Genomic DNA, 57,671 nt, shown 5'->3' on the forward strand with positions numbered 1-57,671 from the left:
ATGATATCGAAGTTTGTTTAGTTGCACTGAATAAAAATGGATGTAGCGATACTTTATGTAAAGTGATCAATATTTATGAGCCAATTAAATTGGACAATGTAAATATCTTCACACCAAATGGAGATGGCTTAAATGATTTGTTTACGTTTATCAATCATCAAGCTTCTATTAGTGAGTTTAGTTGTGTAATCGTAAATAGATGGGGAATAAAAATTCATGAAATGAACGATATCACGGATTCGTGGGATGGAACAGACATGAGTGGTTCTAAATGTCAAGATGGTGTATACTTTTACACTTATTTAGCTACCTCAGATAACGGAACAAAGATTGAAGGTCAAAGTACAGTGACCATCCAATCAGGAAAATAAAAAGTTAAATTAATTAACGATTTAAAGCCCCACTCAATTTTTGAGTGGGGCTTTTTTTATTGAGGAATTTGATAGCCTGGCACATTTAATTATTCTAATCATGTAATGATTTTAATAATTATTGTCTTTAAAATCGTAAGATTTAAGAGTATTATCCATAAATTTCGACTTTAAATGAGATCAAATGAAAAAACTATTTCCATTAATTTTAATCCTTTTTGTATTCACAGCATGTTCAAAAAAGAAAGCTAAAAACGACGAGGAAATCATTCAAGATTATATTGAGGCGAACAATTTGAATGCTGAGGCAACCGGAACAGGTTTATACTACGTTCGGTCTGTAACTGGAACAGGTGATGGCTGTGATGAGAATTCGACCGTTAGAGTCGCTTATAAGGGATACTTGACTGATGGAAAAGTATTTGATGAAAGTTCGGAAGAAGGTATTTCTTTTGGCTTATGGCAGGTTATTCAAGGGTGGACCGAAGGCATTCCTTATTTTAAAGAAGGTGGTGAAGGGATATTATTAATTCCTTCTGAATTGGGATACGGTAACCAAGCCGTAGGTTCCATTCCCGCGAATTCGGTATTGATATTCGATATAAAATTAATTGAAGTACTCTAAACTTTTTAACTTAGTAGAGTAAGTGCAACCGAATTTGGTGACAATGCTCGATCTATTTAATCAATCATACAATCCTCAAGATAATCTTTTACCTGAAGGTGGAATTGTCAATTATTTTGGTCCCATTTTAAGCTTAGCTGAAAGTGATTATTATTACAATAAATTCCTGAACGATGTGCAATGGCAAAATGATCGCGCCATTATTTTTGGCAAAGAAATAATTACCAAACGCAAAGTCGCTTGGTATGGCAATGAACCCTTCGAATATACCTATTCTAACACAACCAAAAAAGCATTGATTTGGACGGATGATTTATTGGTTTTAAAAGGAATTATTGAAGAAAAGTCTGGAGAAACATTTAATTCTTTTTTATTGAACCTTTATCATAACGGTTCGGAAGGAATGGCTTGGCATAGTGATGCAGAAAAGGATCTAAAGAAAAATGGTGCAATTGCATCTGTGAGTTTTGGTGCCGAACGCAAATTTGCTTTCAAACATAAATCGACCAAAGAAACCGTATCCTTACAATTAGATCATGGCAGTTTATTGATCATGGCTGGAACAACGCAAACCAATTGGTTACACCGTTTACCACCAACTAAAAAGATTCATAAACCTCGAATTAATTTAACCTTTCGAACAATTTTAAAATAAAATTCAAAGACTTGTCCTAAATGAAAAGACATAATCGTCACAAGGATATAAACATTAAAAAAATAGAATAATGAAAGAATTTATGATGCTTTTTAGAAGTGAGCCAAATCCAAATCAGAACCCTTCTCCAGAAGAGATGCAAAAGATGGTGCAAACATGGCAAGATTGGATCGGTGGAATTGCGGCTCAAGATAAATTTGTTGCAACCAATGCCTTAGGTTATCAAGGAAAAACGGTGCAAGGGAATGGTGTAATAACAGACGGACCTTATGCTGAATTAAAGGAAATTGTTGGCGGTTATATTGTTGTAAAGGCTGAAAATATTGATGAGGCAGTGAAATTATCTGAAGGTTGTCCAACGCTTGCAATGGGTGGTAAAGTTGAAGTAAGGGATGTCATGGTGTTTGATATGTAATTCAAACGATTTTTAAACAAACCCGAATGACAAAATAAAGTTATTCGGGTTTTTACTTTTTTCCAAAATGAACCAAAATTTGATCATTCCGCATCTTTTTCGAACAGAATACACGAAAATTGTAGCTGTTTTATGTAAAACTTATGGTTTGTCAAATATACAAATAGCTGAAGATTTTGTAAGTGATACTTTTCTGAAAGCAACCGAAACATGGTCCTTGAAAGGTGTACCTGAAAATCCAACAGCCTGGTTGTATACCGTTGCTAAAAACAAAGCAAAAGATACTTTTAAGCGGAACGATTTATTTCATGATAAAATTCTTCCGGAATTAAAAACGACTGCTAATCATGAATCGCTAGAACTAGATTTTTCTGATGAGAATATAGAAGATAGTCAGTTACAAATGATGTTTGCAATTTGTAATCCGATCAATCCTAATGATGCACAAATTGTCCTTGCTTTGCGAATTCTTTGTGGATTTAGTCCCCAAGAAATAGCAAACGCATTGCTTTCAAATACTAGCAGTATCAATAAGAAATTATACCGTGCGAAAGAAAAATTAAGATCCAATCAAATTAACCTGGCTTTTCCGGGGGAAGATGATCTTCTACCACGGTTGAATAATGTAATGACCATCATTTATTTATTGTTTAATGAAGGGTATTATTCAACAACGACTCCGCAAACAATTCGAAAAGATTTATGTTATGAGAGTATGCGGCTTTTATTATTGTTATTGGCCAATAAGCAAACCAATTTACCAAGTGGCAACGCTTTAATGGCCTTGTTCTGTTTTCATGCTTCTCGATTTGAAAGTCGAACAAGTGATAATGGTGAAATTTTATTGATGCATGAACAGGATCCGTCAAACTGGGATAACGCACTCATCCTAAAAGGAGAAGAATACTTAAATTTATCAGCCGCTGGAACAACATTAACGAAGTACCATGTCGAAGCGATGATTGCGCGATGGCATGCAGATGTAAATGCTGATCCTATCGAAAAATGGCCATCTATTTTACAATTATACAATCGGTTATTGCAAATTGAATATTCTCCTATTACTGCCTTACAAAGAACCTACGCCTTGGCTAAAGTGAAAGGTTCGAAAGTCGCTTTAAATGAAGCAAAAAAGATTCCATTGGATGATTATCATCTTTATCATGCCTTATTAGGAGAACTTCAAAAAAACACAAATAAAAGTGCAGCACTGGAACATTTTACTGAAGCGATTGACTTATCCACGAATGAAGCTGATCGAAAATTACTTCAAAAGAAATTTGATGATTTGAACACCAAATAAGGTGAAATATTTATTTTTTCAGAATAGTTTTTTCGATCAAAACTAGTTGTACATTCGATTAAAATTTAGATCAGCATTACAATGGAAAATCTCTGGCCTTGGGTCGTATTGATTGGTTATATCCTGCTATTATTATCGCTTGATTTGTTTGTCTTTCATAGAACGCAAGAAATGAAAACAACCAAGTCAGCTTTGATTGAGACCTTGTTTTTTATCGGGAATGCACTGCTGTTCTCACTTTTTATATATTGGGTATTCCAGCAAAACTATTTACCGAATTCGAGTGAGCTGAGTGGTGGTAGTGCCGTTCTTAAATATATTTCAGGATATTTAATCGAATTGTCATTGAGTGTTGACAACCTCTTTGTGATTGCTGTTATTTTCACATCCTTTAAAGTGCCTTTAAAATTCCAACACAAGCTACTTTTTTTAGGGATTCTAGGGGCAATTGTTTTTAGAGCTTTACTTATCGGAGTCGGGCTTGTTCTTTTGAACAAGATAAGTGGGATGACATTAGTTTTTGGATTATTTATACTCTTCACAGCATTTAAAATGCTTAAAAGTCATCCCGAAAATGAGGAGCATAAACCCAATAAAATACTGAAATTATTCCGCATTTCAAACCAATTTGATGAAGGAAGGTATACCACAAAAATTAACGGTAAATTTTATTTTACAGCATTGTTTGGTGCCTTGCTTACAATTGAATTCACAGATGTATTATTTGCGCTCGATAGTATCCCTGCGATTTTTGCGATTACTACTGATCCTTTTATTGTTTACAGTTCGAACATATTCGCGATCATGGGATTGCGATCCATGTATTTCTTCTTGGCTAATATGCTCGAGCGCTTCGCTTATTTAAAGTATAGTGTTTTTGCGATACTACTATTCGTAGGTCTTAAACTAATATTTATTGAATATTTACATTTACCAGAGTGGATTTCATTGGCATATATTGCTCTTTCATTAATTGTTGGAGTAGTGGTGTCGATTTTTAAATCGGTTAAACCGGAACAATAAATATTTAATCTAAAAGCAGTATTTAGTTGGCTACTTTCGAACGGTTTTTCAAAACATTTTCAATCGTTGCAAGATCAATTCCTTTTGCTTTCAAGAGGATAAGGAGGTGGTACATTAAGTCGGCCGCTTCGTTTTTGAATAAGTCGAGATTGTTATCCATTGCTTCAATTACTAATTCCACGGCCTCTTCACCTACTTTTTGAGCAACTTTATTCATACCGCGTTGATATAGTTGATTTGTGTACGAATTTGGATCATTTTCATCAATACGTTTTTGAATTGTAGCTTCTAATTGATAAAGAAAACCTTTGTCAACTTTTTCTTCAAAACAACTGAATTGTCCTGTATGGCAAGTTGGACCTTTGGGTAAAGCTTGGATAAGTAATGTATCAGCATCACAATCCAATTGAATGGATTTAATTTTAAGAAAATTACCAGACGATTCTCCCTTTGTCCAGAGGCGCTTTTTACTGCGACTATAAAACGTAACAATAGTTTCTGCTTTTGATTTATTGTAAGCGGCTTCATTCATATAGCCGAGCATTAATACTTGTTGTGTAGTTGCGTGTTGAATGATGACAGGAACAAGTCCGTTATCTTTTATAAAATCTATTTTCATTTTCTAATTGGTAAGTTATTGTCTAATAAATATGTTTTTAGCTGAGGGATTGAGATTTCGCCGAAGTGAAAAATACTTGCAGCCAACCCTGCTGACACTTTTGTTTTTGTAAATAAATCTTTAAAATGTTGGCGATTTCCCGCTCCGCCTGATGCGATAAGGGGAATATTTACACTTTTATTTACTTTTTCCAGCAATTCGAGGTTAAATCCATTCTTTGTTCCGTCGCTATCCATTGTGGTGAGTAAAATTTCTCCAGCGCCTAATAATTCGACTTCCTTTGCCCATTCTACGACTTTAAGTCCTGTATTTTTCCTTCCACCATGACTGAAAACAAACCATTCATCTCCGATTCGTTTTGCATCAATTGCGATTACTAAACTTTGTGCACCGAAAACTTGCTTGATATCTGTAATTACCGAAGGATTGCTTATTGCAGCGGAATTTAAACTCACTTTGTCGGCGCCGTTTTGAATAAGTCTTGCTGCGTCTTCCAATGTTCTAATTCCGCCACCTACAGTAAATGGGATATTGATTCGTTCGGCTATTTTGGATACCAGATCTATCAATGTATCTCGATTTTCTATTGTAGCTGTTATGTCTAAAAACACCAATTCATCAGCGCCATCTTTCGCATATTTCTCAGCCATTTCAACCGGATCTCCAGCGTCTCTCAAGCCAACAAAATTTACGCCCTTTACGGTTCTGCCATTCTGAATATCAAGGCAAGGTATGATACGTTTCTTTAACATAATGTTGACAGTTGTTTAAGTGAAATTCTTCCTTCGTAAAATGCCTTTCCAACAATAGCGCCTTCACATCCCATTGATTTTAATTCGAGGAGATTTTCAAGATTATTGACTCCTCCACTTGCAATTAAGTCGATGTTGGTTTCAGCAAGAATCTTACGATAAAGGTCATCCGCAGTACCTGCAAGCATACCATCATTCTCAATTGCAGTACAAATAACTGATTGGAGACCTTTTTGTTGATAAGCATTTATAAACTCGATGACATCTAAATCAGAATGTTCAAGCCATCCATTTGTGGCTATTTTATTGTCGATACAATCAGCACCAAGTATAATTTTATCACTACCAAATTGTTCCAGCCATTCAAGAAAAACCGATGGATATTTTACCGCTATACTTCCACCAGTTATTTGATATGCTCCTGAGTTAAAAGCAATCGTTGCGTCTGCTGTAGTTTTAAGTCCTCCACCGAAATCAATTTTTAAATTCGTTTGATTGGCGATTTTTTCAAGGACATTGTAGTTGATGATGGTGTTGGCTTTGGCGCCATCGAGATCAACTAAATGTAAATATTTAATTCCGTTGTCTTCAAATTGTTTAGCCATTTCTAAAGGATCATCGGCATATATCTTTTTTGTACTGTAATCTCCTCTTGTGAGTCTGACACATTTACCATTTATAATGTCAATAGCTGGAATTATTCTCATAGTATTAAAAAGTTTTTTAAGATTTCTTGCCCAATGGTTCCAGATTTTTCTGGGTGGAATTGGGTTGCATAATAATTGTCTTTTTGCATAGCGGCACTAAACGGCAAGATATAGTCACATTGTGCAATAGAGTACTTTGATAATTCGGCATAAAAGCTATGTACAAAATATACATCGGGTGATTGATCCATACGATTAAACAGAGGGCCTTTAAGGGTGTTCAAAGTATTCCACCCCATATGTGGAACTTTTTCTGCAGCTGAAAATCTTTTAACTTTCGTATTGAATATCCCCAAGCCATTTGTTTGTCCCTCTTCAGAAGAATCACACATTAATTGTAGACCTAAGCAAATGCCTAAAAAGGGCTGTTTGATGTTTTTGATTAAGGTGTCAAGTTCATATTTTGTTAAGTTGTTCATTGCCGAACTGGCTTCTCCAACACCAGGTAGAATTACTTTGTCGGCTTGTAGAATAGTTTGTTTATCTCTTGTTAGAACTGTGTCAAAGCCTAATCTTTCAACCGCATTGCTCACCGATTGAATATTGCCTGCTTGATAATCTATTATTGCGATCATAATGTGCCTTTTGTACTTGGAATTGTATAATTTGTCGTTTTTTGAAGGGCCATTTTAATTGATTTACCAAAAGCTTTAAAAATGGCTTCTATTTTATGATGCTCATTCTCGCCTTCCGCTTTTATATTCAAATTACATTTAGCCGTATCACTAAATGATTTGAAAAAATGCTTAAACATTTCAGTGGGCATTTCCCCAACGTTTTCTCTATTAAATTCGGCCTCCCAAACGAGCCATGGTCGTCCTCCAAAATCAATTGCAACTTGCGCCAAACAATCATCCATTGGCAGTAAAAAGCCGTATCGTTCAATTCCTTTTTTACTACCTATCGCTTTCGTAAAAGCCTCTCCCAGTGCGAGTGCAACATCTTCGACTGTGTGGTGTTCATCAATTTCCAAGTCGCCTTGAACGCAGATTTTTAAGTCTAAATTCCCGTGTTTTGCAATTTGTGTTAACATGTGATCATAAAATCCAATACCTGTATGAATTGTACTTTCTCCATTGCCATCTAAATTCAAATCAATTGAAATAGAAGTCTCATTCGTTTTGCGCGTGATCTTTGCCGTTCGCGGTCTTTCTTTTAAGAATTGATAAATGGTATTCCAATTCGTTGCACTTAGTGTTGCATTGGGATTAGTTTCGCCGATATAAATACTTTGACTTCCTAAATTTTTAGCCAATTCAATATCTGTATCTCGATCGCCAATAACGAATGAGTTAGGCAAATCATAATTGCCGTATATATACTTTTGTAAGAGACCTGTTCTCGGTTTACGGGTTGGGGCATTCTCCTGTGGAAATGAACGGTCAATTAATATTTCAGCAAATTCAATACCTTCATTTTTAAAAGCGTTGATTACTTTGTTTTGAGCAGGCCAAAATGTATCTTCTGGGAAGGAGTCGGTTCCCAAACCATCTTGGTTGGTTACCATTACTATTTCATAATCTAATTCTTTAACAATTCTACTGAGTCCTTGGAATACTGTTGGGTAGAATTCAAGTTTTTCTAAACTATCCAATTGTTTGTCTATTGGTGGTTCGATGACCAAGGTGCCATCGCGATCTATAAATAGTACTTTTTTCATTGTATTAAAAGGTTAATAAGTTGATTGTTTTCTTCTTTTGTTCCAATCGTAATGCGCAGGCAATTTTCAATTTCTTTAGTGCGGTCTCGAACGACAATGCCTTCATTTAATAAAAGGTGATATATTGTTCCTGCATTTTTGAATTTGATCAATAAAAAATTGGCATCGGATGGATAGATATGTTCTACCAAAGGACTCTCTTCAATGGCTGTTTTGAAACGTGATTTTTCGGCTAGCAATGCTATTTTTTGCGCTTCATATTGAGTCGTTTTCTTAAGTGTCTCAAGAGCGGCTTTTATGCTAAGCGTATTGATATTATACGGAGGTTTTATTTTATTCAGTATAGCGATAATATCAGGATTCGCGAAAGCCATTCCTATTCTAGCTCCGGCTAAACCATAGGCTTTACTCAAGGTTTGAATGATTACAACATTAGGGTGTTTAGCAAGAATTGATACGGCTGATACTTGTTCAGAAAAATCGATATAGGCTTCGTCAACTACAACAATTCCAGAAAATGTTGAGGAAATTGCTTCTATTTGTTGGTGTGTATAACTATTTCCGGTTGGATTGTTTGGTGAGCAGATGAATAACAATCCTGTGTTTTTTTTAATGATTGGAGTGATTGTTTGTAAGTCAGGCAATTCAAAATCCTCTTTTAAAGATATGCTAACCAATTCGATATTATTTATAGCTGCGCTAACGGCATACATACCGTAGGTAGGCGTAAAAATAAATGCTTTGGATGCTGAAGGTTCGCAAAAAGCTCTAAAAAGTAAATCAATCGCTTCGTCACTTCCATTACCGATAAAAATATTTTTTACAGGCACATTTTTTATGTCACTTATGACTTTCTTTAAGTCGAGTTGAAGCGGATCTGGATACCTATTTAATCCGGATTCAAATGGATTCTCGTTGGCGTCAAGCCAAATTTTAGCATCACCTTTGTATTCACTTCTAGCAGAAGAGTAAGGTTTTAAAGCGCTAATGTTTTCACGTGTAATTTTATTGAGATCAAACATTTGTTAAAGATTTTAGACGGATTGTAACTGCATTTTTATGTGCGTATAAATCTTCAGTTTCTGCCATTATTTCTATTGAAGGTCCTATTGTTCTAATGCCTATTTCAGATATTTTTTGGAACGTTATTTTTTTAACGAAACTGTCCAAAGAGACACCACTGTGGTTTTTTGCATATCCGTTGGTAGGCAAGGTGTGATTCGTACCACTAGCATAATCACCCGCACTTTCACAGCTATAATTCCCGATGAAAACAGAACCGGCATTGGTTACTTCATTGGCAATTTTCTCAGCATTTTTACAAACTATGATTAAATGTTCGGGTGCGTAATTATTGCTAAATTCTAAACACTTATTGGTGGAGTAGAATACAATGAATTGACTATTTTCTAATGCTTTTTTTGCGATATCTTTCCGTGGTAATTGTGCCAATTGAATCTCTATTTCAGTTTCAATTGCAGTAATTGTATATTCATTTGTACTTAATAATATAACCTGACTGTCAATTCCATGTTCGGCTTGAGAAAGTAAATCGGCTGCCACAAAAGACGGGTTGCAAGTTTCATCTGCAATAACCAATAACTCACTCGGACCAGCGGGCAAATCGATAGCGACTCCATATTGTTGAACGAGTTCTTTAGCCTTAGAAACATATTGATTTCCAGGACCAAATATTTTATGTGTCTTTTTTATACTCTGTGTACCAAATGCCAAGGCAGCTATGGCTTGTGCGCCTCCAACTTTGTATATTTCAGTTACACCAACTAAGTCGGCGGCATAAAGAATAGCATCGTTAATCGCTCCATTTTTATCCGGAGGTGTGCATATGATAATTTCTTTGCATCCTGCAATTTTTGCTGGAATGGCTAACATCAAAATAGTTGAGAATAATGGCGCCGTTCCTCCTGGGATATATAACCCAACACGTTCAATTCCCAACGATTTTCTCCAACATTCTACGCCTTCACTGGTTTCATAAATTGTTTGTTCATCTCGCTGAGCGGTATGGAAATATTGAATGTTATCCTTGGCCAATTCAATGGCTTCTTTTAATGCTTTAGGAATTCGACTTATGGCTTCTTGAATTTCTTCTTCGCTAACTGAAAGATTGTTTAATGAGACGCCATCAAATTTTTGAGTATAATAGTTTATTGCTTCATCGCCTTTCAAACGAACGTTTGTTAAAATGTCGGAAACAGCTGCAGTGATTGAAGCTGTTTCTATGGTCGGGCGCTTGCAAAGTGAATCCCAAGTAGATTCTTCAGGGTATTTTGTATGTTTCATTATCTAACTATTTTATTTATTGGCACAATTAAGATGTCTTCGGCTCCTAATATTTTAAGTTGTTCAATTACCTCCCAAAACTCGTCTTCTTTGATAACGCTGTGCAGTGAACTCCATCCTTCTTTGGCTAAAGGCAGTACCGTAGGACTTTTTAGTACGGGTAATACGTTGCTTATTTCAGCTATTTTATTCGTTGGAATGTTCATTAGTATGTATTGGGTATTCTTCGCGTTTAAAACCGTTTGAATTCTGAAGGTAAGTCGTTTTAAAATCTCTTCTTTTTCAGGTGTGAGCAATTTTGATTTTGCCAACACAGCTTCCGATTTCAAAAGTACCTGGGTTTCTTTAAGTCCATTTTTGAATAAAGTGCTTCCTGAACTTACGATATCGCATATTCCATCTGCTAAACCGATGTTGGGTGCAATTTCTACAGAACCGGAGATCACATGAATCTCTGCTTCGAGGTTGTTCTTTTTCAAAAAAGTTCGAACCGTATTCGGATAAGAAGTGGCTATTCTTTTGTTTTGAAAATAGACTAATGATTCATCCTGAACACTTTTTGGAATGGCCAAAGATACGCGGCAAGGAGAGAAGCCTAATCTTTCAACAATTGTAATGTCTTTTTGTTTCTCGATTAGTAAATTTTCTCCCACAATAGCTACATCTACAACGCCATCTTCGAGGTATTGTGGGATATCTCCATTTCGCAAATAAAGAATTTCAATTGGAAAATTAGAAACACTTACCTTGAGTTGGTCTTTCCCATTTTCAATTCGAATGCCGCAATTTTTTAACAATTCGATTGATTCTTCATTTAATCGGCCGGCTTTTTGAATGGCGATTTTTAGTTTACTCATTTTTACATTTTATATGTTTGAGTAAACCAGTAAGGAAATGTTAGAAAACAAAAAACCCGTTTGATTTGCTCAAACGGGTTTTAGAAATATCTTGATTTAGATCATATCATTCTTTTATCGCTCGAGTGCAATTCATTGAATGATGATGATGTAATTGTTTATAGTTCATTTTAATTATAATGATTCAAAAGTAATTAATTTTTCTAGACGGAGTGAAACTAATTTTTTAAGAAATGATGTTCAAATAGAATGTTGTAACGTTTAAGGCTTTGTAAGACAACGTGTTAGCTCTTATATAAGTTTTTTAATTTTAAATTATTATTTAACATACTATTAATTATTTAACAATAATATTAAAAATCTTATCAGTTTAAATAACGCGATAAAAGATTGTTAATTCCTCAGTTTAACCATCTTTACATATTAAAAGATTTACGGATGAAAAACTGGATAAAATTTGGATTATTTTGGGGTGTTTTGATGGCATTGGCATCCATATTTGTGACACCTTATTTAATGGGACAAACTTTAAATAGTGAGCAAATGATAGTAAAAGCGATCCTGTTTTTAATCGGTGGAATTGGGGTAGGTTATATCATGAAACATTTTAAAATCATCAAATTCAAGGATGAAGAAAATGGTGCACAATAAAACTATTGCATCTCGTAATTATCTTGCTGTTTACTATCCCCTCCAAATACTGCCGGACATCCTTTATTCGGTAATAACCAAGCCATTTTAACTGTGAAAATTACAGGTTGATAACGACTATTGAACCAGCGATGTCCTGGGTTTGTATCGGTAAATTGAAGGAATGTAAGCACTGGAGTTTGAATGGTTGGAACGAAAAACAAACCATCTTTCACTTTAAAACCAAAACCCAAAGCATAATAGAGTTGTCCAACTAATTTCTCTTGATTATTCGAAGGAAGTGGAGACAAATATTTCCCATTTGCTTGGTTGTCTTTCCCTCCGTAAATTCGAAAATCAACGTTAAAACCAATAGCGTTGTCTATAAAGTAATAACGATTCAATTGTGCGATATTATGAATTGCACCTCTTAAGAAAACGGATCCAAAATTAAAATTCCCTTGACTTTTAAAATCGCCTAATTGAAACTGTTCTGTTCCACCAAAATGTTTAATTCCTAATCCCCAATCCACATAATGAACGAATTTATTACGCTTTTTAAAGAGGTGTTCCATACCCGCCTCTATATAATATCCAGGTAATCCTCTTGGTGTTAATTCGTAAGCCGAATCTAAATCGTTGGGGGTATTACCTGCCATATAAGTCACACCTAAATCGACATGCCAACCTAAATTTCGGTATTGACTCGACTCACTACTCCAAATGATATCTCCCCAATTTCGACTTTCGGAAAAAGGATTCTTCGATTTTCTATCGTTATTTCTTTTTTCAATTCCACCTAATACCTGTGCATTAACAAATGTAAATGACAAAAGTAGGGTAGATACAAAAAGTAAAGTTTTCATCGCTTATGGATTATGATTTGGCGTCAATTCTTTTTAAAATTTCCTCTTCTATTTCTTTCGAATCCCAAACTTTTTCAATATCTGGTCTATTCATCACATCCTTCATGATTTTATCCTGTCTTTGTCCAGCTTGTAAAGCTTCAGAATAGCGAATGTTTGAGAAAGAAACTTGGCTGTATAACGGCATCCATTTATTTGGATACAATTCACTAAATCTTTTTTCTATTTTCTTCTGTAATAAGAATTCAGGGTCAGCAACAAAATCGCGCATTACATAGTAATTGTGTACAGAAAGATCTTGCAATGCATCACCATCAGGTTTTCTCAATTCTTGATAAGCTTTAAAAACAGCAGGCCAATTTTCGTTGTGTTCCTTCATCAATTTAGCCATTACCGTGCAATCTTCAAATCCTCCATTCATTCCTTGCCCATAGAACGGAACTGTTCCGTGAGCAGCATCACCCATTAAGGCAAATTTTCCAACGGTCCAAGGATAACATCTAACAATTGATAAAGACGAAAGGGGATGATCATGCCAACTGTCTAATAAATCGGGACACATCTCATAAAAATCAGGGAAGGTGCTTTGGAAGAATGCTTCAACATCGGCATCCGTCTTTAACGTTTCGAATGATTTTTCACCTTCAAAAGGCATGAATAAGGTACATGTAAATGAACCATCTTCATTCGCTAAAGCGATCAACATAAAACGACCTCTAGGCCAAATATGCAAAGCATTTTTATCTAGTTTATAAGAACCATCTTCATTGGCAGGCAATAACAATTCTTTATAACCATCTTGAATAAATTCTTGGCTATAATTGAAACGATCACTTTTCTGCATTGCTTCATATCGAACCGCTGAAAAGGCACCATCACAAGCAAAAACAACATCTGCTTGATCTTGCATTTCTTCCCCAGTTACGGAATCTCTTAAGTGAACAATTCCTGCTTCTAAGTCTGCCCCAATACATTGCTTATTATAATGAATCTTAGCTTTTCCGGCATCCTCAGCAATGTCCATCATTTTAGCGTTTAAACCACCTCTTGACACCGAATTGATTGCTTGACCTTCACTACCATAAGGTTGATAAGTCATTTCACCATCCAAATCGTGCATTATTCGACCAGTCATTTGGATCGCTAATTCTTTAACGGCGTCAACAATTCCAACACCTGCTAAAGCGGTCCATCCTCTTTCAGACAAAGCTAAATTGATCGATTTTCCTGCAGATATTTCTGCTTTTCTGATATCCGATCTGCGTTCGTAAATAGTTACGATGTAACCTGCTTTGGCTAGATAAACTGCCCAAAGCGAACCAACTAAGCCCGCACCAATTATAATTGCCTTTTTCTCCATTGTATAAATTTATCTTCTACGCCAATGTTGTTGAAAACGTGAACTTGTGAACACAGATTCATGGCGATTTTGTCTTTTTTTATTAAAAATTGCACTCACTCTCCATAAAAATATTCCTGCGAATAAAATAGCGACAACCTGCCCCATTAATTTCACCATCAAGAATGCTTCAGTAGCTGCACCATTTAAAAAGGTACTAACTATTTCTGGATTATAAGTCTCAACCATTGCTTATTGCTTTTTCTAAACATTCACCAAATCGATAAATATCCTCAAACGAATTGTACAAAGGAACTGGTGCAATACGAATTACATTCGGTTCACGCCAATCTGCAATTACGCCCATTTTAGTAATCTTATCAAATAATGGTTTTCCCATGCCATGTGCTAAAATTGACAATTGAGCACCTCTTCTTGATTCCTCTTTTGGTGTAATAATTTCGAATTTACATAAGTCACCCTTTCTTTCAGATAAATCATTGATGATAAATTCGAGGTAATTGGTTAAATCAATTCTTTTTTCGATGAGTTTATCCATGCCTACTTCTTCAAATAAATCTAGAGAAGAAAGATGTGCAGCCATGCCTAAAATAGGAGCATTACTTAATTGCCATCCTTCAGCACCTGGAATCGGTTGGAAACCTGGCTCCATTAAAAATCTTGTTGATTTGTCATGACCCCACCATCCAGCAAAACGCTTCAAATCTTTATTGTCAGCATGTCTATTGTGAACAAACATTCCAGAAACACCGCCTGGACTTGAGTTTAAGTATTTATAAGAACACCAAGCAGCAAAATCAACACCCCAATCGTGCAATTCTAATTTTACATTCCCTGCTGCATGTGCCAAATCGAAACCGACCTTAGCACCAACTTTATGTCCTGCCTCCGTGATCATTTTCATATCGAATAATTGTCCAGTATAATAATTTACACCACCAATCATTACCATTGCTAATTCGTCTCCTACTTCAGCAATTGCTTTTAATATATCTTCTTCACGAATCAAATGTTCGCCTTCTCTTGGTCCAACTTCTACTATCGTATCGGCAGGATTTAGATCGTGGAATCGAACTTGAGATTCTAATGCATATTGATCAGAAGGGAAAGCTTTTTTCTCACAAATAATTTTGAATCGTGATTTTGTTGGATTGTAAAATGACACCATTAAAAGATGAAGATTAGTTGTCAAACTATGGGTAACAACAACCTCATTTTCTTGTGCACCTACAATTTTTGCAACTTTACTCGTCAAGAATTCGTGATATGCAAACCATGGTTTTTCTGCCTCAAAATGTCCTTCAACACCCCAATTCTTCCATTCTTCTAGTTCTTTTTCAATATACGAACCTAAAGATTTCGGCTGAAGACCAAGTGAATTTCCAGTGAAATATACGGTCTCAATCCCATTAATAACGGGGATATGAAACTTTTCTCTGTATGCCTTTAAAGGGTCTTGTTGATCTTTTTCTTTTGCGAATTCCAACGAACTTTTGTATGCTACCATTGTTTATTTTAATTTTGCAGTCTCTTAGACCAAAGATACGAACATTGATAAAAAAGCTATGATATCACGCAACAAATCTGAAGAACTATTTAAAAAGGCAAAAACGCTATTCCCTGGAGGCGTTAATTCTCCTGTACGTGCATTTAATTCAGTTGATGGAGCGCCGCTTTTTATCAAGAAAGGTGACGGACCAAATATTTGGGATGAAGACAACAATAAATTCATTGATTTTTGTTGTAGTTGGGGACCGCTTATTTTAGGACATAATCCTAGAAATGTGCGTGAAGCAATAGTAGATTCATTGCAAAATGGAACTTCATTCGGTGCGCCAACAAAATTAGAGAATGAATTGGGTGAGTTGATCTTAACAAACAATCCATATTTAGATAAAATTCGTTTTGTAAGTTCTGGAACGGAAGCGGTGATGTCCGGCATTCGTTTAGCAAGAGGTTATACAAAACGTGATAAAATCGTAAAATTCGATGGTTGTTACCACGGTCATGCTGATTCTTTATTGGTAAAAGCAGGTTCTGGTTTAGCAACTTTAGGCACTTCGTCTTCTGCAGGTGTACCGGAGTCGTTTTCTAAAGAAACAATCGTATTGCCTTTGAATGATATGGAGGCTGTTTTGAAATGTATAGAAGAATATAAAGATCAAATAGCTACAATTATTATTGAACCTATTCCTGCGAATAACGGTTTATTATTACAAGAAAAGGAATATCTCGAATTTTTAAGAACGGTTTGTACCGAGAACAATATTTTATTATTTTTTGACGAAGTAATTTCTGGATTTAGAGTTGCTTTTGGTGGTGCTGCAGAATATTATGGAATTAAACCTGATATTGTTACTTACGGTAAAATAATTGGTGGCGGTTTGCCTGTTGGAGCTTATGGTGCATCCGACGAAATAATGGCATGTATTTCTCCTTTAGGAGATGTTTATCAAGCTGGAACATTGAGTGGTAATCCAGTAGCGATGTCAGCGGGAATTGCTCAAATATCTGCTTGTTTAACGCCGAATTTCTATGAAGATCAGCAGAAAAGAACGGAATACTTTACGGGTATGATTAATGCCTACGCAAAAGAAAATAATTACCTTTTTGAAATGGTAAGTATTGGTTCAATTTTCTGGATGACTTTTGGTAAACACGATGCAATTAGAGCAGCGAGTCAAATTAACCCTGCAAGTATGGGCGACTTCAAAAATTTATATTCTAATTTATTGAATAGTGGTATTTATGTTGGTCCTTCAGGTTATGAAGTTGGATTTGTTTCAGCTGCGCATACTGAACCTGTATTGAAAGAAGCTGCTGGCAAATTCTGTAAAGCATTGGATGATACTTTTAAAGTAGTATAAGATCCATATAAATGGCTAAAGGATGAAGGATTAAAAACCCGTCTATCCCAAAAGAAAAAAACAAATCTTTTTGATCAGGTTTTGCTTTGGTAAAGGCATAAGCCATTCCGAGTGTTGCAATAGATGTTATGATCAGAAATTCTTGCAATAGAATAGATAATAGCACGGTTGAAATTATGATTAATGCAATCGCAATTGTCTGTGCACCTTTAATGCCTGCTAACTGTGGAATGGTTTTTTTATGTGCTGAGTCTACATCTAAATCACGTAAATCGAATGGGATAGTGATAGCGACAATAAAACAAAAACAAGCGAGAGCAAAGAGGTGCAATTCATTAATAAGTGGAAGATGCGCATAAATATTCGGTAAATAAGTTGCTGACAAGGTCCATACAATTGCAATCAAATAGATTTTAATGTAAGGGATATCACGTAGATTACTAGACAGGAAGAATGGAATTCGAATAATATAAAAGAAAGAAACGAAGCCCATTATTATTAGAATTAGCGTTCCATTATTAAGATATCGCCAATGAAACAAGTCGAGTTTTATGAGGCAAAATAAGGCAACTACAAATGCAATTACCATTAAAAATTTGGATAATTTATCAAATTGCTTCATCCAAACAAAGCGGTCATTCTTTAGATAAGATTTTTGTTTTAATTTGATATAACGTTGAAAACTATACGTTAAGAAAGTTGATGCACCGATGAAATGGATAAAATACCAATTCGGCTCTACATCAAAAATTAAATAATATTCGCTTACGAAACAAGCAGCACCTAAACTGATCCAAAAATTTGAATAGACAATTAGCCGACCAATTTCCTTAATCAAAATAGTTGATTATTGAACTACATAATAAGTCAACATCCCAACGCCAACACCAATTAAACCACCTTTTAATGCAGCCAGAATTCTCTTCTGTTTTGCAACACGGTGATATCCTCTATAATAACTCTCGTCATTCTTTAAATGGGTCTGCAAGATTTGCTTTTCCTTTACTTTAAAACTCGGGATGGCCCAACCTGCGCTTAGTACCAAAGGAACTAAAATAGGCAAAAGAGAAGGTTTTTTAGTGAAAAACCCAGCTTCAGTATAAGTGAATTTTGGGTTGTTTAATACCGATTCAGGAAGATAAGTATCGTAAATAGATGCTGCACAACCAATCACTAAACTAGACCAAAAAGTAACACGTGGTTTAAAAGTCTGTCTTGCATCATAACTACCCAAAGTTGCGTTGAGTGCTTCAGTAGTCGTCAAAAAATTATTCATCGATTCGTTTTGCTTATACAAAACACTTGTTTTACCTTGAGTTGTGTAAGAAAACACACGATATTCATCCAAAAACCCCAATAATACTTCCCCTTTTTTATTTGGGTATTCGTAAGTTAATAAGCCGTTTTCAGAAGATTGAACATGGCCGTTGTAAACCCTCCCATTCAATAGGATAATAGAATCAGTATAAGACTGACTAAAGCTTGCAAGTGGAAGCAAATAAAAGAAACTTACGAATAGAATTGTTTTTACAAAATTCATACGGGTGATATGTAGTATTAACGTTTAATTGGCAAATTACTTTAAAATTGACGAAACAATGTCAATTTAGAATGAAAATTTTAAAAAATAGCGTCTTTAATAAGTTGAGATATCTATGCTTTGAGTTATTGTGTCAAGAAGGAAAAGTATGCAATGACGGAATATAATTTAACAACATTTTCAAAACACATGAATATACTAATGTAGGTGATACAAAATAAATACATTCGTTATATTTGTAGCCTTGTATTTAACTCTATAAAAACGGAAATATGATATTTCAAGATAGACACATTGGACCAAACGCAAAAGAGAGAGCAGAAATGCTTGATGCGATTGGGGTAGATTCAATCGAAGAATTGATCAATAAGACAGTACCAAGCCAGATTCGTTTGGAGAGGCCTCTAAATCTTTCGCCGGCAATGTCGGAGAATGAGTATTTAGCGCATATGAAAGGTATGGCTGCAAAGAATGAGGTTTATACAAACTTTATCGGTCAGGGTTATTTTGGAACGATTGTACCAAGTGTTAACTTGAGAAACGTATTCGAAAATCCAGGTTGGTATACAGCATATACGCCTTACCAAGCTGAAATTTCACAAGGACGTTTAGAAGCATTGTTGAATTTTCAAACAATGATTACGGAATTGACAAAAATGGAATTGGCCAATGCATCTTTATTAGATGAAGGTACAGCTGCGGCTGAAGCGATGATCATGTTTTTCAATTTAAGATCAAGAGATCAGAAAAAAGCAAATATTAATAAATTTTTCCTTTCTGAAAATGCTTACGAACAAACAATAGATGTTGTTGTTGGTAGAGCAAAAAATATGGGGATAGAAGTTGTTTTAGGTTCGCCAGATGAGATTGTTTTAGACAATACTTTCTTCGGTGCCCTAGTGCAATACCCAGATGCAAATGGTAAAGTAAAAGATTTAGGAGATTTCATAGCACATGCACATACTTTAGATATTAAAGTTGGTGTTGCTGCAGATATTATGTCATTAGTTGTTTTAAAAGCACCTGGTGATTTAGGAGCTGATGCGGTTTTTGGAAATACGCAAAGATTCGGTGTACCAATGGGATTTGGTGGACCGCATGCTGCTTATTTCGCAACGAGAGATGAATATAAACGACAATTACCTGGTCGTATCATCGGAATCTCTGTTGATGTAGAAGGGAATCAAGCATTGCGTATGGCATTGCAAACGCGTGAGCAACATATCAAAAGAGACAAAGCAACGTCGAATATTTGTACGGCACAAGCATTATTAGCTATTATGGCGAGTATGTATGTTGTTTATCACGGACCAGATTATTTGAAAGAAATTGCAACATCAATTCATTATAAAGCAGTAACTGTTGAGAAGGAATTAAAGGCTTTAGGGTATGCTTCTTTAAACGGATCTTATTATGATACTTTGCATATACAAATGCCTGCTGGAATCACAACAGACGATTTGAAAAAGGCAGCGATTGCAAAACGTATCAATTTACGTTATGTTGATAATTCATCAGTGACTATTGCTTTAGACGAATCAATTAATGATGCTGAAATCGCAACATTATTAGATTTATTTGCAGGTGTTGCTGGAAAAACAGCAAGTTATGAAACGGCACAATGGAAAAATGAAAATTCTCCATTAGCAGCGAACTTGTTAAGAACAGACAATATTTTAAACTTCCCAGTTTTTAAAGATCATCATTCAGAAACGATGATGATGCGTTATATTAAATCATTAGAGAACAAAGATTTATCTTTAGTACATTCTATGATTGCTTTGGGATCTTGTACAATGAAATTAAATGCAGCTTCTGAATTAATTCCATTGTCTTGGCCGGAATTTGCAAATATTCACCCACATCAACCGGCGGATCAAACCAAAGGTTATTTAGAAATTTTATCAGTGTTAGCTGACGATTTATGTGAAATCACTGGTTTTGCAGGTATGTCATTGCAACCAAATTCAGGTGCTCAAGGTGAGTATGCAGGTTTGATGGCGATTCATGCTTACCATTTATCAAATGGTGATGATCAAAGAAATGTATGTTTAATTCCTGCATCAGCACACGGAACAAATCCAGCATCAGCTGTTATGGCAGGAATGGAAGTTGTTGTTACAAAATGTGATGAGAACGGAAATATTGATGTAGCTGATTTAAAAGCGAAAGCTGAAAAATATAAAGATACATTATCAGCATTAATGGTGACTTACCCTTCAACACATGGTGTTTACGAGGAGTCAATTATTGAAATCACTTCAATTATTCACGAAAACGGCGGACAGGTTTATATGGACGGTGCGAATATGAATGCACAAGTTGGTTTAACCAATCCAGGAAATATTGGAGCAGATGTTTGTCACTTAAATTTACATAAGACATTCGCCATTCCACATGGTGGTGGTGGACCAGGAATGGGGCCAATTGGTGTTGCAAAACACTTAGTTCCTTTCATTCCAGGAAATCCAAATGCAACTGATCGTTCGAAAGAAATCAATAAAATATCAGCAGCGGAATATGGCTCTGCATTGGTATCATTGATCTCTTACGGTTATATTAAAATGTTAGGCGCAAGAGGTGTTAAAGAGGCTACTGAAAGTGCGATACTAAATGCGAATTATTTACGTGTTAAATTGGCTGATCATTACCCGATTTTATATACTGGAGCTAACGGAACTGTAGCGCATGAGATGATTGCTGATTGTCGTGAATTCAAGAAAACTGCAGGTGTAGAAGTTGGAGATATCGCTAAAAGATTAATTGATTATGGATTCCACGCACCAACGGTTTCATTCCCGGTAGCTGGAACGTTAATGATTGAACCAACAGAAAGTGAAGATAAAGGAGAATTAGATCGATTCATCAGTGCAATGATTTCAATTCGTAAAGAAATTGAAGCAATTGTAATTGAAAATCAAGATCATTCAAATAATTTATTGACCAATGCACCGCATACGGCGGCTTGTTTAATTTCTGATGAATGGAATTACCCTTATTCAAGAAAAGAAGCAGCTTATCCAGCGGATTATTTGGTGTCATCTAAATATTTCGCACCTGTAAGACGTGTAGACAATGCGTACGGAGACAGAAACTTAGTTTGTAGCTGTTTGCCTATTGAAGCGTATGTTGATGCAACAGTGTAGGTAGAAGAAAGATTAAAGACAAAAGATGTTTTGTGAAGTGGTTCGACTTAGGTTGGACCACTTTTTTTGTTTCGTAGAAAATAAATTTAACCGCAAAGTGCGCAGAGGTTTTCACAAAGGGCATTGAGAAAATAAGGAAAAAAATACTAAAATGATTAAAACGTGAAATAATTAGTAGAACCTAAAATGCTATTGCTTCGTTTACGATTTAGTAAGCTTATAATTTAGTCTGCTCAATATTTATTCGAAAGCTGATTGTATCTAAAGCCGCTTCATATAGTAGGTAAATAGAATCTGATTCAGCGCTATAAATAGCCATTGCATTTTCGAATTGGCTTTTGGTCACACCATAATCCTCAAAAACAAAAGTGCTAGCCGAATCTAAAGCATCTCGATAAATCTCAACCCGAGAAAATTTTCTTTGGTATTGTGATTCTAATATTTGTAAATCAACAATTAAATCAATTAGTTTTTCCTTAGGAATGCCAGGATCAAATTCGGGTTCTTTCTCTCCGCCACAGGCAAAAAGGAATGAAACAGATAGAATAATTAAATATTTCATGCTTAATATCCTTGGAAAGTCATTCTAAGACCATTTGTGCCTTCATTCACTTGACCATTGCTATAAACCAATTGGCCATTCACAAAAGTTTTATCAATCGAATTGCTAAAGGTAAATCCTTCAAAAGGAGACCATCCACATTTATAAAGAATATTAGATTTGTCAACATGGTAAGGTTTAGCCTCGTCCACAACAACTAAATCAGCATAATAACCCTCACGGATATAACCACGGTCATTTAATTTAAAACATACGGCTGGAGCATGTGACATTTTAGAGACTGCTTTTTCAAGACTAATCTTTCCTTCTTTCACCTTTTCAAGAATAGCCAAAACAGCATGTTGAACTAACGGTCCACCTGATGGTGCATTGAAATAATTATTTTGCTTCTCTTCAATCGTATGTGGAGCATGGTCAGTTGCTAGGATATCTATGCGATCATCATTTAACTCTGCCCAAATTGCATCTTGGTCGCTTTGTTTCTTTACCGCCGGATTCCATTTGATTAATGTGCCTTTCTCTTCGTAATCGGCATCAGAAAACCATAAATGGTGGATACAGGCTTCAGCAGTAATTTTCTTCTCTTCAAGCGGAATGTCATTGCGGAACAAGTCCATTTCCATTGCAGAAGATAAATGTAAAATATGTAAACGTGTATCGTATTTTTTTGCCAAATTCGCCGCCATTGAAGATGACAAATAACATGCTTTATCACTTCTAATCTCAGGATGATACTTGATTGGCATATCTTCACCATATTTAGCTTCGTAATCGGCTAAGTTCTTTCGGATAGTTGCTTCATCTTCACAATGCGTTGCGATTAGCATATCACATTTAGAGAAAATTCCAGTTAGCGTTTCCTCATTATCCACCAACATATTTCCAGTTGAGGATCCCATGAAAACTTTAATCCCACAAACGTTTTTCGAATCGGTTTTTAGCACTTCTTCAATATTATCATTCGTTGCTCCCATAAAAAACGAATAATTCGCAATTGATGTTTTTGAAGCGATAGTATATTTATCTGCTAAAATTTCTTGTGTAACCGCATTCGGATTGGTATTCGGCATCTCCATAAAAGATGTAATTCCACCAGCCACTGCTGCACGAGATTCGGTAAAAATATTTCCTTTATGTGTTAAACCCGGTTCACGAAAGTGAACTTGGTCATCAATCATTCCAGGAATCAATAACTTACCTTTTAAATCGATAATTTCTGCTTGATCGTCACTGATATTTTTGGCAATTTTTTCTATTCTTTCACCTACAATTAAAACATCAGAGGTAAATTTTTCACCTTCATTTACAATTGTTGCATTTTTCAATAGAATCTTAGCCATAATAGAACATTTTCTACAAATTTAACACTTTTAAGTGCTTTAAAAAAGAAGATTTTGGAAGAATTAGAATTATAAATCGAGACTACGCATTTTCCAAACACCAAAAATCGCTTCTTTAAAAATACTTGAGCTCATTTTAGACGTTCCAAATTCACGGTCGATAAAAGTAATAGGTACTTCAACAACTTTAAATCCGTGCTTTACTGCTGCATATTTCATACAAATTTGAAAGGCATACCCTTTAAAAGTAACAGCATCGAAATTAATTTTCTCTAAGACTTTACGGTTATAACATTTAAATCCAGCAGTTGTATCTCGGATGCCTATCCAAAGAATCATGCGCACGTACCAAGAAGCGAAATAAGACAATAATAATCTTTTACGATCCCAGTTGGCAACTTTACCACCTTTAATGTATCTAGAACCAATTGCCAAATCTGCACCATTCCTGCAACTGTCAAGCAAACGAACTAAATCATCTGGGTTGTGGGAAAAATCGGCATCCATTTCAATTAAATGTTCATAACCGTTCTTCAATCCCCATTTAAATCCGTGAATATATGCAGTCCCTAATCCAAGTTTACCTGCTCGTTCTTCAATAAACAAACGATCTGCAAATTCTTTCTGTAAACGTTTAACAATTGAAGCCGTTCCATCAGGCGATCCATCATCCACAATAAGAACATGAAAGAACTCCTCTAAAGAGAAGACTTTACGGATCATTTTTTCAATGTTTTCCTTTTCGTTATATGTCGGTATGATGACTAGGTTTTGCACTTTATTTTATACGGATCGCTAAGATAAGTGAATTTTTTTATTTACCGTCTCGCTGCAAAGTAAGATTTATGACGATTAACCTTTTTTAACCTATTTAAACTGAATTATAATCGCTTTAATTTTATATCAGTCTAATGAACATTTGGTCTTTAATATATATTGTTTTTTAGCGTTACTAAAACTACATAAGAAGCTATCTTTGTTGTTAGACAATATATTATGCGGTTTTATTCTATTTTATTGGTCTTAAGTCTATCGTTTTTTCAAATGAGTTATGCGCAGCATCAATTGAATGTGGTATTGCAGGATCAATGGACAGATAATGAAATTGTTCCAGGTCTGGAAGACGCAATATTTAATGATTTATGGGGTTTCACACAGAACGGAATCAATTACGTTGCGATGGGTTCGAACATTGGAACGCACTTTTTTCAAATAGATGCTGAAAGTATTAAACCTATTTGGTTTGAAGCTGGACGTTACCAGAATCAACATGTAGAGCATCGAGATTTCAAGACATACAAAAATTATTTATACGGCGTTTGTGATGAAGGTACGAGCAGTCTACAAATCTTTGATCTTTCGTTTTTACCGGATTCGGTTAGTAAGGTGTATGATAGTGCTGAACATTTTCAGATTTGCCACAATATTTTTATTGATACAAATTCGGCAAAATTATATGCGTCTGGACCCAATAATATAGGACTCAAAGTTTTGAGTCTTGAAGATCCCGTCTCACCTGGTTTATTGCATCACTTTACTGATGTTGACTATGTGCATGATTGTTATGTGTCGAATGATACTGCATTTTTAAATGCGGGTTTTGATGGTTTGCAGATTTATTATTTTGGTGAGGATGAACCAAGACAACTAGGTGTATTAGATTTTTATCCAAATCAAGGTTATAATCATAGTGGTTGGCGAAGTCCTAATGGAAAAAAGTACGCCTTTATTGATGAAACCGAAGGAACGAAAATAAGATTAGCAGAATTAGGAGATTTAGCATTGTTCTCCATTAAGGAGACGTTTGGAACAAAGGATTATCAAACCAATATTCCACATAATATTATCTTGACTGACTATTTAGCATTTGTATCTTATTATAACGAAGGACTGCGCATCTTTGATATTACCCGCTATCCAGTTAAACAAATAGGAGCGTATGATACATTTGAAAAAACAACCAAATATCGATTAAATGGCGCTTGGGGTGTTTTTATTTTTCCCGAAACTGATCAAATATTAATTTCTGATCGGCAAAGTGGTTTATTTCTATTCCATTTTCCTTTTAAAGCATTTGATCATCCAAATCGTAAAAAGATACTGGAAGATCAACCTTTTCTAGATAAAAACAGTTTCCTCGTTCCTTGGAAAGACGTTGATGAAGAAGGTTTGTTTTTTACCATTACTACAATACACGGTAAAATCATTTATGATCAACAGAATTATTTAAATTATATTAATATTCCGCTTGAAATTAGTCCTGGTGTCTACATCTATAACATACTTGACGCTCATGGACAACCTTTGCATTCCGGTCGATTTATAAAGGCCAATTAGTCAGATTAATGGCTTATTTTATTGTTGGTTTGAGCTGTGAACAAGGGAAAATCAAAAAATCAATGTTAATAACTCCATTTCATTGTTGAAAAACCAATCAAAAAACTCATCAAATTTGTATAGCACTAATTATTTGGCTAAACATGAATTTAAAATCAGTTTTATTTATTGGATTATTCTTGGCGTTAGTAGGTTGTGTACCGCTAAAAAAATACCAAGAGTTAGAGTCTAATTATGCGCGATGTCAAGAAGACCAAGCGAAATATAAGACCGAGGCAATAGATTTTGGCAGTCGTTTAAAAGAGATGGAAGTGCAAGTTGGATTAATGAAATCTGATTTAACTACACTGCGTGACGATACTGCTCGCGTAATGGATGAATATCGTGCGATTGAGGTAGAGCTTAAAAAGACAAAAGACATGAATAATGTTTTAGAGACGAAATACGCAAGTGTTTTATCTGCTGGATCGAGAGAAAGAGCTGCTTTAATCAATGAATTAGAAGATACAAGAGTTCAATTACAGAAAAAAGAAGATCGTTTATCTGATTTAGAGAAAGAATTGGTTTCGAGAGAAAAAGTCTTAATTAAAAAAGAAGCACGAATTCAAGAATTAGAGAGCATCATTCAAAAGAAAGATGATGCTTCGAAAGCTTTAAAATTAAAAATTGCAGCAGCATTAACAGGATTCAAGGATAGAGGAATCTCTGTAGTAGAACGTAATGGTAAAATTTATGTTAGTGTGGAGGCTCAATTATTATTCCCATCGGGTAAAACGGATGTTAATATTGACGGTAAAAAAGCATTAATTGATTTAGCAGTGGTTTTAGAATCACAAAAAGACATTGACATTATTGTTGAAGGACACACAGATGTAGATCCGCTTAAAAGTGCTGCACACCCTAAAGACAATTGGGAATTAAGTGTTTTACGAGCTACATCAGTCGTTAAAATTATGTTGGAGAACAGCAAAATGGATGCATTACATATTTCTGCTGCAGGTCGTTCAGAATATCACCCAGTTGATATCAACGACAAAGCAAAGAATAGAAGAATTGAAATCATAATCACACCAGATTTAACCGAATTGTTTGAGTTAATTTCGTCAGAGTAAAAACGGATTTATTCGTTGTTCGTTGATAAGGGCGCTGAACGTTACGAAAACTTAATTGATCAAATAATAATCTACAACAAACCAAGATGCTTCTATTAGGAGCAAAAAAACCTTTCTCAGTAGCGGGAAAGGTTTTTGCTTTTTATATAGTTGATGTCAAGCTAAGATTAAAGTTGTTTTTTATTGTTGATGAAAATTGGTTGATTTGGAAAGGTCAACTTTTGATTAAACCTTCTCTTTCCTAAAAACTTTCAAAATAACATAAGCCAGCAAAAAGAAAAACAGCCCTGCAACTACAGCCAAAATAATACTACCTATTAAGTATTGCTGAATATTGAGGTAAATATCTGCCAAATTCAGATTTGAATTCCAGTTAAGCGCCAAACTATCATTCAAAAAGATGCCGCCTATCCAATAACTAAGGAATAGGATCACTGGAATCATAGGAGGAATACTGATATTCGAAGCGACCAAGGTGATAATGGTGTTTAGTTTTAAGAGTTTTGCAATGCCAGCAGCGACTAGCATTTGGAATCCCCATAAAGGAATGATGCCCATAAATATGCCGAATCCTATAGCAGATGCCTTTTTTAAATTCGATTCGTTTTTATTGTTCAACTCGGCTTTAAAACTATTCCAGATTCCCTTTTTAATCAATTTCCGAATAAGGCGCACATGTAAATACCAAAGGACTGTCAAAGTCACCAAATATGTATTCAGAATACTTATGCGGGTAAAGTCTTGAAATGGTCTAAAATGAGTCACACGTTCGTCAGGATCGTATAATACTTTAATTGGAATGGACCGGAAAGGAACAAATTTCCAAGCCATTTTTACAATGACTTCTATTTCAAATTCGAATTTTGTAGTGAAATAGCGTTTCTTTTTAACCGAATTTAACGGGTAAAGTCTAAATCCAGTTTGTGTATCCGGCAATTTTAACCCTGTTTCTATATAAAACCAAAAATTAGAGAATTTATTCCCGAACGAACTTTTACCGGGAACATTTTCTTGGGTCATATTTCTTGATCCCATAATCAATGCCTCAGGATGCGCTTCACTTTCACTTAAAAAATCAACTAAATTTTCTGGGTAATGTTGCCCGTCCGAATCGATGGTGATGGCGTAATCAAATCCCAATTCAATTGCTTTTTTAAAAGCATTTCTTAAAGCTTTGCCTTTCCCCTTATTTTCTGGGTGCGTAATGATGGTAGCGCGATCGGCAAATGAATTGACGATACCTGGTGTTTCATCAGTTGCGCCATCATTTACAATAATGACATCAGTACAATAATTAAAGACATCAGCAATTACCCCACCAACCGTTTTTTGGTTGTTATAGGTAGGAATAATCACACAACAATTATGTGCTTTAAATCTATCAATGATTTCTTTAAACAAAAGCAGCGCTTATTTTAAAATTAATTGAACCGTTGGCACTTGCCGCAGCATTCACTTCTACTTCTTCGACTTGTTTTACTGTTAAATCAACTTCCATTGTAGTGACATTTTCTGGTAAAACCATATTCAAGAATTTAATATTCCTTGCTTTTTTCATGGTGAGCTCTCTACCCAATTCGTCTTCTAAAATCTCTCGAATCATTTGTGTAAGCATTACTCCAGGAGCAACAGGCTTTTCAGGAAAATGTCCTTTGTAAACTGGATGGTCATGGTTTAAAGTCAGATGAACTTTCCATTGTTCACCATTAATCTCTTTGCTATCAATATGAAAAAAATCACTCATGTTATTCGTATTAAACTCAGCTTATAACTTAAATGTTTCGCTGCTAATTTTTTGGTTAAAAATAGGATCAATAAAATTGATTTTAGTGAAATCACCGCTTTCTTCCTGCATCACAACCTCTTCCATATGCAATGTTTTTTTATTAAATTTAAGAATAACAATTTGAAACATATTTTTGAGACGACCTTTTTTCGGAGATAGTTTCACTAAGTATTGTTTTTCTGTTTCAAAATAAGTCGAAGCGAATAGGGGTGACTCCAATAAAGTACCGGTCATTGTCCCCATCATAATTTCCTTTAATCCGCGCATATATTTATTAGCGTCTAGGTTATGTGTTGAAACTTTTCCGTCTTCCTTTATTTTCAATTCCTCATCCGTAATGACGATTAAGTGATTTTTTGGAATGGTTTGATCCCAACGCATATTCTGTCCTTGGTAAAACATTTCACCTTTAGAGATAAGCGGCTCTTTGGAAAATGAAAGGTGCTTTTCTTGTACAAAATCACATTGAATACTCGTTGTTTTTTTAGCAACAGCTGTTAATTTTTCAATTAAAGCAGTCTCATCTTTTACCGGTGTTTCTCCTTGAAAAACATTTAGTGCTATGGCAATGATTAAGATAATTTTCATGTCTATTTTAGTTTAATGCAACTATGGATTCACAAATTTTACACCTTGTTCTTTTAAATAAGGAATGATCAAATCCAACGTCTCGACACTGTGTTTACAAGTATCGTGCAAAAGTATGATTTCGCCCTTATTTTTGAATCTTTTTTTAATTTTATTGAAGATTCGAACGGGGTCTTGAATTTTCGTATCAAAGGATCTAATTGTCCATCCAACTGATTTGAGTCCATTATTTTTAATTGCTCTGGCAATATTCGGATTCAAAACACCGAATGGCGGTCGGTAGTAAAGAGGTTGCTTTCCAGTTATATCAGCAAGTATATCATTCGCTTTAGAAATCTCTTCACCTACTTTTTTAGTTGATAACCAGCCAATATTCGTTTGGTGATGATAAGAGTGATTGCCAATTAAATGACCTCCGTTTTGAATGCGTTTGACAGTGTCTGGATCAGCTTCAGAATTTTTACCAATTAAAAAAAATGATGCTTTTATTTCATGTTTTGCTAAACAGTCTAGAATTTGATGGGTGTATGTATTCGGGCCATCATCAAAACTTAAACAAACTTCGCCAGGTTGTAGTTTGTTTATTGAACGAATAAAGTAGTTGAATTTGGGGGTAGTGATTCCAACGGCTAAAACGATAAGAAATAGGATCAATATAATACCACAGAATAATAAAACGTGATTTGCGTTCGGAATAAAAAACGAAGTCAAAAATAAGGCAACTGATAATATGATTATAGCTGCTCTATGCTTCACGGTTTCTGGAGATAAATTAGTCCGAATGATTTATTATTGTAATTATTCACAATAAGAATGCCTTCTGGATATTTCTCTGGATTCGCTTCGATCTTTTCAGACGCCAATTGCAAAGCAAAAGCAGAATTGGTCATATACGCTCCAGAAAGGTCACTGTAATTCTCAATAGGTGTGTCTAAATCGAAACCAGGTGTATTGTTATTAAGGATAGAATTTCCAAAAAGCACAAGATTTGGCTTTTTAAGGTCGTTTGCTTTCAAAAAGTCTACAATATTGGCTTCTACCTCTTCAGAATTGGCAATGAAATTAAAGCATCCAGCGATTTGAGATTTAGCATTTGTACGATCTTGACTGATCATAAAAAAACTGGCACCTTCGCTTAATGTTTCAAGATTGATATTGTTTTCTTTCGCAAACGTATCGAGGATATCTATTTTTTCATCTACACCACCAACTAATATATTATTTGGTTTCTCAGCGGATAATAAGATTGCATCTACGAGTGCGTTTTCAAACGACTGTCCTCTTTGTGTATAAGTCGAGTTATAAGAGTTGTCACCTAATATTAGGCCTATTTGACCAGCTATCGTGTTATGTGTTGACTGAATAAAAGCTGTTGGAGATAAAATTCCCTCAGTTCTATCAATGAATTGAGTTAAAAATTTTTCTGTGTTTTCAAGACATCCTAATCCTGTTCCAACAATAACACCGTTAATTTCACGCTCACCTTTTGCAGCAATTGCTGAACCAATTCCCATTCTAATCACTTTACTCATTCGTCTGAGCAAGTTGGCGGGAACAACAGATTTATAATCTGGGTGAATGATATCATTCGTAGGTTCACCATTAAGGATGCCATTATTAAAAGAATCTATTCTTGAAATAGTGGTATATGATTGGATATATGCTTTCAAGATGAGAAAATTAAAGATGAACTATTCCCTCCAAAACCGAATGAATTGGAAACAATATGGTTTAATTTTTTTTCGGTAAGTACAGTAATAGGGTCAAAATCATTTTCCTTCATTCTGGTTGTATAGTTCAGATTCGGAAAAATTAATGATGATTGAATCGCCAATACAGAATACACTGCTTCAATTCCACCTGCTGCAGCCAATGTATGCCCAGTAAATGCTTTAGTTGAGCTAAAAGGTGGTTTATCCGCGCCAAAAATAGCATGAATAGCAGCAGATTCAGATGCATCATTATTCGGAGTTGCTGTTCCGTGCGCATTGATATAATCAATATCCGCTGGATTTAATTTAGCAATTGCTAAAGCGTCCATCATAGCCAATTTAGCACCTTTACCTTCCGGCGAAGAAGCCGTCTGATGAAATGAATCGTTTGAATTGCCCCAGCCTGCTAATTTCGCTAAGACAGTATTGTTCGTTTTTGTTAAAGCATGCTCACTCTCTAAAACGATGAAACCAGCGCCTTCACCTAAGTTCAAACCTTTACGGTTATCATCAAAGGGACGACAGAATTCGGTATCGTAGATACTTAAAGAATCAAATCCGTTTAAAGTGAAGTTGGTAATGCCATCTCCACCGCCAACTAGGACTTGGTCTAATTCACCAGCTTTAATTAATCTAGCTCCCAATAAAATTGCATTGGCAGCAGACGAACAGGCTGTAGAAATCGTATAAATATTACTCTTAATACCGATATAATCAGATAAGATTTCGGTACTTGCTCCATTATCATGTGTTGCAAGAGATTCAATTTTATCTAAGCTACCCGTATTTTTAAATTCGCTATAAAACTGTTCCGATAAATCCATTCCACCTACAGAAGTAGCATTGATTAAACCTATGCGTAAACCTGAACTTGGATTATTAGATCCCCATGCTTCCTTTGCAGCAAACATTGCTAATAATGCAGATCGCGGAATAGATTGGTTACGGTCGATATTGAGATGGATTTTTAAATCATCATTGCTCAATTTAACCTGACCACCTAAATAATCTTTTCGTATTCCAGCCAAACCTTTAATGGGTTCAATACCAGATTGACCCAATTTGAGTTGTGTTAAATTCTCTTCAACACCATTTCCAATGGCTGAAATTACTCCTATACCTGTAATGGCAATGGACATATTGATTTATTTATTCGCTGAAATATACTCAGCTAATGTTTGAATTGATTCGAAAATTTCTTTTCCTTTTTCAGGATCAGCAACAACAATTCCATACTCTTGTTCTAACAATACAATTAGTTCAAGTGCATCAATTGAATCTAAAGCAAGACCGTCACCAAATAATGGATCAGTATTTACGATATCTTCAGCATTTATATCTTCTAAGTTAAGGTACTCAATAATTTGACCTTTTAATTTTACGATTAATTCATCCATACTTTTTATTTTTCAAAGATAGCTTTGAGATTTTGTTCGTTTAGGGCGATGCCCAATTCTTGCTTTGTAATTAATGCCATTTTTAATTCGGTTTTATTGTCATAAGCGTCAATAATTCCGAGGATACAGCATTTAGATTTATTGGTCAAAATTAATGATTTCAAATAATTTATCGTGCTTGAAGTATCGTTTTCTTCTGCGATAAACAATATGCTTTCACCAAACCATTTATTTTTAATAGAAATTTCACCAATTACGATGTTCGCCAAGGTGTAAACAAATATACTTGGGCTTGGCGATTTCTTATTGACTTTTTCTTGATGGGATAAGTCTGAACTAATACAACCTTTACTGGTTTGAAAAACAAGTCCAATCTCGTCGTCCGAATAATTGCTTATTTCAGGATTGTGAAGTTTTAACAGTTCCACACCTAATACACCGAGTTTAGAAAGATCATCCATCTTAAAGAACTTAGGATAGGACATTTCTAATTTTTGGTAAAGTGCCTTTAAGAAATTCGGTTCATCCGGAGCACCTTCAAAATATTCAGTGCCATTTACTTTTACCAAATGATTTGAAACGGTGCAATATGTTGAAATGTTTACATTCATTTTTTAAATAGAATTGAAGCATTACATCCTCCGAAACCTGAAGCTGTTTTTAAGACAGTGTTTAAATTTTTGTCAGTCGTTTGCTTGATAATATTCAATGGTTTAGAGGTTCCAGTTTCTTCAAAACCGATGCAGGCAATTAATTTATTTGCGCGCATTGATTGTAAACAAATAACAGATTCTATCATACCTGCTGCGCCAAAAGTATGTCCATAATATCCTTTTAAACTATGTAATGGCACTGTACTCAAATCCATTCTATCGAAAGCAATGGATTCCATTTCGTCATTATATGCCGTTGCTGTTCCATGCGCTGAAATAAAGTCTATTTCATTCGAATTTACTTGAGCGTTTTTCAATGTATTTTTCATTGATCTATAAAGCCCTTCTCCTGTTCTAGAAGGACCAGAAATATGATTCGCATCATTAGCAGCTGAACCACCTAATGATTGTAATGGAGTTGATTTGAAAGCCGCTTTATTTTTACTCATGATAATGGTCGCAACGCCTTCACCTAAATTGATGCCATCTCTATTTTTATCAAAAGGTTTGCAAAGACCAGGGCTCATGGCAAAAAATGCTTGGAAACCTGCAATGGTGAATTCCGAAACCATATCAACACCTGTTACAATAACAGAGTCGACTTGATTCGTGCTGATTAAATCGTGACCAACAATTAGCGCTAAGACTCCTGAAATACATGCGTTAGAAACTAAAGTAGTATTCTTTACCCAAGGGAGTGATGCCGAAATACGACGTTTATATTCGTCTAATGTAGCGTGTTGATCGTCACCGTTTTTAAGGAGATTGATTTCGCCTTTGGTTGTGCTTATAATTAATTCTGTTCGGCCTAATTCGTTTTGATGAACTTGACTCAAACTATCTTGAATGCTTTTTTCAACGGCTTTGATGGTGTCTAAACCATCAATTTTATTGATAACAGATAGATATAAATCCTCATCTTTAATGCCACCACCAGGTATTAACTTTAAACCAGTTTGACCTTTTGTTAAAGCTTCAAAATTTTCATGAGCAGTTTCACCTAATGGCGAGATGATATTTTCAGCACCTATATAAACCATTATTTTTCTTCAGTTTTCCAAGGAATTGATGCTTTCCATTCAGCATAGAAATCAGGAATTGTAATTAACAATTGCTGGCTCTTGTCTACAAAAGCTTGAATGGTTTTACCGCGAGCAGCCAATTTATTATTCGTTAAATTATAAACTTGATATTCGTGTATAATTTTAGCCGCTGGACTATCAATTAATTTCGTTACAACTTTCACACGGTCTCCGTAACCAATCGTTGCTAAATGATCTATTTCTGACCGCACGATAGGTACTAAAGTTCCATTGTGTGCAATAGTTAAATAATCTAATTTAAATTCAGCTCCCAACGCTTCTCTTCCGTCTTCAAAGAATTTCAGATAATTGCCATGCCATACAATATGCATTGCGTCAACTTCGCTAAAACGAATGTTGACTTCAATTGTATTTTCAATATACTTACGCGGTTGTTGAGTCATCTATTACTATTTTCATTTCGCAAGTTGCAATTGCTTGTTCCCCAACAAAACTAGTTCCTTTAATTAAAGTGATATTAAAAACTTCATTTTTCTTTTCTATAACGGTTCTTAAAACATCGCCAACTTTTGGATTCGCAAATATTTCAAGTTTAGAAATTCCACCGATAAAACCTAAGGGAGGTGTTAGATTATTGGTCTTATAATAATAACCTGCGCGAGCTGCTGCAGATTGTGCTATATTTTCAATAATACCACCTTCTTGTAGGTGATTATTGCGAATAAACATATTCGATTCGAGTACTTCGAATGTCGTTTCCGTTTTCAATTCATCCTGAGACAATAAAGTATCAATCATTAAGATTGGAGCTCTTTGTGGAATTAATTGTTCAATTTCGTTTTTATTGACTAACATCTTCTTTAAAAAATGGGTGGTAGTTAAACCACTGTTCTGGATTCTTGCTCACTTTTTCCTCCAATATACGAACATAATTAGCTGCCACTTGTTCGGGCGACGTAATTTTTTCTGGCTTGGAGCAGGTAAAATGGTAATTAAATTTGCTATCCTTTACGGCAAAAATAAAGGCATGATTCGCTTTTAATTTTGCGGCCATTTGAAATGGACCGTAAGGCAATTCTATATCTCTGCCAAAAAATTTTGTAGTAATTGTTTTGGCTCCTGGTAAATATCTATCGGCATGGACACAAATAATCTCACCATTTCGAACGGCATTTGTAACAGAAAAAATATGTGACAAATCGTTTTTTATGGGAATGATATTAAAATGAACTTCGCCAACTTCGTTTTTGATGAGGGATTTAATTTTTTCACGTTCACCATCAAACATCAAAACATTTACTTTAGTGTCTAGGCTTTTTAGAAAATTTCCTGCAATTTCCCAATTCCCAATATGCGCACTTAATAAGATTAAAGGTTCTTTTCTGTCAGCAATTTCTGTAATTTGATTTTCGCCATCTTGCGTATAAGAAATCTCCTTGCCTTTGCCAATAAGGAATGCGAATTTGTCGACAAGAGATTCACCTAATAGATTAAAATTCTTTCGAATAATACGATTGATTTTCGATTTTTCAATCGATGGAATTTTGGAATAAAACAGCTTTAAATTCTGTTTTGTTTTACGCGCGAAAATAACGTATTGAAAAGTAACAACACGTAAAATTAAGTATGTGAAGCGGATTCCAAAAATTTGTATGACACGGATAAAAAAAAGATATCCTAAGGGAGATCCTTTAGTTTTGCCTTTCCAGTTCGCCATTCAGGATGATGCGTTTATGTTTAGCTTCCTACTTTCTCGCCATGAATTTTATTGTAGGCGTAATCGTAAAAATCTTGAAAAGTTTCGATCGTTAAAAAATCTTCACCAACAACTTTGAAACCAAAATTGCTTTCAACTACTACCACTAAATCTACATAATCGAGGCTATCTAGATCCAATGTTTCTTTTAAAGGTGCTTCAGGGCTAATCAAACTTCCATCTACCTCAAATTCGTCAATCAAAAATTCGTTGATTTTTTCTGCTATTTCCTCTTTGTTCATTTCTTAAATTTTTCTAGAATAAGTGTAGAATTGGTTCCGCCAAATCCAAATGAATTAGACAATACACAATTTAGCTCTTTTTCTTTAGTTTTTGCAATTATATTAAGTTTTTTTGAGTCTTCGTCAGGAGTTTCAAAATTTATATTCGGAGCGATGAAATTATTTTCCATCATTAACAATGAATATACGATTTCACTTGCTCCAGCCATCCAGCATTCGTGGCCAGTCATTGACTTAGTAGAACTTACTGGCACTTGTGCTTCTCCGAATAGTTCAGACAAAGCAATTGCTTCAAAAGTATCTCCAATTGGTGTAGATGTTGCGTGTGCGTTGATATAATCAATATCACTAGGCTTCATTCCAGCTTGTTCTAAAGCCATGTTTAAAGACTTTAGCTGTCCTTCTTTATTGGGACTTGAAATATGATCTCCATTGGATGAGAAACCATATCCTTTAATTTCTGCTAATATATTTGCTCCACGTGCTATGGCAGATTCGTATGACTCTATAATCACAGTCGCTCCACCACCACTAGGTACCAAACCATCTCTGTCTTTATCGAATGGTCTTGATGCTTTTGTTGGTTCATCCTCCCGAATAGAAAATGCGCTTAAGCCGTCAAAACTTCCAAAAACATATTTGTTCACCTCTTGAGCTCCACCGCAAATAATCATGTCTTGTAATCCCATCTTTATCAATAGATATCCAATACCTATTGCATGAGATCCTGAAGCGCATGCAGCACTTACAGTAAAGTTAATTCCTTTTAATTTGAATATGGTTGACAGGTTCATTGTAACCGTACAATTCATTGATTGAAAAATTGAACCACTACCTAAAAGTGTTGTATCTTTTTTCTCTCTAATTCTGTCAGTAGCCTCAATCACAGCTGCGGCAGAAGAATCATTACCGTAAAGAATTCCAGCTTCTTTAGCAATTAGATCCTCAACAGTTAATCCTGCAACTTCTAACGCTTCTTTTGTAGCAACGTACGCATATTTAGATTGTTCAGACAATTGAATTCGGTCACGACGTCCCAATTCTTTTTTAAGATCAGGCTCTTCAATTAGTCCTGTTAAACCAGATCGATATCCGAATTCTTTTCGTTCTTGATCTATTCCAATCCCACTTTTACCTTCGTATAGTGATTCTTTTACTTCTGCAAGGTTTTTACCTATGCAAGAGTATATCCCCATACCTGTAATTACTACTCTTTTCATATAATTATGAATATAAGCCCCCGTTGATATTAATTATTTCACCGGTAATATATCCGGCTTTATCAGAAACCAAAAAGCTTACCAAATCGGCAACTTCTTGCGCTTCACCAAAACGATTTGCTGGAACTAACTTTTTAAGGTCGTCTACAGGTAAATCTTTAGTCATATCTGTTGTTATAAATCCTGGAGCAACAGCATTTACTGTAATTTTACGTTTAGCAATCTCTTGTCCTAAAGCCTTTGTTGCAGCAATCATGCCACCTTTTGCAGCAGAATAATTAACCTGCCCCGGATTGCCTTTAGTACCAGATAAAGATACAATATTTACAATTCTACCATAACGGTGTCTAAGTAATTTCTGCATTAACGATTGTGTAACGTTGTAAAAACCTTTTAAGCTAATATCTACAACACTATCCCATGCTTCTTCTTCCATTAAAGCGAAAAGGCCATCTTTCGTTATGCCGGCATTATTGATAATAACCTCAATTATTGATTCAGGATTATTTTCATGCCATTTATTTAAAGCTGTTGTTACTGCCTCCTTATTCTCTACTCTAAAAGGTAAAGGTTCAGCACTTCCTCCATTTTCTTTAATAAGTCGAACAGTTTCGTCTGCTGCTGCGCTGTTACTTGCGTAATTGACAAGAACATGATAATTATGATCTTTTGCTATTGTAATGGCAATTTCTCTACCAATACCTCTTGATCCTCCGGTGACTAAAGCACATTTCATATTAAAAGTATTTGGTTTATTTGTATAACTCTTCAGTTAAAAAATTTCTGACCCGTGTAATTTTTTCAAATCCTGGCTCATCTTTGTCTATACCTGCAGCCAATTCACTAATTTGGTTAAAAATAGCTAATGATTGAGCGCCAATTTTATCTTTACATTCACTGATGTCAATCGCTTGTGCAATCGCAATCAATTCAATGGCTAAGACTTGGTAAGTGTTTTCAATTACAGTATCAGCAATTAAAGCACTGTTCGTACCCATACTAACAATATCTTGATTGTCGTTATTACATGAGATTGAATGAACATACATTGGGTTTGACAATGTTTGATTTTCTGCAGTTGTTGAAGTCGCAGTAAATTGCATTGCCTGTAAACCGAAGTTTAAACCTAAAGTTCCTTTGTTCAAAAACGGAGGAAATTTTTCGTTTAATCTTGCATTTAGTAAATAGTTCAATTGTCTTTCCATTAACATACTCAATTTGGTAATGGCAATTTTTACTTTGTCCATTTCAAATGAAATATAATCACCGTGGAAGTTACCACCGTGGAATACGTTGTTTGCTTCAACAATTGTGATTGGGTTGTCGTTTGCAGAATTTACTTCGTCAACAACAGTTTTTTGAGCATAATCAATTGTGTCTACAATTGGCCCTATAATTTGCGGTACACAACGTATGCTGTAATACTCTTGTACTTTTTCTACAAACTTATCCGGATGAATACTTGCATTTTTGAATAAATGGTCTTCTCTTTTTTTGATTAATTGACTACCAGTTAAAAATGTACGCATTCTTTCAGCAACTTCTTGCTGCCCTTTATGCTGTTTTACACCATTTAATTCTGCCGAAAACGAATCATCATATGACGAAATGATTTCGTTGATCATTGCTGATATTTTGATAGACCAGTCAATAAGATTTTGTGCTTTCCAAATATTTAAAAGCGCTAAACCAGACATGCATGATGTTCCGTTAATCAGTGCTAAACCATCTCGTAACTTAAGATCTAAAGGAGTTATATTTTTCTCCTTCAATAAATCAGCTGTCTTATGTCTTTCACCGTTATGGTAAGCATATCCTTCACCAATTAAACCTAAAGCCAAATGAGCCAATTGAACTAAGTCTCCACTTGCTCCAACCCCCCCATGACAATATATTTCCGGATAGATATTGGCATTTAAATACGTTTCGAGTGTTTCAATAACACCCATACTTACACCAGATTTAGCGAGAGACAAAGAGTTAAGTCTGCAAATCATTGCTGCTCTTGTTTGTTCTTCTGTCAAAACATTACCTGTACCTGCAGCATGACTGCGGACCAGATTATACTGTAATGTTTTAAGGTCGTTAGGAGCAATTTTATATTGCGCCATCGGGCCAAATCCGGTATTGATACCATAAATTACTTTGTCGTCAGAAAACTCTAATAAAAATTCATAGGTTTTTTGAATCTTTACTTTTTGTTCAGCATTAATATCAAATGAACTTTGTTCAGTGATAGCTGAAATTAGTTGGTCAAAGGTTACTCTCATACGTTTGAGATGGTCTTTTTTTTGGTTTAATAATAATCGACAAAGATAATAAAATTATATTTGCTTCATGATTGGATTGCCAGCTCGATGGTATAGGTATTGGAATAAACGGAAAATCACATTTTCTATTCTACTTATATCACTTACTTTATTATTTGGATATAGTGCTGGAAACATCACTATTTATGAGGATATTACGAAGACTTTACCCAAGTCTGAAACCTTCGAAAATTTCGGTAAATTAATTGATCATCAAGGTATAAATAGGTCGATATTTTTTTCAATTAAGGCCAAAAGTGACGAAGATTTAGCAATATTGGGTACTGAATTTTCAGATGCTTTATCCAATTCTACCGGAGAAGATTTAAAAGGGATTCGTTTTCAATTGAACGAAGAGGATTATGGAATTTACGATTATATCGACAGTAATATTCCTTATTATTTTGAAAAAAGAGACTATGCTGAATTAAAAACGAAGTTAGGAAGTGACTCCATTCGAAAAAAAATAAAAAATAATCATCAGACATTATTCTCTCCTGAAGGATTGTTTTTGAAGAAATATATCATGAACGATCCGCTTTCTGTCACAGGTATAGGATTGAAAAAATTAGAATCATCTGAATTGCAATCAAATTTTGAGATTGTTGATGATTTATTTATGATGCCAGATGGTGAAAGTTTATTGGTGATGGCATCGCTTAATTATTCATCAAATAATCAAGAAAAGAATCAGGTACTTGTTGATAAAATTGAGCAAATAAAAGCAGACTTTTCCGATCAAATGGAAGTTGAGTATTTTGCTGGATTTTTAATCGCTCAGGCGAATGCAAATCAAATTAAAGCAGATACACAGTTGACTTTAACGATTTCAATAGTCGCGATTCTTGCCTTATTGTTTTTCTATTATCGCAACTTGTTTTTACCAATATTTTTCATCGTTCCAGCAATTCTCGGATTGTTATTTGCATTGGTGATGACTTACTTTATTCAAGGTTCTATCTCGGCAATTTCTATCGGGGCAGGTGCAATTGTACTGGGAATTGTAATGGATTACTCTTTCCATTTTTTTACGCATTTAAGACATAGTTCGTCTGTCGAAGAAACCTTAGAAGATATATCCTTGCCCTTATTGACGGGCTGTTTAACAACAACACTGGCTTTTTTAGCTTTGCTTTTCACAAATTCTCCTGTCTTACAAGATTTTGGTTTGTTTTCGGCTTTAAGTCTCGTCGGTGCATTATTGTCTGTACTTTTTGTTTTGCCAGTAATATTGCCGAAGTTCATTCAAAAATCATGGTCGAAGAAAAAGACGTTTGAATTTTCATTCAATATCGGCACAAAATTAAAATGGGTAATTGGTATCCTGATTGTTGGATTTTCTGTTGTTGCCATCTATCACGCAGGAGATATTGAATTTGATGATGATTTAATGAATTTGAATTATTATCCGGATGAGTTAAAGGAAATAGAAACAAAGTTTAACAATATTGATCCAACAAATGAAAAACGTGTATTCTTATTGGCTCAAAATGAATCGAAAGAAGCGGCTAGTCAATTGAATTATGAAATTTTTGAGGATTATACAAGATTAAAAGGTAATGGTAATATCGCTGGTTTTTTGAATGTTGGATTCTTTGATTTACCTAAAGGTGTTAAAAATCAAAAAATACAATCTTGGAATGAGTTTTGGGAGGAGTATCATGATTCTATCGCACCAGTTTTAGATGATTTGGAAAACGAATTGGGTTATTATGAAAGCACATTTGATGACTTTAAAGAGAAGACGAATGGCAATTATCGGATCAATGCCACCGATGCTAGAATCCCTTTGGTATCTGCCGATATTGAAAAACTGATAGATTCAACGGATGGGAAATGGACTTTTATCAGTTATTTCGATGTGCATAAAGATGATAAGGATAGTATTATTGCGCAAATTAAGGAAGCACATCCGGATATCGCAATTGTTGATCGAGGAGCAATTGCAGGGGCATTAATTCAAACCGTTCAGAGTGATTTTAATTTTATTTTATTGGTTTCATCCGGGCTTGTCTTCATTTGTTTATTATTGGTGTATGGGCGTGTAGAATTAGCTTTGATAACGTTCTTGCCAATGATATTAAGCTGGGTTTGGATTCTAGGTATAACTGCTATGCTCGGGTTGAAATTTAACTTTGTAAATATTATATTGTCGACTTTTATTTTTGGTTTGGGAGATGATTTTGCCATATTTATAACAGATGGATTTCTGAATAAATTTTCAAGGAATAAAGATGTCATCAAACCTTATCGACAAGGAATTTTATTGTCTGCTACAACAACAATAATAGGTACTGGCGTATTGATTTTTGCGGTACATCCTGCATTAAATTCAATTGCATTAATTTCTATTATTGGAATGGTAGCGATTTTAATTATTTCGTTTACAGTTCAACCATTTTTATTGCGCAAACTTATTTTAGAGAGAAAAGAGCGAGGTTTACCACCGATAACGCTTTTTAATATAGGTGCTTCACTTTTTTCTTTTGGATTTTTTATAGGGGGATGTTTAGCGCTTTGGCCGTTGCAATTTGTTTTCCGATTGATTCCATTTGGTCAGAAAAAGTTAAAATTATTATTCCATCATCTCATCCGAATATTTACGTGGATGCTTATGAAAGTCATGTTTAATGTTCGAAAAAGGAATTACAATACTTCAGATTTCGATTTTTCTAAACCGTCCGTAATCATTGCGAATCATCAATCATTTATTGATATTATTAACCTGTTGAGCTTTCACCCAAAATTGGTGATCCTTACAAACGATTGGGTTTATAATTCTGTGTTGTTCGGTTCGCAAATTAGATATGTGAATTTCTTGCAGGGTTCAGCTGGTGTGGAAGAGAATATAGCTAAATTAAAACCGTTAATTGCTGATGGGTATTCCGTTATTATTTTTCCTGAAGGAACACGTTCTAAAGATAAAAAAATAGGACGGTTCCACAAAGGTGCGTTCTATATCGCGCAAGAGTTGAAGCTAGATATTACACCCGTCTTGTTGCATGGCTTTAATGATACAATGCGTAAAAATGATTTTATTCTATTAAATGGGACATTAAGTACTGTTGTATTGCCAAGAATTTCACCAGATGACCCTCAATTTGGAGAGGGGTATAAACAACGAGGTAAAAATATCGCTGCTTATTTTAAAGAAGAATTTAAAAGGTTTGATTTGGAACATGCAGGAAGTAAGTATTTACAACCTAAAATAATCAGTAACTATATTTATCGCAGTCCAATTATTGAGTGGTACGTAAAAGTGAAATGGCTTTTTGAGCGAAAAAACTTCGACTTATACAATACCATTATTCCGCAATCGGGTAATGTATTTGATTTAGGTTGTGGTTATGGTTATTTGTCTTACTATTTGATGTTCCGTTCGGACGATCGAAAAGTGATTGGTGTTGATTATGATGCTGATAAAATTGAGATTGCGAATAATTCATATTCAAAAAATGATCAGATCGATTTTATTGCTGCTGACTTAAGAGATTTACATCCGGAGAATGCAAGCGCAATCTTTTTGAATGATGTTTTACATTATTTACCTGCAGAAGACCATAAAAGTGTTTTAAAAAATTGCCTAAAAGGGCTTAATGAAGGTGGCGTTTTAATTGTTCGCGACGGTGTAAAGGATTTAGAGAATCGGCATAAAAAAACGGAATTAACAGAGAAATTTTCAACCAAAATATTAAAGTTTAATAAGACGGAAAATCAATTGAGCTTTTTTTCTAAAGAATTAATATTCAATTTTGCAAAAGAGAATGATTTGAATTGTGAAATAGTAGAACAGTCAAAAAGCACGTCAAATATTTTATTCATTTTAAAAAAGTAGACTTATCAAAACGATTGATTCAACATACGATATAGTAATTATTGGCTCGGGATTAGGAGGGTTAGCTTGCGGTAATATTTTATCAAAAGCAGGATTTAAAGTGATCATTCTCGAGCGCAATCATCAAATTGGTGGAAATTTACAAGTCTTCAGTCGTGACAAAACCGTTTTTGACACAGGCGTTCATTATATTGGAGGATTAGACAAAGGACAAAACCTTTATAAAATATTCAAGTATTTCGGAATTATGGATCACTTAAACTTGATTCGTATGGACGAAGAGGGTTTTGATCGTATCAATTTTTTAGGCGAAGAGAAGGTCTATAAATATGGCATGGGATATGACAAATTTTATGAAAATTTAGTTGCTGATTTCCCAGAAGAAAAAGAGGCGATTAGGAAGTATTGCGACCTAATTTTAAATTTTTGCGACAGATTTCCAATGTATCAATTAAGGGATGAGGTGGGCAAATATTCGATGGATGAAACTTTATTAGTAAATGCCAAAGAATTGATTGAATCTTTGACCGATAATGAACGACTTAGGGATGTTTTAGGTGGAACGAATGCATTGTATGCAGGAACTGAAAAAACACCTTTTTATGTGCATGCATTAGTGGTCAATACCTATATCGAATCGTCATGGCGTTGTGTGGATGGTGGATCTCAAATTGCAATTTTAATGCAAAAGGAAATCCGTAAGCATGGCGGTGAAATAGTTAAAAGGGCTGAAGTAGTAGGTGTCGAAAGTGAAGATGGTAAAAATTTATCAGCTGTTGTTTTACGTGATGGTAGAACTGTAAAAGGTAAAAACTTCATTTCCAATATGCACCCCAAACAAACAATTGATGTTGTAGGTGAAAAGTTTTTCAGAAAAGCTTATGTCAATCGAATTAAAGGATTGAAAAATACAATTTCTTCCTTTACTGTTCACGTTGTATTTAAAAAGAAAACATTCAAATATATTAACCATAATTTATACTATTTCAACGAAACTGGTGTATGGGACATGGTTGATTATGATGAGGCACAGTGGCCAATGAATTTTATGTTTTCTACGCCAGCCAACTCTAAAGATCCGGAATATTGTGATGGAGCTTCCATTATGTGTTATATGAAATCCGAGTTGTTTGATCCATGGCGCGATTCGTTCAACACTATTGCAGAGAAAGGCCAACGACCACAAGACTACCTAGATTTTAAGGAAGAATGTACGCAGAAAATATTAGATTTGGTAGCGTCAAAAATCCCAGGATTTAAAGATAAAGTTGAAAGTTATTATGCCTCAACGCCTTTAACTTTTAAAGATTATATCAATACAGATGATGGTCACTTGTATGGAATTGAAAAAGACTCAAACGATGGTTTAAAGACTTTTATTAATCCTAAAACAAGAATACCTAACCTATTCCTTACCGGTGCAAATATTAATTTACACGGAATTCTAGGCGTTAGTATTAGCTCAATTGTAACTTGTGCCGAATTAATTGATCGTCACGAATTATTAGCTAAAATCAATGAATTTGGAGAATAAGACTTATTGATTTTCAGTTTTAATTGGATCGATCTCGAAATTAATAATGATATCATCTTTTTTCTCACCACTATTAACAATTAAAAAGTCATTCCAAACAATTTCTGCTGTTAAATTTTTATTCTTTGCATAAGAAGTTGGAAAAGGGAATTCAACCTTAACATGTGCCATTTCACCTTTTTTTATGACTTCCATTTTGGGTTTGTGGTCATTGTTGATTTTATTTCCACCATCAAATAAAATTTCAATTTTAGACTCATCAAATATTGCATAGTCTGTCCCTTCGTATAAAACGTCAAAAGTGACATAAGATTTTTTAGCATTGATTCTCGTTCTATCAACTGTAAAAGTGAAATCTCCAACCTTAAATTCTTCTTGAGCAACAGGAATTTTATAATTCGGAATAGTCTGAACTTTACCGTCTAAAGAAATTGTTTCTATCCCACTAAAAGTATATTTTACATTTTCTGCGTGGTAATTAACACCATCTTCTCTAGTAGCGTTGCAAGTTACTCTTTTTGAACTGTGCGGTAAAACTACTTCTCTTTTTCCTTTATAAGTATCTCTTCTATCTGCATTTAAGTTGAAATAAGAAGTATCTAAATTGACGATAATTATTTCGTCAGATTTATTTTGCATTTCGAATCTGAATTTTGTAAAATCTTTAAAGCTTACACAATCATAGCATTTCAGATTATAGGTGTCAGTTGAAATTTCATCTGTATCCTTAAAAAAGTATTTATGATCTGGGTGATCAGGTTTTTGAGCAACCACGTTCATACTTGTTAATGCGAGTGTTAAAAAGAATAAAATTTGTTTCATAAGATAATTTTCAGTGTAATACAAATATAATTGATTTTTCAGAAAACTAAAATAGACAAATACTGCATAGAATTTCTTGTTACTTTTGTAGGCTAGAAAATTACTGATGAAAAGGGTTTTGCGCTTTATATTAAATCTTGGTTACTATTTTATTGAATTGGTTGTATTCCTTTTCATTGTCCTTGCGCTCTACTTGGGAATGGTTATTCCTTTAGATTTACCTAAAATTGACAATAAAACGGTCTTAGAAAAGACGCGAACCATTGAAGGCGTTGATAAATATCGACTTGATGAAAATTGGGCCGTAAAATCAAACGAACAAATTTGGGAAGTTTATATAGAAGGTGAACCTTTTGAACGGGGCGTTGCTTATGGCAAATTATTAGAAGAGCCAGTACAAATACAAGAAGACTTTTTTATTGATCAAATAGAAAAATTAGTACCCAGTTCAACTTATCGTTTTTTCTTAACAGTGATGATTGGATTTTTCAATCGTGATATCACGGAATATATACCTGAAGAGTATTTGGCGGAGATTTATGGTGTGTCTTTTTCTTTTTCAGATGGATACGACAATTTAGCACCAAAGTATTACCGTATTTTGAATTATCACGCTGCGCACGATATCGGTCATGCTTTAGACGATTATAATATGGTCGGATGTACTTCATTTTCTGTTCGTGATGGTATGTCGGAAGATTCATCATTGTTAGTCGGAAGGAATTTTGATTTTTATATGGGCGATGAATTTTCAGAACATAAGGTCTTGACTTTTGTCAACCCAAATAAGGGCTTTAAGTTTGCCATGTATTCATGGGCTGGATTGATGGGTGCCGTTTCTGGTATGAATGAGAAGGGAATTGCTGTAACTATTAATGCTTCAAAATCTGAATTACCAAGCAAAACCAAGACACCCGTTACTTTGGTAACACGCGAAATTCTACAATATGCTTCTACAATAGAAGAGGCTATTGAAATTGCAAAAAAACGCTCGCTTTTTGTTTCTGAAACGTTTATGGTTTCATCTGCTTATGACAATAAAACAGTGTTAATTGAGAAGAGTCCTTCAACGATGGATGTATATGACAACGAATTGGAAATTGTTTATTGTACCAATCATTATCAAAGCGAAAAATTTGAGCAGGATGAAATCAATATAGGGAATATTAAAAATTCTGATTCCAAATATAGATATGATCGTCTAAAAGAATTGGTAAAGGAAGACTTGCCTCTAAACACGCAAGAGGTTGTAGATATACTAAGGAATCAAAAAGGATTACAAGATGCAAACTTAGGATATGGAAATCCAAAGGCAATCAATCAATTAATCGCACATCATAGTATTGTTTTTAAACCGAATAAGTTACAGATGTGGGTATCTACAGATCCTCACCAATTGGGTAAGTTTGTTTGTTATGATTTGGCTGAGGTTTTTAAAACTGGTGGTCATAGAGACTTGAACAAACCATTAATCATCGATTCGTTAACAATTGCTGAAGATCCTTTTTTACATTCAGACGCTTTCACGAAATTCACTTATTTTAAAGAGGTGAAGAAGAAACTATTCGACCATATTATGATCGGCATCGAATACGATTTAACGGCTGATGGATTAGATAAATTTATAGATGCAAACCCAGAAAGTTATGTAACTTATATGCTTTTAGGTGAGTATTATTTAGATTTACAGAAAAATGAATTGAGTCAAAAGTATTTTGAAATTGCTTTGACAAAAGATATTGCCTCAATTGACGAAAAAAATAAAATTAACTCCCTATTGGATGAATGTAAGTCTAGACTTGAATCAAATTGAATACGCAACGCAGGTTGAATTAAACGAATTTCAATTGGGTAAAATCCATGAATTATTTGACTATCTAGTTGAAAATTCACCTTATTATAAGCGCCTTTTTGAGGAGAAAAATATCCAAAAATCGGATATCCAAACCTTGGATGATTTAAGAAAAATTCCAACAACAAATAAACAAACATTAGCAGATCATACGGATGATTTTTTATGTGTGCCGAAATCTGAAATTTCTGATTTCACAACAACATCTGGTACTATTGGGAATCCTGTAACGGTTTATTTAACAGCAAAAGATATTGATAGGTTGGCGTATAACGAAGCCATGTCGATGAAAAAAGCAGGTTGTAGTTCGAATGATGTTTTTCAGTTGGCAACAACAATGGATAAGCGATTTATGGCTGGCTTAGCTTATGCCGAAGGTGTGCGCAAATTAAAAGGCGGATTGATTCGTGTAGGCGCAAGTTCACCAGCTTTACAATGGGATTCGATAGAAAGATTTAATCCGACGGTTTTAATTGCAATTCCAGCTTTTGTATTGGCTTTGATTGATTATGCTAAAGCCAATAATATCGATTATAAAAATTCGTCATTGCGCAAGGTGATTGCAATTGGACAGCCAGTGCGTGACCAAAATTTTGATTTAAATAAAATTAGTTCAACAATAGAAGAGGAGTGGGGTTTACAAGTTTTTTCAACTTATGCATCTACAGAAATGGCTGCTGCCTTTACCGAATGTGAACATGGAAAAGGCGGACATTTACAACCTGATTTGATTTATTTTGAGTCGTTAAATGAGAAAGACGAACCTGTAAAGTCAGGAGAATTAGGGGAAATTGTAATTACCAATTTGGGTGTTGAAGGAATGCCATTATTAAGATATCGTACAGGTGATTTGGCTGTGCATTATCGAGAGCAATGTGCTTGTGGTAGAACAACTTTGAGAGTAGGGCCAATTATAGGGCGTAAAAATCAAATGATAAAGTTTAAAGGAACAACAGTTCATCCGCAAGTTATTTTGCCATTTGTAGACACTTTGAGGGTTTGTTCTGAGTATTTGTTGGAATTGTCAACAGACGACTTAGGATTGGATAATTTAACCGTTGTTTTCCCTGAAGAGGAAGTAAACGATAATCAAGCGACAAAAGCAATTCAACAAATTGCAGATTTAATAAAAGTGAAACCAAATTATAGGTTTATTCCATTAAAGTCAATTCTAAGTTTAGTTAGAGATCCTTCGAGTAGAAAACCTGTGAAAATTCATGATTTAAGATAACGAATAACGTTATTTTTTCTGCATTCGAATAACTTTTGCTAAAGTTGTAAGGGCTTTATCATGTCTTTTCACATAATGATTGTTCTGGTCCCAAACATAACCTGCCAATACTGAGCAAATTCTTTCTTTAATATCCTGGTTGATACTAGGAGCAAAGAAGATAGTCGGTAAAGTGTCATCATACCATGCATTGACATACGATCGGAAAGTCGATACGCCTGCTTGAATATGGTCAACATATTCTGTTTGCCAATCTACATCTTCTCCTTCTAATTCACGCATGATTAATTTTGCAGACAAGGCTCCTGATTCAATTGCGAATGTTACGCCAGACGAAAATATAGGATCTAAAAACTCTGTACTGTTCCCAGTTAAGACATATCTGTCGCCATAAAATTGTTTTACTGAGGAAGAGTAACCTGTTATTCTACGTGGCTCAAAAATTTGTTTCGCGCCAGTAAAACGTTCTTTTAAGTAGGGTTGCATTGTCAATAAATGGTTGAAATTCTCCTCTGGGCTTAGGTTTTCATCTATAAAAGATAAATTTCCTACCACACCAACGGAAGTATTTCCATTTGAAAAAGGAATAACCCAAACCCAAATATCTTGTGCTAGAATAATCGCATGAATTCTATTGGCGTCTTTATCTGTTGGGCGATTAGGGTCTTCTAAATGCGTAAAAAATGCCGATCGACTAGGTTGATTGGAAGGTTTGTCTAAATCGAATAGACGTGGCAATACTCTGCCATATCCGCTACCGTCAATGATATATTTTGAAATATATTCTTGTACTTCACCGTTCGATTCTACTGTTGTTTTTACTTCTTCTGCATTTATTTCAACATCAGTAACAGTTGTATCATAAACTATTTTTGCACCGCGTTCTTCAACAGTATCAGCTAGTATTTTATCAAAATCAGCACGTGGAGCTTGCCATGTCCATCTCGAACCTGGTGTAAATTGTTCTGTAAAATCAAAATCACAAACTGAGTCGCCATGAATGAATTTGGCTCCAGATTTTTTTTGAAAACCAGCAGCTGTAATAGGTTCAATTAGATCTGCTTCGCGCAAAACATCCATACAACGAGGCAATAAACTCTCACCAATAACAAAACGCGGAAAAACTGATTTTTCAATAATTGTTACATCGTAACCTTTTTTTAATAGGGTTGCGGCAGCTACAGTTCCCGAAGGTCCAGCTCCAATAATGAGGATATCAGTTTTAATTTTCACAGTAATTTGTATTTACCGTAAATTTAAAATTAAAGCGTTAGATTACTTGAAATTCGAGCAATATTTATTGAATGTCGGAGCAATTCTTCTAATCTTTTGGACTTAATGTTAATCGATATGTTTTATTATCATCCATTTCGTATGATAATCCTAAATCATCTGAAAGTAATTTTGTAATGGTGATATCCTTACTGATGGTTTCCTCACTTAACTTTGCTTTAGTATCAGCATTAAATTCTTCATGAATACCTTTAAGAATAATGCCCGTTTTTTTAGGAGAAAATTCCCATGTACCAATTTCAATTGCGTATTTGGAGTCGTCATCACTGAATGTGACAATCTTATAATTTTTGTTTTTTTCAAATAAAAAAGTTTCTTTTATAAACTGGTTGGTGATATCAATTTCTTCGCCTGATACACGATCGATTTGCACTGCGGAATCAACTTTCCATTTCTCAGATAGTCGTTCCTTCTTGGTGTACAAACTCATTCTTGGACCATCTTCGTACTTTTTGCAACCTAGAATAAAGAATGTAAATGAAGCTGTGATAATAACTAATAATTTCATAGGATCAATAATTGTAATTTTTTGCTAAACTATTGAATTGAAATTTGTTGAGTTGTTAATTATTTTTAAAATGACTTAATATTTGTTAATAGCTATTCTAAAACGGTAAGCGTTAAAACTTCAATTGCTTCCTTTTTGTCTATGTGATTAGGGATTGTTGTGTATTGATTATTGGCATGAATTAATAAGGTTGTTGGATAGCCACTAAACGGTAAAGATTGGTAGTCTTCGTTTCCCATTCTCATAATTGGGAATTGATAATTATGAAAGTCCATAAAGTCTGTTATATCTTCGGAAGTGTCATAAATAGTTAGCATTTGTATTGGTTGCAGATTGGTTTTATAAGCTTCATTCAGTTTTGAAAGTACGGGTAATTCTTCAAGTGAATAGTCACTATAATAACTCCAAAAATGCAAAACTATCCATTGGTTAATCAGACGAAAGGAGTCGATATAATTAATAATTCGATCGGATGCATAAAATTGTTGCCAGCTTTCATCTACATTTCTATCCCAAAAATCATCAAATTCTTCAGGATTATTGAATCGGCTCTTTATCCATTTTAAATTCGTTCTAGTCGGAAAATCAACAACTAATTTGGCTGCTAAATCTTGATATAGTTCTGAGTTCTGTTCGAGGCTTAAGCTTTCATCCAATAAGCTTTTCTTGGTGGCAAAGAAGTCGATAAAAATAGAATCGTTGAGAATTTCATAAACGCGACCCGCCGAATAGAAAGAGGGGTTATAATCAACTTCCAATACTTCGCTCACGGTTTTACGCCCGAGTAAATAATATTCATAATTCAATACAAAGGTCAAGTAGTTTTGAATAACTGGTCCGGATCGATTCCGGTAGAACGAGATGTTTTGATTTTCATTGGTGAGTAAGTCAAGCCATTCAATTTGCGCGATTGGACTTAATGTCAAGTGATTTTTAAACTTTAAGTAAGCAGCGGTATGAAACATTGCTGCCATGGCCGTTGTGTCAGGCTGCGTATTTAATTTTACCTTTAATTGATTGGTTAAGCCTTCCAAATCTGTTGAAGCTAAAGATTCATTAATGGTTAAGAATTCGACCATCGGAATGAGTCGTTGACCCGTTTGATAGTTGCCTAACCCTTCGAAATCGAGAAATTTTCTAGCATTCGATGTAGGGTCAGACTTTGCTTCAACGTATATATTGTTCAAGTTGGGGGCAATGATTCCTGGTCCTAAATAATTTTGTAAAGAATCAAAAGCATTTAAAGCTGCATCGAAATCATTAGCACTAATGGCTTTTTGTGTTCGATTAAACAGGTTCATTACATCCTGCGCAATACCTTTTGATTGAAAGGATATTACAGCAAGTAGAATAAAGTATTTAATCATGGTATAGGCTTTTAGGTTAACCTTTTTTTTCTTTAGCTAACCTGTCCTTAATGAATTCTATTTCAGTTTTATGATGAGGTTTTGGTTTGCCGTCAGGACCTAAATTAACCATAATTATTTTTTCGATAGAGATGATGGTTTTTCTAGTCATCATATTTCTTACTTCACAGCGCAAAGTCAACGATGATTCACCAAATTTCACAACGTCCATTCCAATTTCTACAATATCACCTTTTTCGGCTTTATCTTGAAAGTTGATATCTGAAATGAACTTCGTTACAATCTTTTTATTCTCCAATTGAGCAATTGCGTACAAAGCAGCTTCTTCGTCTATCCATTGTAATAATCGACCTCCAAAAAGTGTTTCATTTGGATTTAAATCTTCGGGTTTGACCCATTTTCTTGTGTGGAATCTCATAATTTTGGCTTTCTAACAAATTTACTTATCCTTTTTAACTAAACCTATTTTGTTTATTGTATGAATGATATTTATCTAACTTTCATTATCTTCATAAAATGAGACAGCGCTATTCTATATTTTTCTACACAATATTATTTTTGAGTTTTGGTTTGATCTCTTGTCAAAAAGAAGTAGAAAATTCACGAAGTTTACCCGCATTGACTAATCAAGGGATATATACATTAGGTTGTAAAGTTAATGGGGAGATATGGATTGCTAATAGCGGTTATCAAGAACCTTATCCAATTTATACTTATTATTTTCCCGAGACAGGCCAATTAATGATAAATGCTACCATGGGTAGTGAAGAGAATAAAATAATTGAGCAAATGTATTTGATGTCTGAAGATAGTATAGTTGGTGTTGGTACCTACGCTTTCACAAAGGTAAATGAAAACGGATTGAGGAAAGTAGGACTAAACAATGTATATAGCGAAAAAAGTTGTCCTAATTATTATCATGATTCTGCTTATAAAAGTGTATTAAATATTACTTATTTAGATTCCAATAAAAGGATAGTTTCCGGAACATTTGAACTGGATTTAATCAATGCCGAATGCGATATTCCTATCGTGAAAATTACCGAAGGACGATTTGATGTCAGGTATTAATTTAAACTTCTTCTAGTACCGAATTCCCTTCAGATAAATCGCCTGAAGTCCATTGCCAATTTTCAATTAAAGTAAGTTTTCCCGCCGCATTAATTTTGGGGGTCGAACGACATTTACCAGTCATTAATTCACCTTTATTGTTGATTTGCTGATAGCGCATATCGATATTTCCGGCTTCATCTACAATGCCCATCAATTGTCCACTAAGAATATTTGTTCCTGAATAATTGCAGGTTAAGATATTGCCTTTTTGCTGATAATGAAATATGGTGTCAGCTGTAATTTCTCCATTGTCTGATTGAACAACAGGACGAAATTTTTTATCGTTATAATTCATTTGAAAAGAATTTAAAGGTTCTCTTGCAGGTATTTTTGCTTTAAACCGACATAATTATCGGGGAAGTATAATTTGATTATAGTGACATAATAATTATAAGGCTTATGCTGATAAAACATCGGCGCTTTTTCATACAATTCTGCATTCGTAAAATCACCATTCGAATCGCGTTCATATACCGCCATTAACGAATCGTTAGTGAGGATTGTAGAATCAATTAAGCGTTTTGGGTATTCGGCTGGCATAATTTCGATAGTTTCATACATTCTTGCATAGTTAATTTCTCTCACAGGAGCGGGCATTACTACGTCATCACCATATTTATCAATTTGTTTTTCTACAGAACCACCTAATTTTTCCATCGTAAATTTTAGTGGATTTTGAAGTATTCTAAAAGCACCATCTTTAATCTTTCTTTTAATACTAAACGAACCTGGATCTTTAAGAATATTAATCACTTCGTCCATTGAAAAGAATGTACTGTCATTATATGTCAAAGGAAAAGTAGGAACTAAATCCGCGGGATTGATAATATTAAAACTGTAACCGTTATTAATGACATTGTGATAATATTGTACAAAACGACGATTGCCGCACATAGGACTAGCAAAAGCATAGGTTTTAAATGTGTTTTTAAAAGAAATAGTCCGCCCTGGCAAATGATGCAATTGTGCCATCAATAATTGCGCAACCGCTCCGCCTTGACTGTGTCCAGTGATATAAATATCAAATATTTTCTGTTCGTTTAATAGATTGATTTGTTCAACTACATCTTCAATAATATAAGCAATGGCAAGTGCGTAACCCGAATGGACAGTGGCCCCAGTGTCGGTCGCAAATGTATACTGAATGGTTTTTCCTTTTAAACCAATTTCTCCGGCTGCAGGAATTAAACTCGAATAAAAATTTTGTAACCAACTCGATTTTTCATCTGTTGAACCTCGTAAATTGATCACACCTATATTGCCCTTGGTGTATACTTGGAACATATTATCAAGACTATATTCTTGAGAAGAGTAGACTTTCTTAAAACCAGCAGGGATGATTTCTTCGTCGTTTTGATAAAGGTCTAGAAAAGTGTAGCTATTACAAAACGCTATCATATCTCTTGCTTCATTTTTATCGAACCCGCTTCTTAATTGGGCGGTTGATATAAATGAGGTAAAAAGAAATAATATGATGAATAGAATACGCATTCGAAAAGATGGTTTTTTTGGTTGGTTGTTATTATAATGAACATTACGGTAATTGTTACCAAATGTTGCAGTTATAGGTCGATTTCTTAGTTGCTTTTCGATAAGTCAACTAAAAATACTGACTATTCACGATTTATTTATGTAAAATGCATGTTCAAAACTAACCGACAAAATGTGAACGAAAAATGTAAAATATTGATCAGTAATGGTTTGGTGTGTTAGTCGCCATCCGTATCACCAAAAGTAATGATGATGTCTAATTCTTCTTGAACGTCCACTTTAAAGAGCGTCAATAGTTCAATTAATAGGCTTTTATACGCTAATAATTCAGTTGAATCGCCCGTGATATAACTTGATAAATCGCTGTTCATTAAAGTTCCTTTGGTGATCAATTCTGTAAATTTATCACCGATTTCATCCGCTAATTTCTTCTTCTTTTTACGGATATTATTGTAGATAGAATTGAATTCAGTTGTACCGTGACCATAATAAATATCATTCAGTGATTGTACTTGTGTTTTAATTTTATCCATCCCCGTTTTTGTGAAAACTCCTATCACTGAATTTGGGTTTCCGTTTTCAAGAGGATCTTCAATTCTTTTTGCGATTAATTCTTCAGTTAAATGAATAATTCTGTTGATTAGGATATTGTAAACATCACTGACGCCATCTTGTTTGTTTTCTGTAAAGTTCTTTTCGTAGATCGACCAATTGTTTTGCATTTCAGCAACGGCTTCACCGAAATAATCAATATGAGCGGAAACAAAATTTTGATATTTTTCAAGGTTGATAGAATCTTGGAATGTTTCACCAAACAAAAGGTAGGCAATAGCAAATTCCCCCTTTTGCGTATTCGTATATGAACTGATCTCATTGGCGTTAAAGACTTCATGTTCATTGTACAGCGTTTTAATGGCTATCGTATCAATTCCAGTTTTATAAAAACGACTGAAAGTATATGTGCCAGCAACATCTCCAAAATTATAGCATAAAATACTTTCTATCGACTTGCTCATTTTAATAAATGAACTTTGAACAAGTGTAAAATTAGCTGGAGAATTATCAGTTTTAAAGTTATACCAAACGCTATTAAAATCTGCAATCGTATTGATAGAAGCCTTTATTTCTGGTTCAATTTTATACGAATATATATCAGTTAGGAAGTCATCCTTTTTAAAGCGATTTTTTTTACATGCAAAACCAATGACTAACATAAGGATAACCACTGAAAATATTTTAAGACCGTCTTTAAGTAGATTGTTCATTTTATAAAGAATTGATGTATTCGATTATTGCGTTACGTTGTTGTGCTGACATTGCTTTAAATTGGTTTTTAGCATTTTCTGCTTCACCTCCATGCCAAAGAATTGCTTCTTCAACATTTCTTGCGCGACCGTCATGCAATAGATAGGTATGACCATTAACAATTTGAATCAATCCTATTCCCCAAAGTGGTTGTGTTCGCCATTCATTTCCATTGGCTAAAAAGTCGGGTCTATTGTCTGCTAAATCTGGACCCATATCGTGTAATAGTAAATCAGTATAAGGTTGTATTTTTTGATTATTCAAGAAATTAAATTCGTGTGAATTGCCAGTGGTCATATTGGGGATATGGCATTTAGCACAATCCATTGATCTAAATAACAATTCACCTTCTTTCACTGATTCGTTTTCAATATTTCTTCTAGCAGGAACGGCTAATGTGGCGCAGTATAAATAAGTTTTATAAAGATCATCGGCATCAATTTCAAAAGTTCCACCATCAGGTAAGTCTAAACATTCAGTTTGTAGACTGGTGTGATTTTCATTCGGAAAAAGATGTGTTTTAATACCCATATCACCGTTAAAAGCACCGGCAACTTGTTGCATAAGACTGGGTTGATTCGCTTTCCATCCAAATTTACCAATGGTATGTGTTCCAGCTTCAACATTCCAAACTGAATTTAATTTACCTGAAATACCATCACCATCGGCATCCCCTTCATCTTCAAAATCTCTTAAAGTTTGTTCATCAATCGCCTCCAATAAACCAAGACCAATTATTTGCTGACCAACACGAGGCGAAGTTAAAATAGAACCATCTAAGTCGCCATAATTTAAATTGGTAAGGTTGTAAATAGGTTTACGCAAAGTGTATCCAGTACCGTCGTTGTATGTTCCAGAAATATATTCGAAAGCAACTTCAATATCGCCTTCTGGATTTACAGCGGAAATAGACAAGTCATTAAATTGATCACCATAATATGGATGTGGTAAAGGTCCGCCATTTTCATTTGTTCCTGGCATACTCAAACGAATTAAGAAACCGGAAGAATGTTGACCATTTTCAACAAAAGGTGCACCTCTACCATCTTTAAAATGACAAGATGAACAAGAGTGGGAATTGAGTAATGGGCCGACGCCATCTCTTGCTTTTGTGGAAGCCGGAGCTGAGACCCAATTTTGTCTAAAAAAGCTATTCCCTACAAAAAATAGTAATTCAGCGTCACCGGTCGAACCGGGCATTTGATGACCAAAAGCATTGCTTGATTGATCGAATACCGTTCCATTTAATCCTCCGCTTAATTCTTGGTAAGGCGCATATTTTTCATCCTTCCTGCATGAAAGCACTGTAATTGCGATTGTAAGCACGATCAAATATTTGATCATAGTATTTTGTTTTTCTAAACGGCAATGTGCCAGTTGACAAAATTAGTCAAATGGCACATTACACATCTTAGATATGAAAAATTATTATTTACTCTGGTAATGCTGTATTTATTGTTAAGTCTAATGAAGATCCTGCTTCTGCAATTTTATCTCCTAGTGCTCTTAAATTTGTAACGGTAGTGTTAATTGGTCCACTTCCACCTGGCGTTTCTTGTGTTA

General features: G+C 34.6%; 59 protein-coding genes (1 of these 59 running past the window's edge). 16 read left to right on the forward strand and 43 right to left on the reverse strand.

The window, feature by feature from the left end:
• The 6 genes from T367_RS23840 to T367_RS0108610 all read left to right on the forward strand — a co-directional run.
• Nucleotides 1-371: T9SS type B sorting domain-containing protein (locus tag T367_RS23840; protein WP_157454175.1), on the forward strand; the 371-nt coding region annotated here is incomplete at its 5' end.
• Nucleotides 372-555: 184 nt separating this feature from the next.
• A complete protein-coding gene (locus tag T367_RS0108590) occupies nucleotides 556-996 on the forward strand; it encodes an FKBP-type peptidyl-prolyl cis-trans isomerase (protein ID WP_027419479.1) in 441 nt (146 codons plus the stop codon).
• 43 nt (nucleotides 997-1,039) lie between these two features.
• On the forward strand, nucleotides 1,040-1,651 hold the full coding sequence (locus T367_RS0108595) for an alpha-ketoglutarate-dependent dioxygenase AlkB family protein (protein ID WP_027419480.1): 612 nt from the start codon (nucleotides 1,040-1,042) through the stop codon (nucleotides 1,649-1,651).
• Nucleotides 1,652-1,721: 70 nt separating this feature from the next.
• Complete coding sequence (locus T367_RS0108600; RefSeq protein WP_027419481.1) at nucleotides 1,722-2,066, forward strand: YciI family protein; 345 nt, start codon at nucleotides 1,722-1,724, stop codon at nucleotides 2,064-2,066.
• Between the two features lie 67 nt (nucleotides 2,067-2,133).
• Nucleotides 2,134-3,369, forward strand: a complete 1,236-nt coding sequence (locus T367_RS0108605) for an RNA polymerase sigma factor (RefSeq protein WP_035843063.1) — start codon at nucleotides 2,134-2,136, stop codon at nucleotides 3,367-3,369.
• Between the two features lie 81 nt (nucleotides 3,370-3,450).
• Nucleotides 3,451-4,392 carry a TerC/Alx family metal homeostasis membrane protein gene (locus T367_RS0108610; RefSeq protein WP_027419483.1) on the forward strand — a complete coding sequence of 314 codons (942 nt, stop codon included), beginning with the start codon at nucleotides 3,451-3,453 and terminating at the stop codon, nucleotides 4,390-4,392.
• A 22-nt stretch (nucleotides 4,393-4,414) separates the two neighbouring features.
• Here the strand turns inward: T367_RS0108610 and hisIE are convergent, their stop codons facing one another.
• The 8 genes from hisIE to hisG are packed head-to-tail and all read right to left on the reverse strand — an operon-like array spanning nucleotide 4,415 to nucleotide 11,291.
• Nucleotides 4,415-5,011 carry a bifunctional phosphoribosyl-AMP cyclohydrolase/phosphoribosyl-ATP diphosphatase HisIE gene (gene hisIE / locus T367_RS0108615; protein WP_027419484.1) on the reverse strand — a complete coding sequence of 199 codons (597 nt, stop codon included), beginning with the start codon at nucleotides 5,009-5,011 and terminating at the stop codon, nucleotides 4,415-4,417.
• Nucleotides 5,008-5,763 carry an imidazole glycerol phosphate synthase subunit HisF gene (gene hisF / locus T367_RS0108620; protein ID WP_027419485.1) on the reverse strand — a complete coding sequence of 252 codons (756 nt, stop codon included), beginning with the start codon at nucleotides 5,761-5,763 and terminating at the stop codon, nucleotides 5,008-5,010. Before hisF ends, hisIE begins: the two co-directional genes overlap by 4 nt.
• On the reverse strand, nucleotides 5,757-6,470 hold the full coding sequence (gene hisA, locus T367_RS0108625) for a 1-(5-phosphoribosyl)-5-[(5-phosphoribosylamino)methylideneamino]imidazole-4-carboxamide isomerase (RefSeq protein WP_027419486.1): 714 nt from the start codon (nucleotides 6,468-6,470) through the stop codon (nucleotides 5,757-5,759). The genes hisF and hisA overlap by 7 nt, the downstream gene beginning before the upstream one ends.
• The gene (gene hisH / locus T367_RS0108630; RefSeq protein WP_027419487.1) at nucleotides 6,467-7,045 is read right to left on the reverse strand and encodes an imidazole glycerol phosphate synthase subunit HisH; all 579 of its coding nucleotides are present in this window, start codon (nucleotides 7,043-7,045) and stop codon (nucleotides 6,467-6,469) included. Before hisH ends, hisA begins: the two co-directional genes overlap by 4 nt.
• Nucleotides 7,042-8,130 carry a bifunctional histidinol-phosphatase/imidazoleglycerol-phosphate dehydratase HisB gene (gene hisB / locus T367_RS0108635; protein ID WP_027419488.1) on the reverse strand — a complete coding sequence of 363 codons (1,089 nt, stop codon included), beginning with the start codon at nucleotides 8,128-8,130 and terminating at the stop codon, nucleotides 7,042-7,044. The genes hisH and hisB overlap by 4 nt, the downstream gene beginning before the upstream one ends.
• Nucleotides 8,127-9,152 carry a histidinol-phosphate transaminase gene (gene hisC, locus T367_RS0108640; protein ID WP_027419489.1) on the reverse strand — a complete coding sequence of 342 codons (1,026 nt, stop codon included), beginning with the start codon at nucleotides 9,150-9,152 and terminating at the stop codon, nucleotides 8,127-8,129. Before hisC ends, hisB begins: the two co-directional genes overlap by 4 nt.
• Entirely contained in the window at nucleotides 9,145-10,434 is a 1,290-nt protein-coding gene (hisD, locus tag T367_RS0108645; protein ID WP_027419490.1) for a histidinol dehydrogenase, read from the reverse strand. The genes hisC and hisD overlap by 8 nt, the downstream gene beginning before the upstream one ends.
• Nucleotides 10,434-11,291, reverse strand: coding sequence for an ATP phosphoribosyltransferase (hisG, locus tag T367_RS0108650; protein ID WP_027419491.1), 858 nt, complete (start codon nucleotides 11,289-11,291; stop codon nucleotides 10,434-10,436). Before hisG ends, hisD begins: the two co-directional genes overlap by 1 nt.
• Nucleotides 11,292-11,729: 438 nt before the next feature.
• Here hisG and T367_RS0108655 point away from each other — a divergent pair, with 438 nt between their 5' ends.
• On the forward strand, nucleotides 11,730-11,942 hold the full coding sequence (locus tag T367_RS0108655) for a hypothetical protein (protein ID WP_027419492.1): 213 nt from the start codon (nucleotides 11,730-11,732) through the stop codon (nucleotides 11,940-11,942).
• A gap of 2 nt (nucleotides 11,943-11,944) precedes the next feature.
• Here the strand turns inward: T367_RS0108655 and T367_RS0108660 are convergent, their stop codons facing one another.
• From T367_RS0108660 to kynU, 4 genes are read right to left on the reverse strand one after another with little or no spacing between them, the layout of a single operon-like run.
• Nucleotides 11,945-12,787: a hypothetical protein gene (locus T367_RS0108660; RefSeq protein ID WP_027419493.1), complete on the reverse strand. Its 843-nt coding sequence runs from the start codon at nucleotides 12,785-12,787 to the stop codon at nucleotides 11,945-11,947.
• 10 nt (nucleotides 12,788-12,797) lie between these two features.
• Entirely contained in the window at nucleotides 12,798-14,147 is a 1,350-nt protein-coding gene (locus tag T367_RS0108665; protein WP_027419494.1) for an FAD-dependent oxidoreductase, read from the reverse strand.
• 9 nt (nucleotides 14,148-14,156) lie between these two features.
• On the reverse strand, nucleotides 14,157-14,375 hold the full coding sequence (locus T367_RS0108670) for a hypothetical protein (protein ID WP_027419495.1): 219 nt from the start codon (nucleotides 14,373-14,375) through the stop codon (nucleotides 14,157-14,159).
• On the reverse strand, nucleotides 14,368-15,654 hold the full coding sequence (gene kynU, locus T367_RS0108675; protein ID WP_027419496.1) for a kynureninase: 1,287 nt from the start codon (nucleotides 15,652-15,654) through the stop codon (nucleotides 14,368-14,370). Before kynU ends, T367_RS0108670 begins: the two co-directional genes overlap by 8 nt.
• A gap of 58 nt (nucleotides 15,655-15,712) precedes the next feature.
• Here kynU and hemL point away from each other — a divergent pair, with 58 nt between their 5' ends.
• Nucleotides 15,713-17,014 (forward strand): glutamate-1-semialdehyde 2,1-aminomutase, encoded by a 1,302-nt coding sequence (gene hemL, locus T367_RS0108680; RefSeq protein WP_035843069.1) that lies wholly within the window; start codon nucleotides 15,713-15,715, stop codon nucleotides 17,012-17,014.
• Here hemL and T367_RS0108685 read toward each other — a convergent pair.
• Both T367_RS0108685 and T367_RS0108690 read right to left on the reverse strand, forming a co-directional pair.
• Nucleotides 17,001-17,852, reverse strand: a complete 852-nt coding sequence (locus T367_RS0108685; RefSeq protein ID WP_027419498.1) for a UbiA prenyltransferase family protein — start codon at nucleotides 17,850-17,852, stop codon at nucleotides 17,001-17,003. The genes hemL and T367_RS0108685 overlap by 14 nt on opposite strands.
• A gap of 9 nt (nucleotides 17,853-17,861) precedes the next feature.
• Nucleotides 17,862-18,554, reverse strand: a complete 693-nt coding sequence (locus tag T367_RS0108690) for a hypothetical protein (RefSeq protein WP_027419499.1) — start codon at nucleotides 18,552-18,554, stop codon at nucleotides 17,862-17,864.
• A gap of 272 nt (nucleotides 18,555-18,826) precedes the next feature.
• On the opposite strand from T367_RS0108690, the gene gcvP reads away from it, so the two are divergent.
• Complete coding sequence (gene gcvP, locus T367_RS0108695) at nucleotides 18,827-21,700, forward strand: aminomethyl-transferring glycine dehydrogenase (RefSeq protein ID WP_027419500.1); 2,874 nt, start codon at nucleotides 18,827-18,829, stop codon at nucleotides 21,698-21,700.
• A gap of 217 nt (nucleotides 21,701-21,917) precedes the next feature.
• Here the strand turns inward: gcvP and T367_RS0108700 are convergent, their stop codons facing one another.
• The 3 genes from T367_RS0108700 to T367_RS0108710 form a co-directional block, all read right to left on the reverse strand.
• A complete protein-coding gene (locus tag T367_RS0108700) occupies nucleotides 21,918-22,262 on the reverse strand; it encodes a DUF4296 domain-containing protein (RefSeq protein ID WP_027419501.1) in 345 nt (114 codons plus the stop codon).
• A 2-nt stretch (nucleotides 22,263-22,264) separates the two neighbouring features.
• A complete protein-coding gene (locus T367_RS0108705; protein ID WP_027419502.1) occupies nucleotides 22,265-23,602 on the reverse strand; it encodes a dihydroorotase in 1,338 nt (445 codons plus the stop codon).
• 69 nt (nucleotides 23,603-23,671) lie between these two features.
• The gene (locus tag T367_RS0108710) at nucleotides 23,672-24,379 is read right to left on the reverse strand and encodes a polyprenol monophosphomannose synthase (protein ID WP_027419503.1); all 708 of its coding nucleotides are present in this window, start codon (nucleotides 24,377-24,379) and stop codon (nucleotides 23,672-23,674) included.
• A 219-nt stretch (nucleotides 24,380-24,598) separates the two neighbouring features.
• Between T367_RS0108710 and T367_RS0108715 the strand changes: the two genes are divergently transcribed.
• Together T367_RS0108715 and T367_RS21865 are read left to right on the forward strand one after the other, a co-directional pair.
• Nucleotides 24,599-25,939: an LVIVD repeat-containing protein gene (locus T367_RS0108715; RefSeq protein WP_027419504.1), complete on the forward strand. Its 1,341-nt coding sequence runs from the start codon at nucleotides 24,599-24,601 to the stop codon at nucleotides 25,937-25,939.
• A 143-nt stretch (nucleotides 25,940-26,082) separates the two neighbouring features.
• The gene (locus T367_RS21865) at nucleotides 26,083-27,051 is read left to right on the forward strand and encodes an OmpA/MotB family protein (protein ID WP_051568457.1); all 969 of its coding nucleotides are present in this window, start codon (nucleotides 26,083-26,085) and stop codon (nucleotides 27,049-27,051) included.
• A 225-nt stretch (nucleotides 27,052-27,276) separates the two neighbouring features.
• Here the strand turns inward: T367_RS21865 and T367_RS0108730 are convergent, their stop codons facing one another.
• The 16 genes from T367_RS0108730 to T367_RS0108805 are packed head-to-tail and all read right to left on the reverse strand — an operon-like array spanning nucleotide 27,277 to nucleotide 39,718.
• Nucleotides 27,277-28,452 (reverse strand): DUF2062 domain-containing protein, encoded by a 1,176-nt coding sequence (locus T367_RS0108730; protein ID WP_211252695.1) that lies wholly within the window; start codon nucleotides 28,450-28,452, stop codon nucleotides 27,277-27,279.
• Entirely contained in the window at nucleotides 28,445-28,795 is a 351-nt protein-coding gene (locus T367_RS0108735; RefSeq protein ID WP_027419506.1) for a hypothetical protein, read from the reverse strand. Before T367_RS0108735 ends, T367_RS0108730 begins: the two co-directional genes overlap by 8 nt.
• Nucleotides 28,796-28,816: 21 nt before the next feature.
• A complete protein-coding gene (locus T367_RS0108740) occupies nucleotides 28,817-29,425 on the reverse strand; it encodes an outer membrane lipoprotein carrier protein LolA (RefSeq protein WP_027419507.1) in 609 nt (202 codons plus the stop codon).
• A gap of 21 nt (nucleotides 29,426-29,446) precedes the next feature.
• Entirely contained in the window at nucleotides 29,447-30,181 is a 735-nt protein-coding gene (locus T367_RS21870; protein WP_035843072.1) for a polysaccharide deacetylase family protein, read from the reverse strand.
• The gene (locus T367_RS21875; RefSeq protein ID WP_051568458.1) at nucleotides 30,178-31,095 is read right to left on the reverse strand and encodes a beta-ketoacyl synthase chain length factor; all 918 of its coding nucleotides are present in this window, start codon (nucleotides 31,093-31,095) and stop codon (nucleotides 30,178-30,180) included. The genes T367_RS21870 and T367_RS21875 overlap by 4 nt, the downstream gene beginning before the upstream one ends.
• On the reverse strand, nucleotides 31,092-32,276 hold the full coding sequence (locus tag T367_RS0108755) for a beta-ketoacyl-[acyl-carrier-protein] synthase family protein (RefSeq protein ID WP_027419508.1): 1,185 nt from the start codon (nucleotides 32,274-32,276) through the stop codon (nucleotides 31,092-31,094). Before T367_RS0108755 ends, T367_RS21875 begins: the two co-directional genes overlap by 4 nt.
• A gap of 6 nt (nucleotides 32,277-32,282) precedes the next feature.
• On the reverse strand, nucleotides 32,283-32,534 hold the full coding sequence (locus T367_RS0108760) for a phosphopantetheine-binding protein (RefSeq protein WP_027419509.1): 252 nt from the start codon (nucleotides 32,532-32,534) through the stop codon (nucleotides 32,283-32,285).
• Between the two features lie 5 nt (nucleotides 32,535-32,539).
• A complete protein-coding gene (locus tag T367_RS0108765) occupies nucleotides 32,540-33,145 on the reverse strand; it encodes a hypothetical protein (protein WP_027419510.1) in 606 nt (201 codons plus the stop codon).
• Nucleotides 33,142-34,227, reverse strand: a complete 1,086-nt coding sequence (locus tag T367_RS0108770; RefSeq protein ID WP_027419511.1) for a beta-ketoacyl-[acyl-carrier-protein] synthase family protein — start codon at nucleotides 34,225-34,227, stop codon at nucleotides 33,142-33,144. The genes T367_RS0108765 and T367_RS0108770 overlap by 4 nt, the downstream gene beginning before the upstream one ends.
• Nucleotides 34,227-34,673: an acyl-CoA thioesterase gene (locus tag T367_RS0108775; RefSeq protein WP_027419512.1), complete on the reverse strand. Its 447-nt coding sequence runs from the start codon at nucleotides 34,671-34,673 to the stop codon at nucleotides 34,227-34,229. The genes T367_RS0108770 and T367_RS0108775 overlap by 1 nt, the downstream gene beginning before the upstream one ends.
• Complete coding sequence (locus T367_RS0108780) at nucleotides 34,654-35,085, reverse strand: hypothetical protein (protein ID WP_035843075.1); 432 nt, start codon at nucleotides 35,083-35,085, stop codon at nucleotides 34,654-34,656. Before T367_RS0108780 ends, T367_RS0108775 begins: the two co-directional genes overlap by 20 nt.
• Entirely contained in the window at nucleotides 35,072-35,947 is an 876-nt protein-coding gene (locus T367_RS0108785) for an LpxL/LpxP family acyltransferase (protein WP_027419514.1), read from the reverse strand. The genes T367_RS0108780 and T367_RS0108785 overlap by 14 nt, the downstream gene beginning before the upstream one ends.
• Nucleotides 35,948-35,967: 20 nt before the next feature.
• Nucleotides 35,968-36,228 (reverse strand): phosphopantetheine-binding protein, encoded by a 261-nt coding sequence (locus tag T367_RS0108790; protein ID WP_027419515.1) that lies wholly within the window; start codon nucleotides 36,226-36,228, stop codon nucleotides 35,968-35,970.
• Nucleotides 36,225-37,448, reverse strand: coding sequence for a beta-ketoacyl-[acyl-carrier-protein] synthase family protein (locus T367_RS0108795; RefSeq protein ID WP_027419516.1), 1,224 nt, complete (start codon nucleotides 37,446-37,448; stop codon nucleotides 36,225-36,227). The genes T367_RS0108790 and T367_RS0108795 overlap by 4 nt, the downstream gene beginning before the upstream one ends.
• A gap of 4 nt (nucleotides 37,449-37,452) precedes the next feature.
• Entirely contained in the window at nucleotides 37,453-38,184 is a 732-nt protein-coding gene (gene fabG, locus T367_RS0108800; protein ID WP_027419517.1) for a 3-oxoacyl-ACP reductase FabG, read from the reverse strand.
• A gap of 16 nt (nucleotides 38,185-38,200) precedes the next feature.
• The gene (locus tag T367_RS0108805) at nucleotides 38,201-39,718 is read right to left on the reverse strand and encodes an HAL/PAL/TAL family ammonia-lyase (RefSeq protein ID WP_027419518.1); all 1,518 of its coding nucleotides are present in this window, start codon (nucleotides 39,716-39,718) and stop codon (nucleotides 38,201-38,203) included.
• A 67-nt stretch (nucleotides 39,719-39,785) separates the two neighbouring features.
• On the opposite strand from T367_RS0108805, the gene T367_RS0108810 reads away from it, so the two are divergent.
• Together T367_RS0108810 and T367_RS0108820 are read left to right on the forward strand one after the other, a co-directional pair.
• The gene (locus T367_RS0108810; RefSeq protein WP_027419519.1) at nucleotides 39,786-43,592 is read left to right on the forward strand and encodes a trifunctional MMPL family transporter/lysophospholipid acyltransferase/class I SAM-dependent methyltransferase; all 3,807 of its coding nucleotides are present in this window, start codon (nucleotides 39,786-39,788) and stop codon (nucleotides 43,590-43,592) included.
• A gap of 37 nt (nucleotides 43,593-43,629) precedes the next feature.
• Complete coding sequence (locus T367_RS0108820; protein ID WP_394331575.1) at nucleotides 43,630-45,126, forward strand: phytoene desaturase family protein; 1,497 nt, start codon at nucleotides 43,630-43,632, stop codon at nucleotides 45,124-45,126.
• A 3-nt stretch (nucleotides 45,127-45,129) separates the two neighbouring features.
• Here the strand turns inward: T367_RS0108820 and T367_RS0108825 are convergent, their stop codons facing one another.
• Nucleotides 45,130-45,948, reverse strand: coding sequence for a hypothetical protein (locus tag T367_RS0108825; RefSeq protein WP_027419521.1), 819 nt, complete (start codon nucleotides 45,946-45,948; stop codon nucleotides 45,130-45,132).
• Between the two features lie 106 nt (nucleotides 45,949-46,054).
• Between T367_RS0108825 and T367_RS0108830 the strand changes: the two genes are divergently transcribed.
• Both T367_RS0108830 and T367_RS0108835 read left to right on the forward strand, forming a co-directional pair.
• Nucleotides 46,055-47,761, forward strand: a complete 1,707-nt coding sequence (locus T367_RS0108830) for a C45 family autoproteolytic acyltransferase/hydolase (RefSeq protein ID WP_035843081.1) — start codon at nucleotides 46,055-46,057, stop codon at nucleotides 47,759-47,761.
• Nucleotides 47,730-49,031, forward strand: a complete 1,302-nt coding sequence (locus T367_RS0108835) for a phenylacetate--CoA ligase family protein (RefSeq protein WP_027419523.1) — start codon at nucleotides 47,730-47,732, stop codon at nucleotides 49,029-49,031. The genes T367_RS0108830 and T367_RS0108835 overlap by 32 nt, the downstream gene beginning before the upstream one ends.
• A gap of 9 nt (nucleotides 49,032-49,040) precedes the next feature.
• Here T367_RS0108835 and T367_RS0108840 read toward each other — a convergent pair whose 3' ends face one another.
• The 4 genes from T367_RS0108840 to T367_RS0108855 all read right to left on the reverse strand — a co-directional run bounded on the left by T367_RS0108840 (nucleotide 49,041) and on the right by T367_RS0108855 (nucleotide 52,617).
• Entirely contained in the window at nucleotides 49,041-50,264 is a 1,224-nt protein-coding gene (locus tag T367_RS0108840) for an NAD(P)/FAD-dependent oxidoreductase (RefSeq protein ID WP_245593034.1), read from the reverse strand.
• An 88-nt stretch (nucleotides 50,265-50,352) separates the two neighbouring features.
• Nucleotides 50,353-50,832 (reverse strand): hypothetical protein, encoded by a 480-nt coding sequence (locus T367_RS0108845; protein ID WP_027419525.1) that lies wholly within the window; start codon nucleotides 50,830-50,832, stop codon nucleotides 50,353-50,355.
• Nucleotides 50,833-50,924: 92 nt separating this feature from the next.
• Nucleotides 50,925-52,199, reverse strand: a complete 1,275-nt coding sequence (locus T367_RS0108850) for a thioredoxin domain-containing protein (protein ID WP_157454176.1) — start codon at nucleotides 52,197-52,199, stop codon at nucleotides 50,925-50,927.
• 16 nt (nucleotides 52,200-52,215) lie between these two features.
• Nucleotides 52,216-52,617: an acyl-CoA thioesterase gene (locus tag T367_RS0108855; RefSeq protein ID WP_027419527.1), complete on the reverse strand. Its 402-nt coding sequence runs from the start codon at nucleotides 52,615-52,617 to the stop codon at nucleotides 52,216-52,218.
• A gap of 98 nt (nucleotides 52,618-52,715) precedes the next feature.
• On the opposite strand from T367_RS0108855, the gene T367_RS0108860 reads away from it, so the two are divergent.
• Nucleotides 52,716-53,270 carry a hypothetical protein gene (locus tag T367_RS0108860; RefSeq protein WP_027419528.1) on the forward strand — a complete coding sequence of 185 codons (555 nt, stop codon included), beginning with the start codon at nucleotides 52,716-52,718 and terminating at the stop codon, nucleotides 53,268-53,270.
• Nucleotide 53,271: 1 nt separating this feature from the next.
• Here T367_RS0108860 and T367_RS0108865 read toward each other — a convergent pair whose 3' ends face one another.
• From T367_RS0108865 to T367_RS0108885, 5 genes are all read right to left on the reverse strand, one after another.
• A complete protein-coding gene (locus T367_RS0108865) occupies nucleotides 53,272-53,607 on the reverse strand; it encodes a hypothetical protein (protein WP_027419529.1) in 336 nt (111 codons plus the stop codon).
• An 11-nt stretch (nucleotides 53,608-53,618) separates the two neighbouring features.
• Complete coding sequence (locus tag T367_RS0108870; RefSeq protein ID WP_027419530.1) at nucleotides 53,619-54,803, reverse strand: lipase family protein; 1,185 nt, start codon at nucleotides 54,801-54,803, stop codon at nucleotides 53,619-53,621.
• Between the two features lie 218 nt (nucleotides 54,804-55,021).
• Nucleotides 55,022-56,068 (reverse strand): imelysin family protein, encoded by a 1,047-nt coding sequence (locus T367_RS0108875; protein WP_035843084.1) that lies wholly within the window; start codon nucleotides 56,066-56,068, stop codon nucleotides 55,022-55,024.
• Between the two features lies 1 nt (nucleotide 56,069).
• Complete coding sequence (locus T367_RS0108880) at nucleotides 56,070-57,452, reverse strand: di-heme oxidoreductase family protein (protein WP_035843087.1); 1,383 nt, start codon at nucleotides 57,450-57,452, stop codon at nucleotides 56,070-56,072.
• Nucleotides 57,453-57,540: 88 nt separating this feature from the next.
• Nucleotides 57,541-57,671: the final stretch of an imelysin family protein gene (locus tag T367_RS0108885; protein ID WP_027419533.1), read on the reverse strand. It continues 1,042 nt past the right edge of the window; 131 of the gene's 1,173 nt are visible here — the last part of the coding sequence; its start codon lies off the right edge, out of view; it ends in the stop codon at nucleotides 57,541-57,543.

It is taken from the genome of Crocinitomix catalasitica ATCC 23190, from assembly GCF_000621625.1.
Classification (GTDB): domain Bacteria; phylum Bacteroidota; class Bacteroidia; order Flavobacteriales_D; family Crocinitomicaceae; genus Crocinitomix; species Crocinitomix catalasitica.

Coding starts and splice junctions, on each gene's coding strand:
- T367_RS0108590 (WP_027419479.1), top strand. CDS start 556: ATGAAAAAACTATTTCCATTAATTTTAATCCTTTTTGTATTCACAGCA.
- T367_RS0108595 (WP_027419480.1), top strand. CDS start 1,040: ATGCTCGATCTATTTAATCAATCATACAATCCTCAAGATAATCTTTTA.
- T367_RS0108600 (WP_027419481.1), top strand. CDS start 1,722: ATGAAAGAATTTATGATGCTTTTTAGAAGTGAGCCAAATCCAAATCAG.
- T367_RS0108605 (WP_035843063.1), top strand. CDS start 2,134: ATGAACCAAAATTTGATCATTCCGCATCTTTTTCGAACAGAATACACG.
- T367_RS0108610 (WP_027419483.1), top strand. CDS start 3,451: ATGGAAAATCTCTGGCCTTGGGTCGTATTGATTGGTTATATCCTGCTA.
- hisIE (WP_027419484.1), bottom strand. CDS start 5,011: ATGAAAATAGATTTTATAAAAGATAACGGACTTGTTCCTGTCATCATT.
- hisF (WP_027419485.1), bottom strand. CDS start 5,763: ATGTTAAAGAAACGTATCATACCTTGCCTTGATATTCAGAATGGCAGA.
- hisA (WP_027419486.1), bottom strand. CDS start 6,470: ATGAGAATAATTCCAGCTATTGACATTATAAATGGTAAATGTGTCAGA.
- hisH (WP_027419487.1), bottom strand. CDS start 7,045: ATGATCGCAATAATAGATTATCAAGCAGGCAATATTCAATCGGTGAGC.
- hisB (WP_027419488.1), bottom strand. CDS start 8,130: ATGAAAAAAGTACTATTTATAGATCGCGATGGCACCTTGGTCATCGAA.
- hisC (WP_027419489.1), bottom strand. CDS start 9,152: ATGTTTGATCTCAATAAAATTACACGTGAAAACATTAGCGCTTTAAAA.
- hisD (WP_027419490.1), bottom strand. CDS start 10,434: ATGAAACATACAAAATACCCTGAAGAATCTACTTGGGATTCACTTTGC.
- hisG (WP_027419491.1), bottom strand. CDS start 11,291: ATGAGTAAACTAAAAATCGCCATTCAAAAAGCCGGCCGATTAAATGAA.
- T367_RS0108655 (WP_027419492.1), top strand. CDS start 11,730: ATGAAAAACTGGATAAAATTTGGATTATTTTGGGGTGTTTTGATGGCA.
- T367_RS0108660 (WP_027419493.1), bottom strand. CDS start 12,787: ATGAAAACTTTACTTTTTGTATCTACCCTACTTTTGTCATTTACATTT.
- T367_RS0108665 (WP_027419494.1), bottom strand. CDS start 14,147: ATGGAGAAAAAGGCAATTATAATTGGTGCGGGCTTAGTTGGTTCGCTT.
- T367_RS0108670 (WP_027419495.1), bottom strand. CDS start 14,375: ATGGTTGAGACTTATAATCCAGAAATAGTTAGTACCTTTTTAAATGGT.
- kynU (WP_027419496.1), bottom strand. CDS start 15,654: ATGGTAGCATACAAAAGTTCGTTGGAATTCGCAAAAGAAAAAGATCAA.
- hemL (WP_035843069.1), top strand. CDS start 15,713: ATGATATCACGCAACAAATCTGAAGAACTATTTAAAAAGGCAAAAACG.
- T367_RS0108690 (WP_027419499.1), bottom strand. CDS start 18,554: ATGAATTTTGTAAAAACAATTCTATTCGTAAGTTTCTTTTATTTGCTT.
- gcvP (WP_027419500.1), top strand. CDS start 18,827: ATGATATTTCAAGATAGACACATTGGACCAAACGCAAAAGAGAGAGCA.
- T367_RS0108700 (WP_027419501.1), bottom strand. CDS start 22,262: ATGAAATATTTAATTATTCTATCTGTTTCATTCCTTTTTGCCTGTGGC.
- T367_RS0108705 (WP_027419502.1), bottom strand. CDS start 23,602: ATGGCTAAGATTCTATTGAAAAATGCAACAATTGTAAATGAAGGTGAA.
- T367_RS0108715 (WP_027419504.1), top strand. CDS start 24,599: ATGCGGTTTTATTCTATTTTATTGGTCTTAAGTCTATCGTTTTTTCAA.
- T367_RS21865 (WP_051568457.1), top strand. CDS start 26,083: ATGAATTTAAAATCAGTTTTATTTATTGGATTATTCTTGGCGTTAGTA.
- T367_RS0108735 (WP_027419506.1), bottom strand. CDS start 28,795: ATGAGTGATTTTTTTCATATTGATAGCAAAGAGATTAATGGTGAACAA.
- T367_RS0108740 (WP_027419507.1), bottom strand. CDS start 29,425: ATGAAAATTATCTTAATCATTGCCATAGCACTAAATGTTTTTCAAGGA.
- T367_RS0108755 (WP_027419508.1), bottom strand. CDS start 32,276: ATGTCCATTGCCATTACAGGTATAGGAGTAATTTCAGCCATTGGAAAT.
- T367_RS0108760 (WP_027419509.1), bottom strand. CDS start 32,534: ATGGATGAATTAATCGTAAAATTAAAAGGTCAAATTATTGAGTACCTT.
- T367_RS0108765 (WP_027419510.1), bottom strand. CDS start 33,145: ATGAATGTAAACATTTCAACATATTGCACCGTTTCAAATCATTTGGTA.
- T367_RS0108770 (WP_027419511.1), bottom strand. CDS start 34,227: ATGGTTTATATAGGTGCTGAAAATATCATCTCGCCATTAGGTGAAACT.
- T367_RS0108775 (WP_027419512.1), bottom strand. CDS start 34,673: ATGACTCAACAACCGCGTAAGTATATTGAAAATACAATTGAAGTCAAC.
- T367_RS0108780 (WP_035843075.1), bottom strand. CDS start 35,085: ATGTTAGTCAATAAAAACGAAATTGAACAATTAATTCCACAAAGAGCT.
- T367_RS0108785 (WP_027419514.1), bottom strand. CDS start 35,947: ATGGCGAACTGGAAAGGCAAAACTAAAGGATCTCCCTTAGGATATCTT.
- T367_RS0108790 (WP_027419515.1), bottom strand. CDS start 36,228: ATGAACAAAGAGGAAATAGCAGAAAAAATCAACGAATTTTTGATTGAC.
- T367_RS0108795 (WP_027419516.1), bottom strand. CDS start 37,448: ATGAAAAGAGTAGTAATTACAGGTATGGGGATATACTCTTGCATAGGT.
- fabG (WP_027419517.1), bottom strand. CDS start 38,184: ATGAAATGTGCTTTAGTCACCGGAGGATCAAGAGGTATTGGTAGAGAA.
- T367_RS0108805 (WP_027419518.1), bottom strand. CDS start 39,718: ATGAGAGTAACCTTTGACCAACTAATTTCAGCTATCACTGAACAAAGT.
- T367_RS0108810 (WP_027419519.1), top strand. CDS start 39,786: ATGATTGGATTGCCAGCTCGATGGTATAGGTATTGGAATAAACGGAAA.
- T367_RS0108825 (WP_027419521.1), bottom strand. CDS start 45,948: ATGAAACAAATTTTATTCTTTTTAACACTCGCATTAACAAGTATGAAC.
- T367_RS0108830 (WP_035843081.1), top strand. CDS start 46,055: ATGAAAAGGGTTTTGCGCTTTATATTAAATCTTGGTTACTATTTTATT.
- T367_RS0108835 (WP_027419523.1), top strand. CDS start 47,730: ATGAATGTAAGTCTAGACTTGAATCAAATTGAATACGCAACGCAGGTT.
- T367_RS0108845 (WP_027419525.1), bottom strand. CDS start 50,832: ATGAAATTATTAGTTATTATCACAGCTTCATTTACATTCTTTATTCTA.
- T367_RS0108850 (WP_157454176.1), bottom strand. CDS start 52,199: ATGATTAAATACTTTATTCTACTTGCTGTAATATCCTTTCAATCAAAA.
- T367_RS0108855 (WP_027419527.1), bottom strand. CDS start 52,617: ATGAGATTCCACACAAGAAAATGGGTCAAACCCGAAGATTTAAATCCA.
- T367_RS0108860 (WP_027419528.1), top strand. CDS start 52,716: ATGAGACAGCGCTATTCTATATTTTTCTACACAATATTATTTTTGAGT.
- T367_RS0108865 (WP_027419529.1), bottom strand. CDS start 53,607: ATGAATTATAACGATAAAAAATTTCGTCCTGTTGTTCAATCAGACAAT.
- T367_RS0108870 (WP_027419530.1), bottom strand. CDS start 54,803: ATGCGTATTCTATTCATCATATTATTTCTTTTTACCTCATTTATATCA.
- T367_RS0108875 (WP_035843084.1), bottom strand. CDS start 56,068: ATGAACAATCTACTTAAAGACGGTCTTAAAATATTTTCAGTGGTTATC.
- T367_RS0108880 (WP_035843087.1), bottom strand. CDS start 57,452: ATGATCAAATATTTGATCGTGCTTACAATCGCAATTACAGTGCTTTCA.